Annotated in this window: 56 protein-coding genes and 1 pseudogene (2 of these 57 cut by a window edge); 28 read left to right on the top strand and 29 right to left on the bottom strand. The window is 42.6% G+C overall.

The window, feature by feature from the left end:
* The 4 genes from JMW61_RS05080 to JMW61_RS05095 form a co-directional block, all read right to left on the bottom strand.
* Positions 1 to 196, bottom strand: the start of a protein-coding gene (locus tag JMW61_RS05080) for an ammonium transporter (RefSeq protein ID WP_110923645.1). 1067 nt of this gene lie to the left of the window's left edge; the window shows 196 of its 1263 coding nt (coding positions 1–196); its start codon is at positions 194 to 196; its stop codon lies off the left edge, out of view.
* Positions 197 to 274: 78 nt separating this feature from the next.
* Entirely contained in the window at positions 275 to 613 is a 339-nt protein-coding gene (locus tag JMW61_RS05085) for a P-II family nitrogen regulator (RefSeq protein ID WP_010197981.1), read from the bottom strand.
* Positions 614 to 1093: 480 nt separating this feature from the next.
* Positions 1094 to 1948 carry a universal stress protein gene (locus JMW61_RS05090; protein WP_197101967.1) on the bottom strand — a complete coding sequence of 285 codons (855 nt, stop codon included), beginning with the start codon at positions 1946 to 1948 and terminating at the stop codon, positions 1094 to 1096.
* A gap of 172 nt (positions 1949 to 2120) precedes the next feature.
* Positions 2121 to 3620 (bottom strand): SulP family inorganic anion transporter, encoded by a 1500-nt coding sequence (locus JMW61_RS05095; RefSeq protein WP_197101969.1) that lies wholly within the window; start codon positions 3618 to 3620, stop codon positions 2121 to 2123.
* A gap of 661 nt (positions 3621 to 4281) precedes the next feature.
* On the opposite strand from JMW61_RS05095, the gene murD reads away from it, so the two are divergent.
* Together murD and ftsW are read left to right on the top strand one after the other, a co-directional pair.
* Positions 4282 to 5697, top strand: a complete 1416-nt coding sequence (gene murD, locus JMW61_RS05100; RefSeq protein WP_201549838.1) for a UDP-N-acetylmuramoyl-L-alanine--D-glutamate ligase — start codon at positions 4282 to 4284, stop codon at positions 5695 to 5697.
* 272 nt (positions 5698 to 5969) lie between these two features.
* Positions 5970 to 7166: a putative lipid II flippase FtsW gene (gene ftsW, locus JMW61_RS05105; RefSeq protein WP_201549839.1), complete on the top strand. Its 1197-nt coding sequence runs from the start codon at positions 5970 to 5972 to the stop codon at positions 7164 to 7166.
* 125 nt (positions 7167 to 7291) lie between these two features.
* On the opposite strand, the gene gluQRS is transcribed toward ftsW, so the two are convergent.
* The 6 genes from gluQRS to JMW61_RS05135 all read right to left on the bottom strand — a co-directional run bounded on the left by gluQRS (position 7292) and on the right by JMW61_RS05135 (position 12953).
* Positions 7292 to 8215, bottom strand: coding sequence for a tRNA glutamyl-Q(34) synthetase GluQRS (gluQRS, locus tag JMW61_RS05110; RefSeq protein WP_201549840.1), 924 nt, complete (start codon positions 8213 to 8215; stop codon positions 7292 to 7294).
* Positions 8216 to 8502: 287 nt separating this feature from the next.
* Positions 8503 to 8940, bottom strand: a complete 438-nt coding sequence (gene dksA, locus JMW61_RS05115; protein ID WP_110923638.1) for an RNA polymerase-binding protein DksA — start codon at positions 8938 to 8940, stop codon at positions 8503 to 8505.
* 488 nt (positions 8941 to 9428) lie between these two features.
* Positions 9429 to 10277, bottom strand: a complete 849-nt coding sequence (locus tag JMW61_RS05120) for a metallophosphoesterase (protein ID WP_201549841.1) — start codon at positions 10275 to 10277, stop codon at positions 9429 to 9431.
* 285 nt (positions 10278 to 10562) lie between these two features.
* The gene (locus tag JMW61_RS05125; protein ID WP_201549842.1) at positions 10563 to 11381 is read right to left on the bottom strand and encodes a metal ABC transporter permease; all 819 of its coding nucleotides are present in this window, start codon (positions 11379 to 11381) and stop codon (positions 10563 to 10565) included.
* 99 nt (positions 11382 to 11480) lie between these two features.
* Entirely contained in the window at positions 11481 to 12224 is a 744-nt protein-coding gene (locus JMW61_RS05130; protein ID WP_201550369.1) for a metal ABC transporter ATP-binding protein, read from the bottom strand.
* A gap of 162 nt (positions 12225 to 12386) precedes the next feature.
* Positions 12387 to 12953, bottom strand: a complete 567-nt coding sequence (locus JMW61_RS05135) for a transcriptional repressor (protein WP_197218056.1) — start codon at positions 12951 to 12953, stop codon at positions 12387 to 12389.
* A 168-nt stretch (positions 12954 to 13121) separates the two neighbouring features.
* On the opposite strand from JMW61_RS05135, the gene JMW61_RS05140 reads away from it, so the two are divergent.
* From JMW61_RS05140 to JMW61_RS05200, 13 genes are all read left to right on the top strand, one after another.
* On the top strand, positions 13122 to 14006 hold the full coding sequence (locus JMW61_RS05140) for a metal ABC transporter solute-binding protein, Zn/Mn family (RefSeq protein WP_201549843.1): 885 nt from the start codon (positions 13122 to 13124) through the stop codon (positions 14004 to 14006).
* Positions 14007 to 14271: 265 nt separating this feature from the next.
* A complete protein-coding gene (locus tag JMW61_RS05145; RefSeq protein ID WP_197218060.1) occupies positions 14272 to 14670 on the top strand; it encodes an ATP synthase subunit I in 399 nt (132 codons plus the stop codon).
* A gap of 685 nt (positions 14671 to 15355) precedes the next feature.
* Positions 15356 to 16222, top strand: a complete 867-nt coding sequence (gene atpB, locus JMW61_RS05150; RefSeq protein WP_110923631.1) for a F0F1 ATP synthase subunit A — start codon at positions 15356 to 15358, stop codon at positions 16220 to 16222.
* 33 nt (positions 16223 to 16255) lie between these two features.
* Entirely contained in the window at positions 16256 to 16504 is a 249-nt protein-coding gene (atpE, locus tag JMW61_RS05155) for a F0F1 ATP synthase subunit C (protein WP_010197960.1), read from the top strand.
* 117 nt (positions 16505 to 16621) lie between these two features.
* Positions 16622 to 17092 carry a F0F1 ATP synthase subunit B gene (locus JMW61_RS05160; RefSeq protein WP_110923630.1) on the top strand — a complete coding sequence of 157 codons (471 nt, stop codon included), beginning with the start codon at positions 16622 to 16624 and terminating at the stop codon, positions 17090 to 17092.
* Between the two features lie 13 nt (positions 17093 to 17105).
* Entirely contained in the window at positions 17106 to 17729 is a 624-nt protein-coding gene (locus JMW61_RS05165) for a F0F1 ATP synthase subunit delta (protein WP_110923629.1), read from the top strand.
* A gap of 93 nt (positions 17730 to 17822) precedes the next feature.
* Positions 17823 to 19367 (top strand): F0F1 ATP synthase subunit alpha, encoded by a 1545-nt coding sequence (gene atpA, locus JMW61_RS05170; protein ID WP_110923628.1) that lies wholly within the window; start codon positions 17823 to 17825, stop codon positions 19365 to 19367.
* A gap of 227 nt (positions 19368 to 19594) precedes the next feature.
* On the top strand, positions 19595 to 20476 hold the full coding sequence (atpG, locus tag JMW61_RS05175) for a F0F1 ATP synthase subunit gamma (RefSeq protein WP_110923627.1): 882 nt from the start codon (positions 19595 to 19597) through the stop codon (positions 20474 to 20476).
* Positions 20477 to 20514: 38 nt separating this feature from the next.
* The gene (gene atpD, locus JMW61_RS05180) at positions 20515 to 21948 is read left to right on the top strand and encodes a F0F1 ATP synthase subunit beta (protein WP_110923626.1); all 1434 of its coding nucleotides are present in this window, start codon (positions 20515 to 20517) and stop codon (positions 21946 to 21948) included.
* Positions 21949 to 22063: 115 nt separating this feature from the next.
* Complete coding sequence (locus tag JMW61_RS05185) at positions 22064 to 22480, top strand: F0F1 ATP synthase subunit epsilon (protein ID WP_197218061.1); 417 nt, start codon at positions 22064 to 22066, stop codon at positions 22478 to 22480.
* Between the two features lie 531 nt (positions 22481 to 23011).
* Positions 23012 to 23728: a response regulator gene (locus JMW61_RS05190; protein WP_021812806.1), complete on the top strand. Its 717-nt coding sequence runs from the start codon at positions 23012 to 23014 to the stop codon at positions 23726 to 23728.
* A 309-nt stretch (positions 23729 to 24037) separates the two neighbouring features.
* A complete protein-coding gene (locus tag JMW61_RS05195) occupies positions 24038 to 25726 on the top strand; it encodes an ATP-binding protein (protein WP_201549844.1) in 1689 nt (562 codons plus the stop codon).
* Between the two features lie 176 nt (positions 25727 to 25902).
* Complete coding sequence (locus JMW61_RS05200) at positions 25903 to 26082, top strand: hypothetical protein (protein WP_110923624.1); 180 nt, start codon at positions 25903 to 25905, stop codon at positions 26080 to 26082.
* Positions 26083 to 26138: 56 nt separating this feature from the next.
* Here the strand turns inward: JMW61_RS05200 and JMW61_RS05205 are convergent, their stop codons facing one another.
* On the bottom strand, positions 26139 to 27617 hold the full coding sequence (locus tag JMW61_RS05205) for an ATP-binding protein (protein WP_201549845.1): 1479 nt from the start codon (positions 27615 to 27617) through the stop codon (positions 26139 to 26141).
* A 619-nt stretch (positions 27618 to 28236) separates the two neighbouring features.
* On the opposite strand from JMW61_RS05205, the gene rpsP reads away from it, so the two are divergent.
* The 4 genes from rpsP (at position 28237) to rplS (ending at position 30710) form a co-directional block, all read left to right on the top strand.
* On the top strand, positions 28237 to 28506 hold the full coding sequence (gene rpsP / locus JMW61_RS05210; RefSeq protein WP_110923622.1) for a 30S ribosomal protein S16: 270 nt from the start codon (positions 28237 to 28239) through the stop codon (positions 28504 to 28506).
* A gap of 188 nt (positions 28507 to 28694) precedes the next feature.
* On the top strand, positions 28695 to 29228 hold the full coding sequence (gene rimM / locus JMW61_RS05215; protein WP_201549846.1) for a ribosome maturation factor RimM: 534 nt from the start codon (positions 28695 to 28697) through the stop codon (positions 29226 to 29228).
* A gap of 103 nt (positions 29229 to 29331) precedes the next feature.
* On the top strand, positions 29332 to 30105 hold the full coding sequence (trmD, locus tag JMW61_RS05220; protein WP_201549847.1) for a tRNA (guanosine(37)-N1)-methyltransferase TrmD: 774 nt from the start codon (positions 29332 to 29334) through the stop codon (positions 30103 to 30105).
* Between the two features lie 212 nt (positions 30106 to 30317).
* Positions 30318 to 30710, top strand: a complete 393-nt coding sequence (gene rplS / locus JMW61_RS05225) for a 50S ribosomal protein L19 (protein WP_194197924.1) — start codon at positions 30318 to 30320, stop codon at positions 30708 to 30710.
* Between the two features lie 224 nt (positions 30711 to 30934).
* Here rplS and JMW61_RS05230 read toward each other — a convergent pair whose 3' ends face one another.
* Positions 30935 to 31498 (bottom strand): DUF4442 domain-containing protein, encoded by a 564-nt coding sequence (locus JMW61_RS05230; protein WP_201549848.1) that lies wholly within the window; start codon positions 31496 to 31498, stop codon positions 30935 to 30937.
* A 503-nt stretch (positions 31499 to 32001) separates the two neighbouring features.
* Here JMW61_RS05230 and JMW61_RS05235 point away from each other — a divergent pair.
* Together JMW61_RS05235 and uvrC are read left to right on the top strand one after the other, a co-directional pair.
* A complete protein-coding gene (locus JMW61_RS05235) occupies positions 32002 to 33528 on the top strand; it encodes a DUF3360 family protein (protein WP_201549849.1) in 1527 nt (508 codons plus the stop codon).
* 153 nt (positions 33529 to 33681) lie between these two features.
* On the top strand, positions 33682 to 35526 hold the full coding sequence (gene uvrC / locus JMW61_RS05240; protein WP_201549850.1) for an excinuclease ABC subunit UvrC: 1845 nt from the start codon (positions 33682 to 33684) through the stop codon (positions 35524 to 35526).
* An 86-nt stretch (positions 35527 to 35612) separates the two neighbouring features.
* On the opposite strand, the gene JMW61_RS14335 is transcribed toward uvrC, so the two are convergent.
* The 9 genes and pseudogenes from JMW61_RS14335 to urtA all read right to left on the bottom strand — a co-directional run bounded on the left by JMW61_RS14335 (position 35613) and on the right by urtA (position 44785).
* Entirely contained in the window at positions 35613 to 35744 is a 132-nt protein-coding gene (locus JMW61_RS14335; RefSeq protein WP_265090102.1) for a hypothetical protein, read from the bottom strand.
* Between the two features lie 256 nt (positions 35745 to 36000).
* Positions 36001 to 36570 carry a dihydrofolate reductase gene (locus tag JMW61_RS05245; protein WP_201549851.1) on the bottom strand — a complete coding sequence of 190 codons (570 nt, stop codon included), beginning with the start codon at positions 36568 to 36570 and terminating at the stop codon, positions 36001 to 36003.
* Between the two features lie 64 nt (positions 36571 to 36634).
* Positions 36635 to 37495 (bottom strand): thymidylate synthase, encoded by an 861-nt coding sequence (locus JMW61_RS05250; RefSeq protein WP_201549852.1) that lies wholly within the window; start codon positions 37493 to 37495, stop codon positions 36635 to 36637.
* A gap of 47 nt (positions 37496 to 37542) precedes the next feature.
* The gene (gene lgt, locus JMW61_RS05255) at positions 37543 to 38427 is read right to left on the bottom strand and encodes a prolipoprotein diacylglyceryl transferase (RefSeq protein WP_110923592.1); all 885 of its coding nucleotides are present in this window, start codon (positions 38425 to 38427) and stop codon (positions 37543 to 37545) included.
* A gap of 317 nt (positions 38428 to 38744) precedes the next feature.
* Positions 38745 to 39443 (bottom strand): urea ABC transporter ATP-binding subunit UrtE, encoded by a 699-nt coding sequence (gene urtE / locus JMW61_RS05260; protein ID WP_201549853.1) that lies wholly within the window; start codon positions 39441 to 39443, stop codon positions 38745 to 38747.
* Between the two features lie 100 nt (positions 39444 to 39543).
* A pseudogene (gene urtD / locus JMW61_RS05265) lies at positions 39544 to 40299 on the bottom strand (urea ABC transporter ATP-binding protein UrtD); the annotation flags it as partial.
* A 98-nt stretch (positions 40300 to 40397) separates the two neighbouring features.
* Positions 40398 to 41468: an urea ABC transporter permease subunit UrtC gene (urtC, locus tag JMW61_RS05270; RefSeq protein WP_201549855.1), complete on the bottom strand. Its 1071-nt coding sequence runs from the start codon at positions 41466 to 41468 to the stop codon at positions 40398 to 40400.
* Positions 41469 to 41478: 10 nt separating this feature from the next.
* On the bottom strand, positions 41479 to 43317 hold the full coding sequence (urtB, locus tag JMW61_RS05275) for an urea ABC transporter permease subunit UrtB (protein ID WP_406947807.1): 1839 nt from the start codon (positions 43315 to 43317) through the stop codon (positions 41479 to 41481).
* A 163-nt stretch (positions 43318 to 43480) separates the two neighbouring features.
* Entirely contained in the window at positions 43481 to 44785 is a 1305-nt protein-coding gene (urtA, locus tag JMW61_RS05280) for an urea ABC transporter substrate-binding protein (RefSeq protein ID WP_197134962.1), read from the bottom strand.
* 435 nt (positions 44786 to 45220) lie between these two features.
* Between urtA and JMW61_RS05285 the strand changes: the two genes are divergently transcribed.
* Positions 45221 to 46876, top strand: a complete 1656-nt coding sequence (locus JMW61_RS05285) for a DUF4139 domain-containing protein (protein ID WP_201549856.1) — start codon at positions 45221 to 45223, stop codon at positions 46874 to 46876.
* Between the two features lie 73 nt (positions 46877 to 46949).
* Positions 46950 to 47765, top strand: a complete 816-nt coding sequence (locus tag JMW61_RS05290) for an NRDE family protein (protein WP_201549857.1) — start codon at positions 46950 to 46952, stop codon at positions 47763 to 47765.
* Positions 47766 to 47869: 104 nt separating this feature from the next.
* Here the strand turns inward: JMW61_RS05290 and JMW61_RS05295 are convergent, their stop codons facing one another.
* Positions 47870 to 48388 (bottom strand): RNA pyrophosphohydrolase, encoded by a 519-nt coding sequence (locus JMW61_RS05295; protein WP_110923585.1) that lies wholly within the window; start codon positions 48386 to 48388, stop codon positions 47870 to 47872.
* Between the two features lie 544 nt (positions 48389 to 48932).
* Between JMW61_RS05295 and JMW61_RS05300 the strand changes: the two genes are divergently transcribed.
* Both JMW61_RS05300 and JMW61_RS05305 read left to right on the top strand, forming a co-directional pair.
* On the top strand, positions 48933 to 49346 hold the full coding sequence (locus tag JMW61_RS05300; RefSeq protein ID WP_110923584.1) for an OsmC family protein: 414 nt from the start codon (positions 48933 to 48935) through the stop codon (positions 49344 to 49346).
* Between the two features lie 14 nt (positions 49347 to 49360).
* Positions 49361 to 49786 (top strand): MAPEG family protein, encoded by a 426-nt coding sequence (locus tag JMW61_RS05305; RefSeq protein WP_197102016.1) that lies wholly within the window; start codon positions 49361 to 49363, stop codon positions 49784 to 49786.
* Between the two features lie 53 nt (positions 49787 to 49839).
* Here the strand turns inward: JMW61_RS05305 and JMW61_RS05310 are convergent, their stop codons facing one another.
* The 7 genes from JMW61_RS05310 to JMW61_RS05340 all read right to left on the bottom strand — a co-directional run bounded on the left by JMW61_RS05310 (position 49840) and on the right by JMW61_RS05340 (position 56170).
* Positions 49840 to 50865: a tRNA dihydrouridine synthase gene (locus JMW61_RS05310; protein ID WP_201549858.1), complete on the bottom strand. Its 1026-nt coding sequence runs from the start codon at positions 50863 to 50865 to the stop codon at positions 49840 to 49842.
* A 76-nt stretch (positions 50866 to 50941) separates the two neighbouring features.
* On the bottom strand, positions 50942 to 52441 hold the full coding sequence (locus tag JMW61_RS05315; RefSeq protein WP_201549859.1) for a UvrD-helicase domain-containing protein: 1500 nt from the start codon (positions 52439 to 52441) through the stop codon (positions 50942 to 50944).
* A gap of 179 nt (positions 52442 to 52620) precedes the next feature.
* On the bottom strand, positions 52621 to 53487 hold the full coding sequence (gene tatC / locus JMW61_RS05320) for a twin-arginine translocase subunit TatC (RefSeq protein WP_201549860.1): 867 nt from the start codon (positions 53485 to 53487) through the stop codon (positions 52621 to 52623).
* The gene (tatB, locus tag JMW61_RS05325; RefSeq protein WP_201549861.1) at positions 53487 to 54182 is read right to left on the bottom strand and encodes a Sec-independent protein translocase protein TatB; all 696 of its coding nucleotides are present in this window, start codon (positions 54180 to 54182) and stop codon (positions 53487 to 53489) included. The genes tatC and tatB overlap by 1 nt, the downstream gene beginning before the upstream one ends.
* 53 nt (positions 54183 to 54235) lie before the next feature.
* Positions 54236 to 54508 carry a Sec-independent protein translocase subunit TatA gene (gene tatA, locus JMW61_RS05330; protein ID WP_201549862.1) on the bottom strand — a complete coding sequence of 91 codons (273 nt, stop codon included), beginning with the start codon at positions 54506 to 54508 and terminating at the stop codon, positions 54236 to 54238.
* 243 nt (positions 54509 to 54751) lie between these two features.
* A complete protein-coding gene (hisIE, locus tag JMW61_RS05335) occupies positions 54752 to 55600 on the bottom strand; it encodes a bifunctional phosphoribosyl-AMP cyclohydrolase/phosphoribosyl-ATP diphosphatase HisIE (protein ID WP_201549863.1) in 849 nt (282 codons plus the stop codon).
* 126 nt (positions 55601 to 55726) lie between these two features.
* Positions 55727 to 56170, bottom strand: coding sequence for an acyl-CoA thioesterase family protein (locus tag JMW61_RS05340; RefSeq protein ID WP_110923576.1), 444 nt, complete (start codon positions 56168 to 56170; stop codon positions 55727 to 55729).
* A gap of 437 nt (positions 56171 to 56607) precedes the next feature.
* Here JMW61_RS05340 and rpmI point away from each other — a divergent pair, with 437 nt between their 5' ends.
* From rpmI to pheS, 3 genes are all read left to right on the top strand, one after another.
* Positions 56608 to 56805, top strand: a complete 198-nt coding sequence (gene rpmI, locus JMW61_RS05345) for a 50S ribosomal protein L35 (protein ID WP_010197866.1) — start codon at positions 56608 to 56610, stop codon at positions 56803 to 56805.
* Between the two features lie 150 nt (positions 56806 to 56955).
* The gene (gene rplT / locus JMW61_RS05350; RefSeq protein ID WP_011281252.1) at positions 56956 to 57312 is read left to right on the top strand and encodes a 50S ribosomal protein L20; all 357 of its coding nucleotides are present in this window, start codon (positions 56956 to 56958) and stop codon (positions 57310 to 57312) included.
* A gap of 308 nt (positions 57313 to 57620) precedes the next feature.
* Positions 57621 to 57671: the 5' portion of a phenylalanine--tRNA ligase subunit alpha gene (gene pheS, locus JMW61_RS05355; RefSeq protein WP_110923575.1), read on the top strand. 1005 nt of this gene lie beyond the right edge of the window; the window shows 51 of its 1056 coding nt (coding positions 1–51); it begins with the start codon at positions 57621 to 57623; its stop codon lies beyond the right edge, outside the window.

Below are 57671 nucleotides of genomic sequence, written 5' to 3' on the forward strand. Positions count from 1 at the left end.
CGCAAATCATGTACATAGTACAAGCGGTCGCAAAAAGTGCGATGTTTTTGGTTAAAATCTCAACGGTGTTTTTTGAACGAACTAGGCCAGCTTCTAACATAGTGAAGCCCGCTGCCATCCACATGACTAGCGCCCCACATATCAAAAAATAAAACGTATCAAGTGCGTACTGGAGCTCGAAGATTTGATTTTGCATATTAATTCCCCCTTGAATTGATGCAATACAGCTTATCGGTGTGATCTATAATTTTTGTTTATAGTTTGGTCATATGCTTTAGATAGCGTCAGGACCCGTCTCGCCTGTACGGATACGAATGACTTGTTCAAGAGCGGTGACGAAGATTTTGCCGTCTCCAATCTTGCCAGTGCTCGCAATGCGAGTGATTGCTTCGATAGCAGGTTCGACCATCTCATCGATAACAGCCACTTCGACTTTTACTTTAGGTAAAAAGTCCACCACGTATTCTGCGCCACGATAAAGTTCTGTATGACCTTTTTGGCGACCGAAACCTTTAACTTCAGTAACGGTGACACCTTTAACACCGATGTCAGAAAGCGCTTCACGTACATCATCGAGCTTAAACGGTTTTAAGATCGCAGTGATTAGCTTCATAAAATATTCCTTATTTGTGTGATGCTGCAGATAGATAGAGGCATTGTGGTACATCGTATCTCTGCCTTGCTTATCATAAGTTATTCAAGAACTGTGCCAATTTACTCAAGGGGGATAGGTAAGATTGGAACTTTGTGCTCAAAAAACTCACGTTCAGGGCAAAGAGTAATGACTATGCTAACACGGTAAGCACTGTCATTATGGGTATAAATGGCCTGTATAAACCTTTAGCGTTGAATCAACGAAAACTTTATTATAACCAACTTTTTAGGTGCTTGGGGAGGCTATCCATGTATTTCATGTGATGATTTGCTAAATTGATTTAATGTGTGGAAATGCATTGAGAGCTAGATGGAGAGAAGTATTAGAGAGTGTATTGATATATAGCAGAGCTGGGCGGCAGAGCCTGGTATTAGTACTCATGCTCTGCATCTAACAAGATAATAGTAGCCGTGTAGTGGGCTACAGGCTAGTTTGAGCCTACGCTTTAGGGAATAGCAGATAAGGTGTTTTAGTACTGCCTAAGAGCTTTTTGGTATCGCTACCTTGTAACAACGTGCGGATGCGAGATTGACCAAAGGCACCTGTCATTAGCAGTCCGATATCATTTTCATTCTGATAATAATGTAGAGCAGCTGTGACATCACGGCAGTCTAGTAACGCTTTTTTAGATTTAATACCTGCTTGTTTGAGACGCGCATAAGCTTCACGTAGGGCATCACAGTTTTCTGAGTTTTCTTTGCCGATCATGACAATATGCACAGTTAATGCACGTACAAGCGATGTTTTGCAGAGCCAATTGAGCAATTTATGCGACGTTGGACTATTATCGAATGCAAATAACGCAGTAGTAGGGGGCAAAAATGGTGCATGAGTCACCAAAATGGGGCAGTGGCTAACTCTAACCAGCTGGCTCAAGGTTGCTTTGCAGGTAACATTATGGCCTATAATAATGAGTTGCGCTTTATCGTCAACATAATCGATACTCTCATTGAGGTTTTCGTGCCGATGCAAGGTATACGTTTTCAGCTTCTTACGCTGTTGCTCACAATAGGTTGTGGCTTGATGTAGCAATAACTTGCCTTGTGACTTTAGCTCACAGTTACTCAAATGCTCTTTGGTTGTGAATTGTTCGAGCAGCATGTTTTCATCATCGATGTTTAAACAGCCAGAATAATTCACCGCCGCTTTTTGTTGTAAGCTCGGTACAGAGTGCAACAGTCCGATAGGCGCTTGTAGGCGAGTCGAGGCCCACATGCTTGCCTCTAATACGGCTTGCACATGATCAGGGCAGTCTAAGCAGGCGATTACGCTATCTGGTTTTAAATTACTCATAAGACCACCACATCATTCTAATGAAAATACAGCTGCTTGGTTCAAGAATTGGATGGTAATGCTGACACCCAATTCCCTCAACCACTGCAGCTGTGTATTAAACTATTTATTCAATTGTCTATTTAGACGCTATCAAGCAACGCCAGCATTTATCATGCAGACGCAGCTTTACTTAATCCAATAGGCCAATATCTCGGCGATCATGGACAGAGAAGCGATCAATCAGTGTTCGACTTGCATTGTTGAGTCCAACCACTTTGACATCAATACCTTCACGTTGCAAGCGCATGACCAGCTTGTCCAAGGTATCTACGGCACTGACATCCCAGAAGTGTGCTTGGCTAACATCGATTTCAATGCTGTCTAGTGCTTCTTTGGTATCAAAGCTACCTAAGAATTGCGTAGTAGATGCAAAGAATACTTGTCCTTGCACATAATAATAACGGGTGTTGCTGCTATCATCATACTCACTAAAGATGGTTAAAAATTGACCAATCTTATTGGCAAATGCTAGGGCAGATAGTAGAACGCCCACGCCCACACCATAAGCTAAGTTATGCGTGAATACCGTCGTCAAAACAGTCGCTAGCATGACAATGTTAAATGACATTGGGTGCGTTTTAAACTCACGAATTGACTGCCAATTAAACGTCCCAATAGACACCATAATCATTACAGCGACCAACGCTGCCATTGGAATTTGGCTGACCCATTCACTTAAGAATACAACCATGATGAGTAGGACAACACCTGCCATCAAGGTAGACAGGCGCGTGCGTCCGCCAGATTTGACGTTAATCATCGACTGACCAATCATTGCACAGCCTGCCATGCCACCAAAGAAACCAGACACGACGTTGGCAATACCTTGACCACGGCATTCTTTATTTTTATCACTTGGCGTATCAGTCAATTCATCAACGATAGTCGCTGTCATCATAGATTCTAATAAACCGACAACGGCCAACGCGATAGAGTAAGGAGCAATAATCAGTAGGGTTTGTAGATTCAATGGAATGTCAGGCAATAAAAACATTGGCAATGAATCTGGCAAATCACCCATGCTACCGACGTTGCGAATATCGAGATTCATATACATCGCGACAGCCGTCAAGCCCACGATACAAATCAGTGGTGAAGGGATGATGCGACCGATTTTAGGGATAAGTGGAAACAGGTAAATAATCCCCAAGCCCGCTGCCGTCATGATATAAACCGTCATGCCAACACGTTCAGTCATGGGATTAAGCTCAGGAATCTGAGCCGCGAATATCAATATAGCCAGTGCATTGACGAAGCCGATGACCACTGAGCGAGAGACAAAGCGCATTAAATTGCCAAGCTTTAGTAAGCCCATCACAACCTGAATACCGCCACATAATAAGGTAGCGGCCAGTAAATATTGCAAACCATGATCGGCGACTAAGTCGACCATCACCAGTGCCATGGCGCCTGTGGCCGCCGAAATCATACCCGGACGGCCACCAACGAAACTAATCACGACAGCGATACAAAATGAGGCATATAAGCCAACTTTTGGGTCAACACCCGCGATAATAGAAAAAGCAATAGCTTCAGGAATCAGTGCCAATGCGACGACCAAACCTGATAAGACGTCACCGCGAACGTTGGAAAACCACTCGTCACGTAAGTTATCAATAAAAGATGTCATAAGTAAACTGCGTAGGGTTAGAGGCAAAAAAAGTAATCATTACTCATTAATAAAATGATCGCGTCGCTACAAAAGTAGCTATCCATCTTTCTTTTACCACGACACGCATTGCATCATGTGGTGGCATTGAATTATTAAAGGTCGATAATAAGTATGTCTACTGATTTATGATTGGTATCACTAATACGCTCACCAATCACTAATACGATGATAAATTCAGTGAGATTACCTAAAAAATATTTTTTAAAATAGGTTGCGTAAAATAGCACCTAAAATAATGAATAGAGTCAGTAATGACTTTGTGCGGTAGAGGGTGGTAAATAATCTGTCAAACAAACATTGTCGCTTGATAGAGCATGACCGCAACACCAATCTCTGTTAAAGATAAGTGACAATCACACGCGAATAGCGCGTTAACTGTGGCAACATGCTAAACTAAAATGCTTGGGGGAATACCCAACCACTCATAGCTCAGGACGACTATTATAGCACTAGCCACTTAATATAAAAACAGGCGCATAATAGCATAAAGTCATAAAAAACCAGTACCGAAATCTGAACGATACCGTTATCATGCTTCTCATCTTGAAGGCATTATTTGGACTCTTTATAGATTAGGTCTGGTTGATGCCATTTTGCTCGTAAAATAGAAGGAATATATATGACCACCAACACTGCAACAGATGCCTTACTTCATAAAGGCAGTGGTCTACAAGTCGTGGTTGGCTTGGGGCAATCTGGTCTATCCGTTGCGCGCTATCTGGCCAAGCAAGGCTATCAGGTAGCAGTCACTGATGCACAAGAAGCACCTACATTAGCGGACCAATTACCAGCTGAAGTTGATATCCGTCAGTTCGGTGCAATCGATGCCGAGCTCTTACAGCAAGCAGCACGTATCATTATCAGCCCTGGTATCTCTTTGGCTACCGAAGCCGTTGCTGCTGCACGCCAAGCTCACATTCCAGTGGTCAGTGATATTCAGCTATTCTGTGAAGCTTGTACGGTGCCTATCGTGGCTATTACAGGCTCTAATGCTAAAAGTACCGTGACCACGTTGGTCGGTCAAATGGCCGCAGATGCTGGTGTCAATGTGGGTGTCGGTGGCAATATTGGCGTGCCAGCGCTCACGCTACTTGATAATCCTGAAATGGCATTAGCTGTACTGGAATTATCTAGTTTTCAGCTAGAGACCGTTACCAATTTGGGTGCGCATGTAGCCACGGTTCTCAATATGTCGCCTGACCATTTAGACCGTCATGGCGATATGTTGGGTTACCATCAAGCCAAGCACCGTATTTTTCAGGGTGCTAAGTCCATCGTTATTAATCGTGAAGATGCACTGACGCGCCCGTTAGTCGCTGATAATTTAACCAGAGTAAGCACAGGTATTCATGCTCCTGATAAAGGGCAATATGGTCTTATCATTAATCCTGAAGGTCATATTTATCTTGCTCGTGGTACAGAATTGCTACTGTCGGCAGACAAACTGTTGATTAAAGGTCGTCATAATTTGCTCAATGCACAGGCAGCCTTAGCCTTAGGCGAGCTTGCTGGTTTACCACTTGATAGTATGCTAGATACGTTACAGCACTTCACTGGACTTGAGCATCGCTGTGAATATGTCGCTCATGCTGCCGATATTGATTATTTTAATGATTCCAAAGGTACCAATATTGGCTCAACCATGGCCGCAATCGAAGGGCTAGGTGCGGTCTATGCGCCAAAAGACGGCAAGCTAATATTGATTTTGGGTGGACAGGGTAAAGGTCAAGCATTTGGCGAGCTGACGCCATTCATTAATCAATATGTTAGCCAAGTGCTCTTTATCGGTGAAGATGCTCAGCTAATTGAGCAACATCTGCGTGCGGCGAAGATTAGTGCTGATGTGGCATTAAATCAGTGCCAAACGCTAGAAAAAGCTTTTGCCACGATTCAGCAGGTGACATCAAGCAGCCTATCGCAAGTACAAGCAGTGCTACTGTCTCCTGCTTGTGCCAGCTTTGATCAGTATAGTGGCTACGCTGCTCGCGGTGAGCATTTTAGTCAATTGGTCAGCCAACTTGAATGTGTGCAATGAAATTAGCATAAAGGCTAATTGGCTTGATACCTAACTGGCTTGATAATTAGTTGTTCTGAGAATAAACAACAATATTGAATAATAAAACGTTATTTAGTTGGTGTTTATTCTCAGAAAGCATTTTCTATATAAATGATTGTTTTGCTTATAGATTGCTGCTACTGTCAATCATAACCAGACAAGTGATTTGTTTGGTATTATCTTCTTCATATTTTTTAAACGGTGGCGTTTCATAGACGCCGTGTTTTTCGTTCGTTAGTGTATATAAAATTATGGCGTTCCCTTCTTTTTTTCGTTCCTCGTCCCAACCAAAACAAGCCGCTGGCTCTGATGGTATTCTTTCTATGCCGTCAGCACGTGCTGTTTTGATATCGAGCGTCGGCTGTATGCTGGTGCTCAGTTTACTAATGGTCGCTTCTGCTTCTATTCCTTTTGCGCTCAGTCGCGGTATGACAGAGCTGTACTTTTTTAACAACCAACTGCTGTATATGACGATTGGTCTGGTTATCGCGTCTATTCCTTATTATAGCGTGTCCTTACGAACACTATATAAGACCGAAACTCAATTTATGCTACTCGGTATTACGGGCGTGCTATTAGTAGCAACCTTGTTTAGTACGCCTATTAACGGCTCTAAGCGCTGGTTGAATTTGGGTGTGTTTAACTTTCAGGTAGCAGAGCTTGCCAAGCTAGTCATGATTGTCTTTGTATCTGACTTTGTGGTGCGCCGTTCTTTTGAGGTTCGTAATGGCTTGGATGGCTTTTTACGAATCATGCTAGTTGTCGCGCTCATTACCATGCTGTTGTTATCGCAGCCAGATTTTGGTTCTTTTGTCGTGATTTTGGGCACCATCTTTGCGATATTTTATATCGCTGGCGCACCTTACAAGCACTTCTTAGCATTGGCAGCGGCTGCTGTTGGTGGCGCAGTATTGATGGTCACGACAGCGCAATATCGATTGGTACGTGTGATGTCGTTCATGGATCCGTTCGATGACGTGCAAGACACCGATTACCAGTTAGCACGCAGTTTGATTGCTTTTGGTCGTGGGCAGTTTACGGGTGTTGGCTATGGTGAGAGCGTACAAAAATTATCGCATTTGCCAGAGGCACACACGGATTTTTTACTAGCAATTACGGGCGAAGAGTTAGGTTTTGTTGGGGTCACTATGGTATTGGTGCTCGAAGCACTGATTATCGGTAGTGCGATGCGTATCAGTTATAATGCGTTAAAACGTCGGCAGATGCGTATGAGCTATACGGCATTCGGTATTGGCGTGGTGTTTATTGCACAGACGATTATTAATGCAGCGATGAATATGGGCGCGATTCCGACCAAAGGTTTGACCATGCCATTCTTTAGTTATGGTGGCTCATCCATGTTGATTAGCCTAGTGATGGTTGCGTTATTATTGAAAATTTATAAAGAAAGCCCTGAGATCGAAAAAAGCCAGTGTCGTTATTATTAGCATTTTATGATTATGTATAATATTTAATAGCATGCTGCTCAATAACAAGGTACTTAATAACTAGTGTCTGGTTTCCTTTAAAAAAGCGTCGCTAATGAGTGGCGCTTTTTGTTATCTACTTTTTATCAGTTAGATAAATTTAACTGTTGCTTGCTCTGTAGTGGGGTATTGTCCCATTGCGCAATGGCTTGCTTGAGCATGTTTTCAGGGGTATCTCTGTCTACGACGGGTTGTTGTAATAATTTTAGTGCATGAGCGATTAATTGACTTGGATTGCGTGTATCAATAGGTTGTGCAAGGTTTTGTTTGGAGAGTTTTTGTCCATCAGGATTGCATATCAACGGCAAATGATACCAGTGGTCGATAGCGGGTAAGTGAGCAGCATTCATGATGCTGATTTGTGCTGTGGTCATGGGTAATATATCCAAGCCACGCATGATGTGGGTAACTTGTTGTAGACCATCATCGAGACTCGCAGCCAAAATATAATTGATCATGCCATCTTGGCGACGAGCCACCATGTCGCCTAATGTCTGCTGAGGGTTATCCCATTGCATTCCTTGAATACCATCATTGAAGCCAATCCTATAGTCTGGTAGCTGAATGCGTAGTTTATGCTGCTGTCTATCAAGGTCAGCGGCGACACAGCAGCGTGGATAACGCTTTCTATTTGGCTGGTTTTCATTATGAATTTGGCTCTGTTCTTCTTTTGCCCAATATTGCTCTAAGCCTTTACGTGAGCATTGGCAGCCATAAGTGAGTGGATGCAGGGCAGAGTTTAAGTAATCATTATAGATATCAATACGCTCAGATTGATAAATGACATCGCCGTCCCAGTGTAGGCCAAGCGCTTCTAGATCAATCAAAATTTGCTCAGTGAACTGTTGATCGCAGCGCTCAGTATCGGTATCTTCAATGCGCAGTAGCCATTGACCACCCAGTGATTTTATATGGCAGAAGCTGGCAAGTGCTGTCGTTAAAGAGCCAAGGTGCAGCTCACCAGTGGGTGAAGGTGCGAAACGGCCGATAGGCTGAGAAGGAGTAGGCATAGGAATCTTGATCGTTTTTAAAATAAGTGGTTATCGATGATAGCGTTATTCAAATAGAATAATAAAGTTAGGTCAAAAAAGATATTTATTAAATGAGATGATTTGTTAGAGGTGTTACTTCTAAAAATAAAATTGATTTTTTAACACTTATCGTTAGGGGCTATATTTATAGATTGATTAAAGGTTATTCAACATAGAAACGATAGCCTAAAACGCAACGAGCGACCAATAATATGGTCGCTCGTACTTAAATATGGTCTTCTTATGCTTGATTGAAGCTATCTTATCTAAGCGCCTTGGTTCTGACGTTCTTTGATTTCAGATAGCGTTTTACAGTCGATACACTGAGTCGCTGTTGGGCGTGCTTCAAGACGACGCAGACCGATCTCTACACCACAAGTCTCACAAAAACCATAGTCATCATTTTCGATTTCTGACATAGATTTATCAATTTTGCGAATGAGTTTGCGTTCACGGTCACGCGTACGCAAAGCCAGGGCAAACTCTTCTTCTTGGGTCGCGCGATCATTGATATCTGGCATGGCACTTGACTCATCTTGGATATAAGTCTTGGTACGATCTGCTTCGCCAATCAGTTGGTTTTTCCAGTCCAATAAAATCGCTTTAAAATGCTCTAGCTGAGCATCAGACATATACTCTTCGTCTTTGGCTGGCACATAAGGAGTAAACTTCACTTCACTCGGATTCGTGGTCACGGTGCTCATATGGGTATCCTACTTTTTCAAATTAATTCAATAAAACGACGTATCAACAGATAAGACGTTATTAATTTTACGAACGCTATAATGCTTTCCATTTATAAAACGTTTTACCACTTGGTAACACAAGTAACACAGCTGATCTAATGGTATGGCTATCTTGCTATGCTGACATCAACATAGCGATGGTCAAATATATGGTTACGCTTATCTTTATTTAAATAGTCTTGTTTAAAAAATACTGCAAACCACTGACGGTTAAAACCTCAATCATGGTCGACTTAGCCATCCTAGCCATTATGATTGTACCTAATGGTAGAGGTTAGGCAGTCTTCATTTTATAAGTTGTATCATTGTTTCTAATAATAATGAAGTGATTTTTTATACTGGCAGCTATTTTACTTCGATATCCACTTCATATTAAGGTGGTTAATGTTAGCTAAATGCTTAATACATAAGGGTTAAAACTATTTTTATACCAGTAATTATGGCCATCAAGTATCCAGTCTTTCAACCCAGCTTGCAACCGTTCCATTGTTGGCTAATTGCAACCAGCGGTAACCAGGACGAGCGTCTTCATCGTAAGCAAAGTCATCTTCGTTGGGCATGAACTGATAGCAGGTTGAGGGTGTTGTATAGACAGAAACGCCTTGACGATAGCGAACTTGGTCTTGGTGAATATGTCCACTAATGACTACTTTTAGATGCTCAAAAGCTAGCATATGCTGCCAAAAATCTTCGCTATTTCCTACCATGTGAGCATCAATCCAGGCAGAGTCTACCGGTATAACATGATGGTGTAGAGCGATTAGCGTAGGCTTATTACAGGCATTGAGTCTTTCACATAACCAGCTCATGTCGGCAGGCGTTATTTCGCCTGCTACCTCACCACTAATGGAGGAATCTAGCAGCAGTAACTGCCAATGGTCAGTTTCAATAATATGTTGACTCAATAAACGAGGGTCAGCAGGTTGAGCAACCAATGTGCGCTGCAAAAATGGCAAATGACAGCCAATTTCATCAGTGACGTCATGATTACCAGCAATACAAGCAAAAGGAATGTTGGTCGCTTGTAATACCTTAAAGATATGGTCATAAATCGTAGGTATGATTTTATTGACCAAGTCACCTGTCACGAGAATGAGATCGCAGCGAATATCTTCATTCAACGCTTGTTGAAGCACCTTCTCAAAGCTATGCTGATAAATGGCGGCTTCATCATTATCAATATTATCGTTATCTGTAATAAAAGCGCTAGGTGTCAATAAGTGTAAATCGGTGACTTGTAAGATATTAACTTGCTCATCTAGCGTACTGATGCTACTGATAGTATTGCTTGGCATTGGGTCAGTCCCTTATTAAAGCAGAGCAATTGACGCTGTCAACATGACCATAAGTAAACGAGTCACTATTATCTGTTTTCACTACTTTTTCCATCGTATATGATATTTAATCGCAGTTACCACACTATATTTTCAATAGCTATTATAGGCAGCTTTCTATTATTAATGATACCAATAGTGTCGAGGCAAGTTTATAACATAAAGTAAAACAAAGCTCTAGCAATATTAATCAAATAAAGTTGAATAATTGAGCAAGATCGCTTTTATGTGGTGTTTTATAGTCTGCTAATGGCGCGCCATCCAAAATTTTGAGGTTATCACCTTTGATAAAATCAGTGCCAAAAAAAACAAAATGGCCAATATCAATACAATAGATAGTCCAGTCTGAATATCTAGCCAAATGCTGCCCCAAACTCCTAAAGTAACACCTAACTGAGCGATAACTAAAGATATAATGACCATTTGTTTTGGTGATGTCACCCATAAGCGTGCGGTTAGTGCTGGCAATACCAACAACCCACTAATGAGTAAGCTGCCGACTGCCTGTAGCGCAACAGCACAGAACCCTGCCAATATCCCCATAAAAAATAATCGCTGGCGTGTCGGATTGATACCTTGAATACGTGCCAGTGCTTCGTGAGTTGCCAGCTTAATTTGCGCTGGCCATATATAGCGTAGTAAGCCCAAACCCACTAGTACACTACCCGCAAGTAAAGGCAAATCAGCCCAATCTAGCTCCAATAAATTACCAAATAAAAAGCCTAATACATTGGCTTGCTGATCTGTCAGCTGGGTTAAGGTCAATAATCCTAAACATAATAATGAGACAGCCACCACCGCCAATACGGCATCCGCTGGTAGGCGTTCATCATCAATTAATACCAGTCCTAACACTACCGCAATGCTGACTAACAAAACACCAATGCCCATCGGTAGTTGCCACCAAGCAGCTAAGGCCACACCAAGTAAAGTGCCATGTGCCAGAGCATCAGCAAAAAAGGCCATACGGCGCCACAATACCAAACACCCTAATGGTGCTGATAGTAGTGCTAAAATACTGCCAGCAATCCAAGCAGGAGCAATAATGGCTAACCAAGTGGTCATAATAAATATCCGTAAAATTTTTATAAAGGCATGAGACAGTATCAGTAAATATCAAAAATATTTGGCTAGATATAGCCATCATATATTTGGTTTTGATGATTATGGTTCGAGCTCGTTTGGTGCGTGATGCTGGCAAGCATGTGGCTGATGCACATAAGGTTGCTCATAATAATGACCAAATAGCTTTTTAAATTCGGTGCTAATGGCCAGCTCGCTTGGCTGCCCCTCGCAGCAGATATGTTTGTTGAGGCAAATAACACGTCGACTACCTCTCATTACCCAATGCAAATCATGGGATATCACTAACATGGCACAATGTAAGAAGTCTGGTAGCTTGTCGATGAACTGATAGAGCCAAACCTCAGTATCAGGATCAAGCCCTTGCATGGGTTCATCCAAAATCAATAAATTGGGTTTATCCAATAAGGCTCGGGCTAATAAGACGCGCTGTGTTTCGCCACCTGACAAATGCAGCATCTGCCGTGATAGCAAATGCGTCAATGCTAAATTATCAAATATGAACTGGCGCTGCTCGTCGGTTAAACGCTTTTTATTTGCTTGACCCAGTAGGTCACTGACTCGCAAGGGCAATATAGGCGGTACGGTAAATCGCTGCGGCACATAGCCAAGTTGTAGTGGCTGATGCGCTGTGATGTTGCCCTTCGTTGGATCAATCAAACCTAAAATAAGTTTAACCAACGTTGATTTGCCAGCGCCGTTAGGTCCCACCAGACTTACCGTCTCATTGACCGCAATGTCAATATCGATGTTTGAAAGGATACGTTGCTGTCCAACATGGTAGCTGATATTGCTTAAGCTCAGCAGCTGGTTGGTATCTTTCATAGGACGGTTATCAGCAGTAGGGGAGAGCGGCTGATTAGATATTGAAGTAGATGGGCTCATAATATGACAACGAATGGATAAGTAAAAGATAGAAATAATAAAAATATTGCTATTAAAAACCAATAAAAAAGTACTAAAAATAGTGAAAACAAGACTGATAGGTTATCGGCAAGCTTGGCATCGACCACTAAGTTCAATAACACTGTTCTCCACAACAAACCCAACATCTTGCTCAGCAAAGCTCATCATCTCTCGTACTGGCAAGCTGCTGCATTCTTGTACCCGCTGGCACTGACCACAGATTAAAAAAGCCGCCGTATGTTGCGCTCTTGGATGACAGCAAGGAACATAAGCATTGATAGACGTTAATTGATGAATCAAACCTTCGCTCAATAAAAACTCCAAGCTGCGATAGACCGTTGGTGGGGCGACGTTTTTGTTGGTTTGTTTTTTTGATGAGGACTTTTTTGAGTCAGCCTCTTTATTATTATCATCACTGCTCTGAGAATCTGACAGGCGCATATTCTGTAATAGAGTGATTAGGTCATAGGCACCGATGGGCTTATTGGCTTCTAATACCAACTGATATATTTGCTGACGTAAGGATGTAAAGCGCGATCCATTTAAACGGCATCGCTCTTTTGCTTCGGTTAAGCGCTCGACAACATCATGCGGCGTAAAGTCTTGCGCATCATGTAGATGTTCACAATCTGATGAGTGGATAGACATGGTGCAGACTCCTAAAAATAAATGGCTGTTTTATTATATTTTTTATTGTTATAGTATAACATAATAAAACGAAGAGAAGATAAGCTGTCTTATGTTATCTACTGTATCGTAACTCTTCATTAAACATGATATCTCAATACCATCACTCATATACCAAAGACACCTACTATGAACTCAGCTTTCAATCAGTTACTACGTCCAATCATCAAGATAAAACGTCTGCTAGTTTCTGGAGCACTACTAGGATTTTTAACGCTAAATGCTCAAGCAGCAACCGTTAGTGTGAGCAACTATCCGATGTTTTTACTCAGTGAAGCGGTGACTGAAGGAACACCATCCGCCAATAGAATTTTACAACCAGGTGATGTAGGGCATCATGGAAGTGTCAGTCCAAGCGATATTAAAGCGATTAAAGACAGTAAGTTCGTCGTTTGGTTTGGACCTTCATTAGAAAACAGCCTGACTGGCAGTTTAGAGACAGCCCCTAATGCCATTGCTATGTTTGACTTTAAAGCCTTCAACCGCTATTCACTTCGTGATGTGAAAGGCGCGCCGATTGCAGGCACGCTTGATCCGCATATCTGGCTAGATCCTGAAAATGCCAAAGCCATTACTCGTGCATTGGCCGTGATACATAGCCGTGCTAATCCAGAGTACGCAAGCACTTATCAAGCCAATGTTAAAAAATTCGCTGCTCGTATGGATACAGCAGTTGCCACTATACAACAAGCTTCGCAGAAAAACCGTCCTTATTGGGCTTATCATGATGCCTATCAATATATTGAAAAAGCTGCGAATATCGAGCTAGCAGGTAGCTTAAGTCCAGACCACCATATTTCTCCAAAAGCCAGTCAGTTGCGTTGGTTAAATGAGAACCGTCCTGTTAAGCAAATGTGCATGGTTAATCAAGGCGTCGTTTCTAAAGGACTGCTTGCTAAATTACAGCCAATCAGTACTTCTGTACAAATCGAAGACATGAGCGACAGTCAAGACTTTGTAAAAGGGTGGACGAATATGGCACAGCAAATTAACAATTGTGTGGATGGTAAGTAGGAATAAATCGAAGTATTCTTCAAATAAATGTTACCATGCCTCAAACTAAGTGCTTTGAAATGAAGTTTAGCCTAGTTTGAGGCGTGTTTTCACGCTAAATAGTTGACAAATTTCATATTATGCTTGCTTAAAACTCACATGCTCCTTATAATAAGTGGCGTTTAATTTTGGTTGAAAGGCATTACCTGTAGAGTGAGCGATTCACGGATAAAAGTGTCAAAAGGATACTAGATTATCCCAATATTGTAAGGCTATAGGAATACCGATGACCAAGCCTGCCAAACGCACGCAGAAAGATAAGATTGGTATCTATATCAAACGCCAAGCATGGATATTGTTTATCCTGATAATTGTTGTTTGGATTCTAGATGCTATTTGGTTAGATAGTGAGCTTACTGTAACGAAAAGCGCCGCAATTGGTGCGTTGCTAAGTTTTACTACTCAAGCCGTATTTGCTTTTTTTATCTTTTGGCATACTGGATATCGCGCACGCCAACATATTGTTAGCCAGCTATATCGAGGGCAGATGGCCAAATGGCTATTAGCCGTGTTAGGTTTCGCACTAATTTTTATTACCGTACAACCCCTATCTGCGCCTGCGCTGTTTATCGGTTTTATGGTAATGCAAATTAGTCACAGTTGGATGTTGTGGCATATACGCTAGGGTTAATCATATAACTATTTATATGGTTTTGTGATTAATAACGCTATGCAAGCCACCCTGCCGTCCAGCTTCTCTATGACTAGTTTTAAAAAGTCAAAACATACAAATCTGTCTTATGACAGCGCTAGTGACTATAAAAACTGTGGTATAAGTGTTCTAAATGAATGTAGCATTTAAGAATGCGGTGATAGGGTAGGGCAAGTTTCGCTATCGTTATCATTTGTAATTAAATTATTACAATTAAATTACAGCCGTAAAGCTATATTGGTAAACGTTAAGCGTTGCTAACTTATTCATACAACGGATAAAAAAGTGACAATTGACTTTACACGAATACAACGCTGCATTAATATAGGCAGCTAAATATTTTGCTTACAAACCTTGTATAAGGCGCCAGTCGTGGAACACGACAGTAGGCGAGCACATATATAATAATTTTTCGTACACATGCAAGGGCTATTACTGATTCATCATAAGCCCTTTTTTGATAGCTAAATTTCATTTGTAGCTATTGAGTTGCGCACTAGTAATAGAACTATGGGTTGGATGTTATTGATTACATGAGCACGTTAGCATGAATTATTTGCTTGCTTATAAGCACATCAAATAAAACACTAAACCTCATCAGATGACAACCATATTTTTGGTAGTTGATTAAATCGTTGATTAATAAGAAGCTTACATTATGGCATCCGAGCAAACATCATCAGAATATATCTCTCACCACTTAACGAATTGGACGTACGGCTATCTGCCGGGCGAAGGTTGGAAAGTTGCCTATACTGCTGAAGAAGCAGGGCTAATGGGCTTTAAAGCTATCCATCTTGACTCTATGCTATGGTCAATTGGTCTGGGCATTCTATTTTGTACCATCTTTTGGATGGTTGCCAAAAAAGTCACTTCAGGCGTGCCAGGTAAAATGCAGGCAGCAGTTGAATTGATCGTTGAGTTTGTTGATAACAACGTTCGTGATTCATACAGTGGTACATCAAAACTGATTGCACCATTGGCGTTGACCATCTTTGTTTGGATCTTTTTGATGAACTTGATGGATTTAATACCTGTCGACTTCGTTCCAGGTATTGCGGGACAAATTGGTGCTGCAATGGGCCATGATCCACATCATGTTTTCTTTAAGATTGTTCCAACGACTGATCCTAACATCACGCTTGGCATGTCGTTCTCTGTCTTTGCACTGATTATCTTTTATAGCATTAAAGAAAAAGGTTTGGGCGGCTTTATCGGTGAATTAACACTACATCCGTTTGGCGCCAAAAACCCAATCGTACAAGCGATTTTGATTCCCATCAACTTCATCCTAGAAGCAGTTACTCTAATAGCCAAACCTGTATCACTTGGTTTGCGTCTATTCGGCAACATGTATGCTGGGGAATTGATTTTCATACTGATTGCTCTAATGCCGTTTTGGATTCAATGGGCGTTATCGGTACCGTGGGCTATCTTCCACATCTTAGTTATTACACTTCAAGCGTTCGTATTTATGATGCTGACGATAGTTTATATGTCGCTCGCATCATCAACTGAACATTAATTAGACATTCAATAGGTAAATGAGGATACATCAATGGATCCAGTATTAGGTGGTTACACAGTTATCGCAGTAGCGCTACTTATCGGTCTTGGCGCACTTGGCACAGGTATTGGTTTTGCTATTCTAGGTGGTAAATTCCTAGAAGGCGTAGCACGTCAGCCAGAACTAGGCTCACAGCTACAAACTCGTATGTTCATCGTAGCAGGTCTTCTTGATGCTATTCCGATGATCGGTGTTGGTATTGCTATGCTATTGTTATTCGCTAACCCTCTAGCAGGTTAATCAGAAAGCTCAGTTGTAAATGTTTGGTAGTCAAAGTTTGTATCTTAACCATAGCCAAAGTTTGGCTGTCAAATATGATCAATGAAACTGATTTTTCATTAACAAAGAGGTGATCACGTGAATATCAATTCTACCCTCATCGGTCAAGCCATTGCTTTTGCAATCTTTGTGATGTTCTGCATGAAATTCGTGTGGCCACCACTTATTGGTGCCATCAATGAGCGTCAGCGTAAAATTGCTGAAGGCCTGAATGCCGCAGAAAAAGCAAAAGCAGATCTGGCGACCGCGGAGCAAGATGTCCAGCAGGAGCTTACTCTTGCAAAGACTAAAGCTGCTGCTCTAATCGAGCAAGCGAACAAGAGTGCCAACCAGCTTGTCGAAGATGCAAAAACGCAGGCCCAAGTGGAAGGCGAGCGCATTCGTCAACAAGCGCAAGCGTCTATCGACCAAGAAATCAATCAGGCGCGTGATTCATTACGTGCTCAAGTTGCTGAACTGGCCGTACTTGGTGCAGAAAAGATTTTGCAAGACAAAGTCGATGTGCAAAAACATGCCAGTATGCTAGACCAACTGGCGGCGAAGCTGTAACTGTGAGGATATAATGGCTGACTTATCAACCTTAGCACGACCCTACGCTAGAGCCGCGTTTGACTATGCCAATGAAAACGGGGCCGTAGACGAGTGGGAAAATTTCTTGTTTATCGCTGGTGCAATTGTCAATGACAAAGCGTTTCGTACTTGGCTAGAAAATCCAGCTGTTACGGCTGAGCATAAGTCAGCTGCTTTGGTTGATCTTTATGACTCACAAGTGGCTGGTGATAACGACTCTGCTTTTAAACAGCTATTAGGTGAGAACAAAGGTTCTCGCTACGGTAATAGTATTAGCTATCCTAAAGTATCACCAGCGCTCAATAATTTTATTAAGCAGCTGGCAGAACAAGAGCGTCTGGCGCTGCTTCCTGAAGTTTATGAGCATTATCGTCATCACAAGGCAGTAAGCTTAAAGCAGCTTGACGCATATGTGACTTCTGCTTATCCATTAACGGATGACCAACGTCAAATGATTCAAACACGTCTCGCCGCTTCGCTAAATGCTAGTGTGGTGATTCACGAATCAGTTGATCCAAGTCTATTGGCAGGTGCTACGATCAAAGTCGGTGACAAAATCATTGATGATTCGATGCGCGGCAAGTTACAACAGTTAAAAACACAGCTAACTGCCTAATGCCATTCATCAACGCAGTCATTTAATATCTGCGTGATAGTAAGAGCATTTAAGTCAGTGGGCGGGTTATCATAAATTAAAGGAAACAAGGCAATGCAACAATTGAATCCAGCGGAAATCAGTAACCTGATTAAGCAGCGTATTCAAGACCTTGATGCGGGTGCAACTGCAAAGAATGAAGGCACGATTGTCAAAGTATCTGACGGTATCGTGCAGATTCATGGTCTTGAAGATGCCATGTACGGCGAAATGATTGAGTTTGAAGGTGAAGTCTATGGAATGGCGCTTAACTTAGAGCGTGATTCTGTTGGTGCGGTAGTACTAGGTGACTTCCTAAAGTTACAAGAAGGTCAAAAAGCCTATTGTACTGGTCGCATTCTTGAAGTACCCGTAGGTCCTGAGCTGCTAGGCCGTGTTGTTGATGCTTTGGGTAATCCTATCGATGGCAAAGGTCCTATCGATGCCAAGATGACTGACAAAGTCGAAAAGATCGCCCCAGGCGTTATCGATCGTCAGTCAGTAGATCAGCCAGTAATGACTGGTTATAAAGCCGTTGATACCATGATCCCAATTGGTCGTGGTCAGCGTGAGCTTATCATTGGTGACCGTCAGACGGGTAAAACCGCAATGGCTATCGATGCGATTATTGCACAGAAATCATCTGGCATTAAGTGTGTGTACGTAGCTATCGGTCAGAAACGTTCGACCATCGCCAACGTCGTACGTAAGCTTGAGCAAACTGGTGCATTAGAATATACCACGGTTGTGGTTGCATCAGCATCAGAGCCAGCAGCACTACAGTATATCGCACCGTACTCAGGTTGTACGATGGGCGAATATTTCCGTGACCGCGGCGAAGATGCTCTGATTGTCTTTGATGACTTATCAAAACAAGCCGTTGCTTATCGTCAGATTTCACTATTGCTACGTCGTCCGCCAGGCCGTGAAGCATATCCTGGTGACGTATTCTATTTACACTCACGTTTACTTGAGCGTGCATCACGTGTAAATGCTGCTTATGTAGAAAAGTTCACTAATGGTGAAGTTGTTGGTAAAACAGGTTCTTTAACTGCATTGCCAATCATTGAGACCCAAGCTGGTGACGTTTCTGCATTCGTACCGACTAACGTAATCTCAATTACTGATGGTCAGATCTTCCTAGAGTCTAGTTTATTCGCATCAGGTCTCCGTCCAGCAGTCAACGCTGGTATTTCGGTATCTCGTGTTGGTGGTGCTGCACAGACTAAGATCATTAAGAAACTGTCTGGTGGTATCCGTACCGCACTAGCTCAGTATCGTGAACTAGCAGCATTTGCTCAGTTTGCCTCAGATCTTGATGACGCAACTCGCGAACAGCTTGATCATGGTGAGCGTGTGACTGAACTTATGAAGCAGAAGCAGTATCAGCCAATGTCTATCTCTGAGCAAGCAGCAGTTATCTATGCTTCGAATGAAGGATTTTTATCTGACGTGCCTGTTGAAAAAATTGGTTCTTTCGAAGAAGCTTACTTACGCTATATGCATGATGAGCAGAGTGAATTGATGCGTGAGATTGATGACACTGCGAACTACAACGATGATATCGCAGGTCGTTTAAAGTCAGCTCTAGAGACATTTAAACAAAATCACAGTTATTAATTTAACGGGTTAAGCCGAATTTGGTTATGGCTATCTTTGATAGCTGATAAAGTGGCGCGTTGTCTGATCAGGTTTTTGCCAAGATAGAGCGCCACTGTTTTAACCATTGACGGTATTAGAACGCGTAATGCACAAGATATAAAATATTACTCTGTCAGATTAATGTTGTATATTAAATGATTGTCGCTTGCGCCAATGCTTTTTAACCCTCTTATATTGGAATCATTATGGCAAGCTTAAAAGAGATACGTGCCAAAGTCACCAGTATTAAAAGCACCCAAAAAATTACTCGCGCAATGCAAATGGTTGCAGCAAGTAAAATGCGCCGTGCACAAGAGCGCATGGAAGTGGGTCGCCCGTATGCTGATAGTATGCGCCGGGTTATCTCACATTTGGTGCACGCTTCATCAGACTACAAACATCCGTATATGGTATCGCGCCCAGTCAATAAGGTTGGCTATATTGTCATTACCTCTGACCGTGGTCTAGCGGGTGGTTTGAACGTCAACCTATTTAAAGCTTTAACTAAAAGTATCCAGCAATACCAAGACCAGTCTGTACAGACTGAGTTTGCAGCTATTGGCGCTAAAGGCGTGAGTTTTTTCAAAAACTTTGGTGGTAAAGTTACCTCGGCCGTGACCGATTATGGTGATAAGCCAACGTTTGAGCAATTGAATGCACCTGTTCAGGCGATGCTTGAGGATTATAGTAACGGTAATTTAGACCGTATCTATGTGGTATATAACCAGTTTATCAATGCCATGACTCAAAAGCCGACAGTCAGTCAGTTAGTACCTCTTCCAGAGGGATCGCTTATTGATGAAGACAGCGGCATGCAGACTGAGCTTAGCTGGGATTATATCTACGAGCCTGACATCAAGACTTTGATTGATGAATTGCTTGGCCGTTATATTGAGTCGATTGTGTATCAAGCGGTAATGGAAAACATTGCCTCTGAGCAGTCGTCACGTATGGTTGCGATGAAAGCGGCTACAGATAATGCTGGTGACCTTATTAACGATTTACAGTTGGTTTATAACAAGCTGCGTCAAGCGGCGATTACCCGAGAAATCTCGGAAATCGTTGGCGGTGCTGCTGCTGTTTCATAATTGACTACACCTATATATAGAAGTTCAAGGAGAACGCAATGAGTAGCGGTCGTATTGTACAGATTATTGGCGCGGTTCTTGACGTTGAGTTCAACCGTAACGAAGTTCCTAAAATTTTTGATGCCTTGCAAGTAGACGGTACCGAAACCACCCTAGAAGTACAGCAACAGCTAGGTGATGGCATCGTACGTACTATCGCAATGGGTTCAACTGAAGGCCTAAAGCGTAACCTACCAGTTACTAACACTGGCGCACCTATTTCTGTACCTGTAGGTATTGGTACACTAGGTCGCATCATGGATGTTCTTGGTCGTCCTATCGATGAAGAAGGTCCTGTTGCTGCTGATGAAAAATGGTCTATCCATCGTGAAGCCCCAAGCTATGCAGAGCAGTCAAACAGTACTGAACTATTAGAAACAGGCATCAAGGTTATTGATTTACTTTGCCCGTTCGCAAAAGGTGGTAAAGTTGGTCTGTTTGGTGGTGCTGGTGTTGGTAAAACCGTCAACATGATGGAATTGATCAACAACATCGCACTTAAGCATGAAGGCTTGTCAGTATTTGCTGGTGTTGGTGAACGTACTCGTGAAGGTAATGATTTCTATCACGAAATGCAAGAAGCTGGCGTTGTAAACACTGAAGACTTTAGCAAATCTAAAGTAGCAATGGTATATGGCCAGATGAATGAGCCACCGGGTAACCGTTTACGTGTTGCACTGTCTGGTTTGACCATGGCTGAGTACTTCCGTGATACCAAAGATCCTGCTACTGGCAAAGGTCGTGACGTATTGCTGTTTGTTGATAACATCTACCGCTATACACTAGCCGGTACTGAAGTATCAGCACTACTAGGCCGTATGCCATCAGCAGTTGGTTATCAGCCAACACTAGCTGAAGAGATGGGTATGCTTCAAGAGCGTATCACGTCAACTCAGTCAGGCTCTATTACTTCAGTTCAAGCTGTTTACGTACCTGCGGATGATTTGACCGATCCATCACCTGCTACGACGTTTGCTCACTTGGATGCAACCGTTGTACTAAGCCGTGATATCGCTTCACAAGGTATTTATCCTGCGGTTGATCCATTGGATTCAACGTCACGTCAGCTAGATCCACAAGTGATCGGCGAAGAGCATTACAATGTTGCTCGTGGCGTACAGGAAATCCTACAGCGCTATAAAGAGCTTAAAGATATCATCGCAATTTTGGGTATGGATGAGTTATCAGAAGAAGATAAACTGGTTGTTTATCGCGCTCGTAAGATTCAGCGCTTCTTATCACAGCCATTCCACGTTGCTGAAATCTTTACTGGTGCACCTGGTAAATATGTACCACTACGCGATACCATTGCTAGCTTTAAAGCAATCATTGCTGGTGAATACGATGACTTGCCAGAGCAGGCATTCTATATGGCTGGTGGCATCGATGAAGTTGTTGCCAAAGCAGAAAAAATGAAATCTTCTGCAGCGTAAGTTGCTTAAGCATTGGCTAACGAGTAGATAGGCTATAATACGTTTATCTACTCATCAGTAACGCATCGCAGTTTTTACTGTTTTTTGATCGCGTTTTGATAGTAAGGAGTTAAGTATGGCAACGTTACAATGTCGCGTCGTAAGTGCTCGTGAAGAGTTGTATTCAGGCGAAATTAGCATGTTAATAGCTACGGGTACCGAAGGCGAGATTGGTGTATTGCCAGGTCACACACCGCTTATTACTTTGTTAAAACCGGGTGCGATGCGAGTGCAAACACCAGACGGTGAAGAAGAAATAATTTATGTATCAGGCGGTGTATTAGAAGTACAGCCGAAGATGGTTACCGTATTGGCTGATACAGCCATGCGTGCACATAACCTTGATGAAAGCAAAATTGTTGAAGCACGTAAAAAGGCTGAGCAAATGCTTGTCAATCAATCGGATACTGTACAGACTAATGCAGCTTTAGCATCATTAGCAGAGTCTGTGGCACAGCTACAGACTATCCGTAAGTACAAAAACCGTGCTTAAAAACTTTGTTTGAAAGGCTAGACTTTAGTCTTTCGACGATAAAAAACAGTCCATTATGGGCTGTTTTTTTATGCCTGTTTTTAGAGTGACCATACTAAATATATATGAATCAAAGAATATTGGACAATTTATAAAAAGTCACTGGCGACAACAACAATATGTCGCTATATTATATGTCATAGAGAGTAAGTTTTGAGTGAGAGTAAAGCGATTAGAAGTTCCTTAAAAAGCTAATTTGGTTAGTTTACTTACCAATATTTAGACATTCAAAGAGTGATAAAACCAAATTGTCTGCTGTTATTTGCGTAAATCACGTATTTTTTGGACGTAAACTAACGTTTTAATAGGTGTAGTTTATAGGTTTTGTTAACGACTATAAGCTATAGTATAGGAAGCTGTATATTTAATAGTATACTGTGCTACCAAGTTTGTAACAGCTATACGAACATCAATTGTGCCACGTGATGGTGCTATTAATTTACCGCTCTTACTTTTACTACTTTTAAATTAGATGTATTAGAGGATATAACAATGACAACGAATGAAGAAGACAACACCCCCCGAATCTTGATTGTTGAGGATGATGAGCGTCTGGCCATGCTGACCCAAGATTACTTGGTCAAAAACGGTTTAGAAGTAGCGATTGAAACAGATGGTAATCGTGCTATTCGCCGTATCGTCAATGAGCAACCAGATTTGGTTGTACTTGATGTGATGCTTCCTGGTAGCGATGGATTAACAGTTTGTCGTGAGGTTCGCCCGCATTACCAAAATCCTATTCTGATGCTAACGGCTCGTACTGAAGATATGGATCAGGTACTAGGTCTTGAGATGGGTGCCGATGATTATGTCGCAAAACCTGCTCAGCCACGTGTCTTACTTGCACGTATTCGTGCGTTATTACGCCGTTCAGAAAATGCACCATCAGAAGACGTGCCACAGCGCCTAGAGTTCGGTGAGTTGGTCATCGACAATGGCGGTCGTTCAGTGAATCTAGGTGATGAGCTGGTTGATTTCACCAGTGCTGAATATGACCTTTTATGGTTGCTAGCTTCTAATGCTGGTCGTATTCTATCTCGTGAAGATATTTTTGAGCGTCTACGCGGTATTGAATATGATGGTCAAGATCGTTCAATTGACGTACGTATCTCACGTATTCGTCCAAAGATTGGTGATGATCCAGAAAACCCTAAACGTATTAAAACCGTACGTAGCAAAGGTTATTTATTTGTGAAAGAAGGCAACTAATTCTCGTTCTTTTGAGTAATTACTTACTATTGATAATCGTCATATAAAAAACCAGCAACTATGCTGGTTTTTTTATGGCTAAATTCGAATTTTTAAACTTAATTATAGTGTTATGTGGTTTAATTAAACAATTATTGTAGTGACTGAGACCCTGCACATGGTACAGAGTGTGCTAGGTGTTAGCTCAATACTAAAAACATAATAGCTAGGATAGTTTTTACTCCATACTGTTTGATATTATTTGTTATACAGCGCTTATGTGCTGCATGGTATCAGCAGTTTTTATTCATTAAGTTGGTCACGGCACGTATGTCATTAGTCTCTTCTTTAAAACACAGTATTTTTGTTCGTATCTATGCTGGACTACTCATAGTCTGTTTATGTGTGGCGTTATTTGCCCAGTTATTGATGGATACAATCAATAAAGAGCGTGTACAGTCCTATCGTGAAAATATGGCCAAGGGTGCCTTTCATTTGGTGAGCGAAGGTATTTCTCATCAGGAGAGTGCGGAGCAGCGTGAGTATTGGCTGTCTGATGCGAGTAGTTTGTTTGGCTCAAAGTTCAGTATTGTGCCTATTACTGACGTGGACTTTAATGCCAGTGAATTGCGACGTTTCGAAAATGACAACACAGTCGTACGCTATGTTACTCAGCCTGTGCATGCCGATGTCTATTATCGTTTACCTGACAATAAAAATGTTCTAACGGCTAGGGTTACGCAAGTCACTGAACAGCAAGTGCGTGCAATAGCTGTGTTCTTATTAGATGATTTGTCTTATCATGTGACGCTGCCTGATAAACGTGCACGCTTGGCTCAGTTAGAAGAGAAGTTCTCCTTCCCATTGGAATTCAAAGCAGTTAATACGCTGGATTTGGATACCGATCAGATGGGGCGATTGCGCCGTGATGAGGTTGTTATCTCACTGCAGGATACCAACAGTAGTAAAAGTAATTCAGCTATCCAGATAGTCGTGCCTTCTGAAATCAATGATATGGCCATTTTGATTGGGCCAGTACCTTTATTTAACTGGTTCCCGCTCAATTTAATTATAAGTATGATTCTTATTAGCATGTTTTTGATCAGCTTGGGTGTATATGCACTGATTTTCCCACTTGAACGCAAATTGCAATTGATTCAGGTCGGTGTCAATGAAGTCAGTAAAGGTAATCTTGAAAGTCAGGTACAAGTGATTGGGCAAGATGAAATTGCCCGTTTAGCAGCGACTTTTAATGCGATGACCTCACATATCAAACGTTTGATTGAGTCGCAACGAGAGCTGACGCGTGCGGTGTCACATGAATTACGTACGCCCGTGGCTCGTATTCGATTTGCTGTCGATATGCTTGCTGATACTGATGATGAAGACTCACGCTTTATGCAGCGCGACTATATCGATGAAGATATTGAATCGCTCAACGGTTTGATTGATGAGATTTTGACCTATGCCAAGCTTGAGGAAGGCTCACCAAAACTAGATTTGGAGCCAGTCAATCTCAGAGAATTGCTTGAGCAGATTGAACGTGAGACCAATGCACTAGGTAAGCCAATCAAGATAGTGACCAAACTGCCGAATGCTAAAGTAACTGCCATTGCCGACCGACGCTATCTACATCGTGTGATTCAAAACCTTGCAGGCAATGCATTACGTTATGCAGAGACCACGATTGTCATTAGTGCAGGCGTCAAAAAAGGCAATGCTTTTGTGAGTGTTGAAGATGATGGCCATGGTATTCCAGAGGCAGATCGCGAGAAAGTATTCATTCCATTCTCACGCCTAGATGATAGTCGTACGCGAGCATCAGGTGGCTATGGTCTGGGCTTGTCTATTGTATCGCGTATTGCTTTTTGGTTTAATGGTAGTATGAAAGTCGATGAGAGCGAGCCACTTGGTGGTGCCCGATTTGTTATGACATGGCCGATTAAACCACTGACACAAATACTTGCTGCTGACGAGTTGACGCAAGAGAAAAGTGAGCGTGGTTTCGATGATAAGTGATGATAAATAAAGGCAGTAATGATGTTCAAGCTACTCTTAAAGAGTAGTTGAGATATAAATTAATAGGCTGTAAATTACTACCAGTCTACTCATTTTTTAGATGTAATCATCAGCAGTACTGCAGTACCAATAATGGTTTTAAAAGTAGATTTTTTGAAAGTAGAGGAGGGCAAAGGATGCCGTATTTATTTGGTGGTTTGGTGGTTTTAAATGCAATAACGCTAGGGTATTACTTATTCTTACAGCAGCCTTCGACGACTCAAACGTTAAAAGCTGCGCAAGAAAGTATTACTCAGCCATTGGAGTTTACCAATAGCGCCAAGTATATTCCCCCTGTCATCGGAACTAGAGACTAGTTTTTATTCATGCAAAAGCTGCAATGAAGTATTTTCTAGCTCTAGTCAGGTTCAGTTTAGTCGTCTTTATTCAATAGGTTGTTATCAGAACCTGAACGCTCTTCAGTATCGGCAGCGACTGTCTTATCTCCAGCAACTTTAGAAAGCAAAGGTATACGTACACAAACCTGTAGACCACCTTCAGGATGATTGATAGCTTCTACTGTGCCATGATGCAATCTTGCGATACGGTCTACGATAGCCAAACCTAAACCGCTACCTTGGGTGGTACGTGCAGTCTCTCCCCGTTCAAAAGGTTGCATAATACGTTCTAATTGATCTTCTGCAACGCCGTCACCACAGTCCCTTACGCATATCATTAGTTGCTCTTGTGCTTCCTGATTGACAGCACTTTCACTGACTACGTCGCTATCTTCATCTTCAATAGTCTCTATAAATGTCGGCATCACAGTCGCCGATAGGTAAATAGGTCCCTTGCCATAACGCTTCGAATTGTTTACCAGATTTATAATGAGGCGTTTTATAGACATGGGGCGTATAGGAACAACTTTGTGACACTCTGACTGGTAAATAAATTCCATCGGAGCAAACTGCACCATGATTTCATTAAAAATGGTATTCAAATTAGTCAGGCTCACTGGCTCATCGGAACCATCTTTCATAAATGAAATAAATTGCTCTAAGATGGCATCCATGTCTTCGATGTCGTAAATCAACCCTTCTCGAAAGAAGTCGTCTGGCAGCATCTCAGCGGTTAATCGCATACGAGTCAATGGTGTTCGCAGATCATGTGAGATGCCAGCAAGCATAATTGTGCGCTCTTTTTGCGCTTGGTTTAACGTCGTAAATAGACGATTGAATGCCATATTGACTTGGCGTATTTCGGTAGGACCTTTTTGCGTTGGTAGAGTAGTTGCGTGACCGAGGCGAATATAGTTGGTTGCAGCACGCTGTAAATATCGCAATGGGCGGTTCAATTGTCGTGCCAGTAAGATAATGGTTAGCAGCGACAGAATAGGCAATCCAATGAGGAATAGTACCAACAATCCTGGACTGTACTGTGAATAATAGACCACTGGCTCACGAATCCAAAAACTGTCGTCTTGGCTATCTTGTATCCAAAGCTGCGGTGTTGGTTTAAATTTAAAATACACCTCAACAGGCCTACCTAACTGCGCACCGATTTCGCGTTGCAACACATCAGTAAAGACGCCAACAAATGCTTTATCAGACACTTCTGGAAAATCATTCGGATTATTTACCACCACCACATGAGAATGCTGATAAATCCATCGGCGTACCTCAGGACGGTCTTTCCAGTCTTGATTGACACTGTTCATCAGCTGTAGCTCGCTCGTTAAATAGCGAGCATGGTTTTTTAGCTCTGGTAAATATAAGCTTCGCCAAAAAAATAAAATCGACAAGCCAACACTGATAAGGACAATAAAGGAGACCATCAAGGTTGTCAGCCAAGTGTTGGAATAGGAGCGTGGTAGCCAACCTTTACGACGTGGTTTTGGGTGTGAGGTGGTCATATGAATCCAACATGTTGAGAGAAGTATTTTATTAAATCGACTATTGAGCCAAACCGTTATTATACTGCTTATAGGATGAACTCTGCTTTTTAGACTTGGTTATTGTCAACTAGATGACGGTATTGAACTTGGTAAGTACATTTATCTTGGTCAGTATACATAGCTTGATAGGTATACTGGGCAACTCGTATATTAGGTCGCTAGATATATCATAAAATATAGTCAAATTTATATAAATCCGATACATCGTCATCCTCGCTAAGCACACTAACGTATAACTTGCACTCGGTCTCCTTGTATCGAAATTATTTCAATTCGACTATAGCATAATCAATGAGAGGTACTGACGTCGCTTTGATTTGATAAACCAACAACAGGCTTATCTAAAATGCGTGTGAGAATCAGGATAAGGTGACCTTATATTTTAGCTGCTCAGTAGATTGAAGAAAATCAAATTACTGATTGAAAATAAAAGGTTATGAGCGATTATGTTTTACATCGATGTGCATTTAAGCTATTGTTAATAAATAATTAAATAAGCATAGTTTATGTTTTCAATAAATAAAGACTGTGATATAATTATGCCCTTTTTGGTATACCTGCGAAAGAGAGAATTCACATGGTTGTTATTCGTTTAGCACGGGGCGGTGCCAAGAAACGCCCATTTTATCAAGTAGTTGTTGCTGATCAACGCCGCGCGCGTGACGGTCGCTATATTGAAAACATCGGCTTTTTTAACCCACTCGCTAAAGATTCAGAAGAAGCAGTGCGCCTAAACATGGAAGCGTACAACGCGTGGATCGCAAAAGGTGCACAACCTTCAGATCGCGTTGCTTCATTAGCAAAAGCTTACAACAAGTCTGTAGCACAAACTGAAGCAACTGCTTAAGTTTTCGTTACTATTACTGAGATGCTGATAGCAAGATCATGAGCATACCTCAGTAGACTTTAGTAAATATAGCGTAACTGGTCTAACCAGGGTACGCCATTAACTGTTTATTGATTTTGATTGCGTTTATCGCTTTTGATTGAAATGTAATTATAATTTCTGTTTTAATCATTGTTAGGTTAGCCGTTATGTCATCAGTTCCAAACGCTAGTGCCCTTATGAAAATTGGTCAGCTGAAAAAGCCTTATGGTATTAAAGGTTGGCTTTGGGTCTTTAGCGATACAGATGATCGTACGGCAATATTTGACATGCATCCGTGGTGGATGAAAACTGCCACAGGCATGAAACCTTTGACTGTTAAAGCTTGGCGTGAGCAAGGAACAGGAATCGTGGCTCAATTTGAGCAAGTTCCTGATCGTAATGTTGCTGAGACCATGAACGGTGTTACCGTTTGGGTCGAACAAAACGTTTTGCCTGAAACAGCTGAAGACGAATATTATTGGTCGGATTTGGTCAGCTTGCGCGTGATGAACGAGCAAGATGAATATCTAGGCAATATCACTGAAATGTTTGAGACCGGTGCCCATGACATTATGCGTGTAACGGCAAACTCAGACAGTTTGGATAATAAAGAGCGCCTAATTCCATGGCATAAGCAAACGGTAATGAAGGTCAATATGACTGAAAAAACAGTGCTTGTGTCTTGGCCAAGTGATTATTGATATCAGCTTTAACGATATAAGTTTCGGCTTTATTGTTAAGTGTCATCGATAATTATACCGATTCATTTAACCATTATTAACCACTACGCCAAGTAGACATCAGATGTATTTTGCCGTTATTAGTATTTTTCCTGAGATGTTTGCCACGATTCGTGATTTTGGTATCACGGGGCGGGCAGTCACTCAGGAGCAAGTGACGATAGAATGCATTAATCCACGTGATTATACCACTGATAACTATCGCCGTATTGATGAACGCCCGTATGGTGGCGGTCCTGGAATGCTGATGATGGCTGAGCCATTGTCGAAAGCTATTGAGGATGCGCGCTTACGAGCCGGTCAACATGGCTGCCGTGTCGATAGTGAGCACTGTCCGGTGATTTATATGTCGCCACAAGGGCAGACGCTCAGTGAGAGTAGTGTGGTCAGCATGACTGATTACGATGGCATGATTTTATTATGTGGTCGTTATGAAGGTATTGATGAGCGCTTACTGTCACAATATGTCGATATGGAAGTGTCACTAGGTGATTATGTCTTGACTGGTGGTGAGCTACCAGCAATGGTGCTAATGGATAGTGTGATACGTCGTCTGCCTGACATTATGGGTGATGACAAGTCAGCTGAGCAAGACTCCTTCGTTGATGGATTGCTTGATTGTCCACATTATACTAAGCCACATGATTTTGCTGGTATGGCGGTTCCTGAGGTTTTACTGTCAGGTCACCATGCCAATATCGCTAAGTGGCGCTTTAGTCAGCAAGTCAGTCGAACGCAAGCGCGTCGTCCAGACTTGTGGCAAGCGTTTACACCAACGGTAGAGCAAGCAAAGTGGTTAAAAGCATTGGCAAAAGCAGAGAAAAACAAGACTTTATAAGGTTAGGATTGATAAAAAACTATCTTATAAGTTACAAATTCGATAGACAGTTAAGAAACAAAATTTTGAGCAATAATAAAACAGGTCATAGCATAGTGGCCGTTGGTTATAACCCATTTACGTTGTGTCTCACCATAAAGAGACGCGATTAATTATTACAAACAGGTGATATGCGTTAAGCCTCTATTATCTAATGTGAGGAGATAACTCTCATGAGCAACAAGCATCCATTAGTTCAGGTCATCGAAAATGCTCAATTGATTGAGCGCCCAAGCTTCGCACCCGGCGATACCGTTGTGGTTCAAGTGAAAGTACGTGAAGGTGAGCGTGAGCGTTTACAGGCTTTTGAAGGCATTGTAATTGCTAAGCGTAACCGCGGTCTAAACTCAGCGTTTACCGTACGTAAAATCTCAAGCGGTGTTGGTGTTGAGCGTGCATTCCAATTGCATTCACCAATCATTGAAAGCATTGAAGTTAAACGCCGTGGTGCTGTTCGCCGTGCGAAATTGTACTACTTACGTGAGCGTTCTGGTAAATCAGCACGTATCCGCGAAAAACTTGCTCCGCGTGCAACTGCTCCAAAGAAAGCTGCCGCTAAAGCATAAGTTTGAGCATATGCTTAAACTTGCTACGGTTGCTGAGCTGCTAATGAAGTGGCAAGGCAACTACGCAAAAGTAGATACAAGCCCTTATTCATAGGTTTATCATATAAATAAGCGGGCCATACCAAAAAAGACGGAACCCCAATCTATGCGAAAGCTAGGTTGGGGTTTTTGTATGTGGGGTTTTAATTTTAAATTTGAGTTAAGGATGACATGGTCAGTACGCTCTAATCTTCGTCATCAAAATTATCTATACGACTACTTTGGTCTTTAGATTTGCTGTACTTACGCAGTCGGATATATATCGTCTTTGTGACGACCGCAATAACTTTTTGCTGCTCATCGACTATATCGACTTTATATTCACGAAAGACAGCATCACCATCTTTTGCCATTTCTTGAATGGTAATGATTTCAGAGCTGGCAATCTTCATGCGTGCGGTAACTTTGCTATAACCCGGCGCTATAAAATCAATATGTGAGCTTTTGTCCCATACAACATAGCTGCTACCTAACTGGTGCATTAGCATAATCATATAAAATGGATCAACCATAGAATATAAACTGCCCCCAAACTGAGTACCGACGATATTTTTGTTCAAAGCATTCAGCCCCATGCTGACGACACACAGACCTTGATCCAGACTTATATGATCGATTTTGATGCCTGCACCGATATATGGTGCGTAGGTGTTGATGCGCATCTTAAGTAAATGTGGTGTCAGTAATGGCATGATGCTTTGTTTAGCCCGACGTTTTAAGGTCTCAAAATTGGATGGTAGTAAACGCATGAACTTATCCTGTTATTGCTTCTAAGTTTTTCTATTTATTTTGATATAGCTGATTATCTGAAAGGTATCTGTATTGAGCATAATCATCAGAGGGTATTTATCATAAGTAAAAAAAACCAAGACCGCTAGCCTTAAAGCGTAACTAGCATGGATTTTCTATAGTTAATTAAAAGTTATAATAAACTATTTATTATAACTATCTTTAATATTTAGTTATGTGATAACAAATGTCTAGATACAAATAATTATCAAGAAAAAAGTCATTTATTCTAATTTAAGGCCTATATTAGGTGTGTTTTTTCCTCATGGTTTTCTATTAAGTTCAATTTTGCATTAAATAGAAACTTTAATTTATATATTATAATAATGCATGGTGCTTTCAAGTGGTTCTAAGTTCGCATTTCGAGTTCTCATGTCATACAATGGCTTGCAATTTTTAATGGACGCTTTAGTCACATTAAATTAGCAGTTAAATCAAGCCTCAGACGACACAAGGAAATGTGATGAGTAACTCTCAGATCCCTTCTTCAGGGTCTAATCAACAGCCGTCAAACCCATCCGATTACGACACAGAGTTATCAGGTAGCTATGTCGATTTGCACAAACCAAGTTCGAGTTTTGAGAGTCGTGATGATTATCTCAATCATGAATTGCAAATCATGCAGCCCAAACGCTGGCGTCCCAATTTGCCGTTTCGTGATTATCGCTTTGAGTATGAAGATACTATTCCTGCAATGGCAGCGACGATTGGTAAAGTGGTTATGGTAGGTGCGATTGCTGCAACATTTGCAGGTCCACTTGGTTTGGGCGATGCGTTTGTTTTAGAAAACGTTCGTTATGAGCTATTAATCGTTTCATTCTTTATCATCTTATTTTCAGGATTTCTACTCCCGACAGCCAACCTTGCAGGTACTCACGGCCCACTAATTCCTTTGATTCCTATCGTGGTCGCTGCTGGTGGCCATCCAATGGCATTTGGTCTGCTCATCGGTGCCTTTGGCTTGCTATTGGCAATCAGTAAAGGGGGTAGTCTGTTAGCAAATCTGACCAGTAAAGGTGTGTGCGGTGGCCTCTTGATTTACTTAGGGTTTATCGGTACCACTTCACAAGTCAAAAACCTTTTTGCTTGGGCAGAAGGTATTGGCATGTCGCATGTTGCCTTTTTCATTATTTTGGCAACTATTTTGCTATATGCATTGCTTGAGCATTGGCAAAAACGTTGGCTTGCGGTACCGCTAAGCTGTGTCTTAGGTGGTGGTCTCGCCTTTGCATTGGGCGCGCCCTTTGAGTTTAAAACGGCACCAGGCTTGCCGAATATGAACCCGATGTATTGGTGGGGTGAAAATACCGGTTGGATGCTAGGATTGCCGACAGTTGAGAGCTTTATTGTCGTACTGCCGTTTGCTATTTTGGCAGTTGCTATGTGGTCGCCAGATTTCTTGGGCCATCAGGTCTTTCAAAAAATCAGCTATCCTAAACGTACTGAAAAAGTACTCATGGATATCGATGACACCATGACCAGTGCTTCATTTCGTCAGGTCGTAGGCTCTGTATTGGGCGGTGCTAACTTTGCTTCATCATGGGGCACCTATATTGTCCCAGCAGCGATTGCCAAACGTCCGATTCCTGCTGGTGCTTTACTGACGGCTCTATTCTGTATTATTGCAGGGGTTTGGGGCTATCCGATGGATTTGGCTATCTGGCAGCCAGTGATGTGTGTAGCATTGATCGTTGGTGTTTTCATTCCACTGCTTGAAGCTGGCATGGAAATGACTCGCGAAGGAAAAACAACTCAGTCTGCTGCAATTGTAGTGTTTGCTTCTGCACTAGTGAATCCTGCATTTGGTTGGTCACTCACGTTATTACTTGATAACTTGGGCTTGATTGGTTCTAAAGAACGTAGTGCTAATTTAACTAAAATGAGCCGCTGGATCATACCGGGTATTATGTTTGTCGTATTGACTGGTGTGATGGCTATCGTTGGTATGCTGCCGGGTATCCCAGCTTTAATGGCTAACTTCCGTCATTAGTAGTATGTTGCTGAATAAACGATAATAGAACAAACTAAGTCAGCGAAAGCTGGCTTTTTTATGGGTGATACTATGATAATAATTGGCTTGTAAAACAATGACTCCCGCCCCATAACTAGCAGTATTATAAGACTTTTAAGAGCAATGAATTCTATGGTTAATGTCTCAGAATCGAGCCCTATCGATGATAAAAAAGCCCGTCTTAAGCATCTAATTCAGCGCCTACCAAATTTTCCAGGTGTGTATAAGATGCTGGGAAAAAACGGTGATATCTTATACGTGGGTAAAGCTAAATCACTTAAAAGCCGCGTAAACAGCTACTTTGCAAAGACGATCGATCATCCAAAGACACGAGCATTAGTGGCGCGTATCCATGATATCGAAACCATTATCACGCGTAGTGAGACTGAAGCACTACTGCTTGAGCAAAACCTAATTAAAGAATATCGTCCGCCCTATAATGTGCTATTGCGTGATGATAAGTCTTACCTCTATGTGTTTATCTCAGCTGACAAGCCCTATCCGAGATTGGCGTATGGGCGCGGCAAAGGCAATCATCAAAAAGGTCGATTCTTTGGGCCATTTCCATCTGCTCATGCTGCAAAAGAGACGCTGGTGCTGATGCAGAAAATGTTTCAAATGCGCCAATGTACCAATACTTTCTTCAATCAACGTAAGCGCCCTTGTCTTGAATATCAAATTAAGCGTTGCCGTGCACCCTGTGTGGGCTTGGTATCAGCAGAAGAGTATGCAGAGGACGTTAACAATACCATTCGCTTTTTAAAGGGTGACTCTGGTGATATTCATACGACTCTGATTGAAAAAATGGAAGCGTCAGCTGAAGAGTTAGATTTCGAAAAAGCGGTATTTTATCGCGATCAGCTCTCTATGCTGCGCGAAGTGCAGGCCAAGCAAGCTGTCTATACCGTACAAGGTGAGGCTGATGTGATTGCCATTGCCAGTCAGGCAGGCATGACGTGTGTCAACGTACTGACTGTCCGTGGCGGGCGCGTATTGGGTGGTAAGAACTATTTCCCTGATGTCGATAGCAGCGAATCGCTTGCGGATAATTTATCTGCTTTTATTACGTCTTTCTATTTTCAGGTGACGGATGATTTGCCCGCAGAAATTATGCTAACTCATGAGCTACCTGATCAGGTGGCAGTGAGCGAGGCATTGGCGACGCACTTTGGTAGCAAGGTCGTTATCAAAACCAATGTACGTGAACATCGTGCAGAGTGGCTAGATTTGGCAAAACTGAACACCAATAACGCGCTAAAAACCAAGCTGGGCGATTATTTAGAATTGCATGCACGCTTTGGTGCATTAAAAGATGTACTGGCCGATGTCACTGATCGAACCATTGATCGGATTGAGTGTTTTGATATCTCACATACGATGGGTGAAGCGACCATTGGTAGCTGTGTGGTATTCGACCAAGGTGGCTCGCGTCGCCGTGATTATCGTCAGTATGCTATCCATGACATCGTAGGCGGTGATGACTATGCGGCGATGAAGCAAGTGCTGACACGGCGTTATAAGAAGCAGCCGTTGCCTGATTTACTACTGATTGATGGTGGTAAAGGTCAGCTTGGTATTGCCAAAGAAGTATTAACTGAGTTGGATATTCTTGGTGATACTTTGCTCATTAGCGTGGCAAAAGGGGAAGGGCGCAAGGCTGGGCTTGAAGTATTGCACTTTATTGACCACGAGCCGCTAGATTTGCCAATGGATAGTAAAGCGCTGCATTTATTGATGCATATTCGTGATGAGGCACATCGTTTTGCGATTACGGCGCACCGTAAAAAGCGCGATAAGCGCCGTTCATCATCAGTACTAGAAGTCATACCAGGACTGGGCGAAAAGCGTCGTCGTGACCTGCTTAATCACTTTGGTGGTATGCAGCAACTGCTTGGTGCGTCTCAGCAAGAGCTATCAGGGGTGCAAGGTATTGGACCAGTACTAGCAAAAACTGTTTATAAAGTGTTGCATGAGTAGCTAAACATATTAAAAAAACGACAACAGAACCAAATCTGTTGTCGTTTTAACGTTAGTAATATTTAGCAGATTAAAATCTCTAATCGCTAAAAATCAAAACTTAACTGCTGGTTTGGATAGCTACGGCAGTGCTCGCAGACACGCTCCCAACGATTAAATCGATAGCGTAAATACCAACGAACATGCACAGCTCTAGGATAACCGCATTGAATGGTCATGATGACCTCCATAATTATGATGATAGTTCACAACTATGGAGCATAGACATTTATTAGCATTTGCTATAAAGTATACGAACCTTCCGACAGGTAAATAAACATTATTAGTATGCTAATAATGGAGTCTGACTCCATAGCTGTCTAATCTAAAAGTTTTTTAAGCTCAGCAATTAATTTTGCTGGGCTTTTTTAATTTTGCATATTTGGTTTCTCCTTAGTAATAGTTTATAAATGACAAATGCCACATTAAATGGCACTAGCCTTGCTTGCTTTTATAAGTCACAAATTTAAAACTCAAGTCACTCTTTTCATCATGCATTTGCTCAGATTCTTCTGCCACTTTAAACTCGCTTGGCAATTCAGGATAGAATGCATCACCATCGGTAATTTCGGTGTCTACATGGGTTAGTTCAATACGGTCGGTGTACATCAAGGCATCGCTAAAGACGCGCTCACCGCCAATGACCCAAATAGTGTCTAGATGCGCGCCATGCGCCAGACTGGCTGCTTGTGTCAAAGCATCGTCTAGGTTGTGTACCACGTAAGCATTGTCCTTTCCGACTAGGCCTTTTTGCTCAGCATAATTCAATTGGCTGCTGATAATGAAGCTAACGCGCTTTGGCAAAGGCTTACTGCCCATTGATTCAAACGTCTTACGACCCATAATGACGATGCCTTGTATGCCACCATCATTTTGTTTGGTCGTCATCTTTTTGAAGTGCTGCAAGTCTGCTGAGATATGCCACGGCAGCTCATTATCCTTACCGATACAACGGTTGCTACTGATAGCAGCGATTTGGGCAACTTCGGTGTGGGCATAACTCATAATCTATCCTTTTTATTATCTTTTACAATTTTAAGCTTATTTAAATCAGTCAATCAGACCAATGTTATACCGCAACTTTCGCTTTGATAGCAGGATGCGACTCATAACCCTCAATGCTAATATCTTCGTAACTGAAGGCAAAAATATCATTAACATCAGGGTTAAGCGTCAATGTTGGCAGTGTATATAGCGAACGCGTCAACTGTAACTCAACTTGCTCACGGTGGTTTTGATAGATATGGCAATCACCACCTGTCCAGATGAATTCACCCACTTCTAGACCACAAATTTGCGCAACCATATGGGTAAGTAGAGCGTAGCTGGCAATATTAAACGGCACACCTAAAAATAAATCTGCTGAGCGCTGATAGAGCTGGCACGACAGTTTATTGTCCGCGACGAAGAATTGAAACATGGTATGACAAGGCGGTAAGGCGACTTGATCTGCTTCTCCAGGATTCCAACCAGACACGATCAAACGGCGTGAATTAGGATTGGTCTTTATCTGTTCGATGACTTGGGTGATTTGATCGACGCCATCAGCATGGTAATTGCCGTCTTCATCTTTGGTTGCGCCATAATTGCGCCATTGATGACCATAGACAGGGCCCAAATCACCAGCAGGACGATTAAAGCGCGCCGTCTGCTCTGCAGTAGCCCATTCATTCCAAATTCGTACGCCATTGGCTTGCAAATAATCAACGTGAGTACTACCACTTAAAAACCAAAATAGCTCATAGGCGATGGATTTAAAATGGACTTTTTTGGTGGTCAATAGCGGAAACCCTGACGCTAGGTCAAAGCGTAACTGTGCGCCAAAGTGGCTGAGCGTACCAGTACCAGTACGATCGCCTTTTTCCGTGCCTGTGGTTAAAACGTGTTTGAGCAAGTCTAGATAGCCCTGCTCGTCATTGCTGTTAATCATAAAAATGCTCGTCGGTATTGTTTAGTACACTGATTGGTATATAGCGCTTAATAAGCAGCTTGCTTACCCCAGTCATAGATGCCGCGTTTGTAGGCATAGATTAATAAGATAAAGCCAATAATTATCATCGGGGCGCTTAGCATTTGCCCTTTGGTCATCCAACCTAACAGGATGAATCCTTGGTCAACGTCTGGCTGACGAAAGAACTCGATGATGAAACGACTAACGCCATAACCTAACATGAAAATACCAGTCGCTGCCATACGAGGGCGGGGTTTCGATGAATACCACCATAAGAATAAGAATAGCAATAGACCTTCAGCAAGCGCTTCATACAACTGTGAAGGATGACGCGGCAACAGATACTGACCGTTGACTTCAGTCATTAGCTCTTGGAGTTCAGGATTGGTCTGTAATTGTTGCATATCAGCAGCAGCTGCTTGCGGGAAATACGTCAACCAATTGTAGCCGCCGTCAGAGACACGGCCCCATAGCTCACCATTGATATAGTTACCAATACGGCCAAACAATAAACCCGTTGGTACACATGGCACGACAAAATCTAGTACTTGGAATGGTGTCTTTTTATACTTGCGCGCGAAATATAGCATGCCAAGCATGACGCCGATCAAGCCACCATGGAACGACATGCCGCCTTCCCAGACTTTGAAAAGATAGGCAGGGTTTTGTAGCAATTCACCGAACTGATAAAACAAGACGTAGCCAACACGGCCGCCTAAAATGACGCCAAGTGCACCAAAGAATACCAAGTCGGATACCATGTCGGTGGTCCAGTTATCGCGTTTGGTGCTGCGATACCAAGCTAGGCCGTAAGCGGCAGCAAATGCCAGCAAATACATTAGCCCATACCAATGGACTTCAACAGGCCCAATGGCTAACGCTACAGGATCGTACTGAGGATGAATCATCATAAGGGCATCATAATATTGGTAATAAAGTGCTGACTATAATAGCAAATTTCATTCGTCGAGCATACACAATTGCTATGATGCCAATCAGTTAGCATCGATAAGTTGAACGGTCGATACAGTTCGGAACACATAGGGTAGGAAGCAGGTAAGATGATGGAGGAAATAGGACAAATAGCTGTACTCGTGAAAAGGTTTCGTGATGACATGTCGAACAAGCGCCAATCTTGGTAGCTAGCAGCTTAGGATAAGAACGCTATTTTTAGCATTATCGAGCGTTCACTACCAAGTTGTATTATTACACCTATTATTAAAAGAAATTAGATAGCAACCAGATCTTGCACTTTGTTTTCGACCATCGTGTCACCTGCGCCTTGAGAGACTACTTTGCCGCGTGATAGCACGGTGTAGTTGTCAGCCAGCTCTTCAGCGAACTCATAGAACTGCTCAACCAGTACAATTGCCATGTCACCTTTGTCCGCTAAGTCACGTAGAACTCGACCAATATCTTTGATGATAGAAGGCTGAATACCTTCAGTTGGCTCGTCTAAAATCAACACAGTCGGCTCGGAGGCTAAGGCGCGTGCAATGGCAAGTTGCTGCTGCTGACCACCAGATAAATCACCACCACGACGATGTTTCATCTCATCGAGTACGGGGAAAATATCGTATAAATGTTTGGGTACGTGTTTTGCCTTGCTACGTGAAAATTTGGCCATACCAATTAAGATGTTTTCTTCTACGGTCAGTGTCGAAAAGATATCACGACCTTGTGGCACATAAGCCAAACCTGCTCGTACCCGCTGCTCGGATGACATCTTACTGATGTCTTTATCATTGAGCAAAATCTCTCCTGATTTAATCGGTAATATCCCCATTAGGCATTTAAGTAGTGTGGTTTTACCCACGCCATTACGACCAAGTACCACACTGCATTCGCCGATGGGGGCTGTAAGCGAGACGTCTCGTAAAATATGGCTGCCGCCATAGTATTGATTGATATCGTTAATTTTTAACATGGCTGTCTCCTAACATTCGAATCGTTTCCTAATCTCTAAATGGCATAGCAGTTTGTCAATATTACTATCAACTCAGTTATTAACTCAGCTATCAATGCAGCTATCGACCTAAATAGGACTCAATCACGGCTTCATTGGCTTGTACTTCCGCTAATGTACCTTCGGCCAAAATTGCTCCTTGTGCCAATACCGTGACTTTTTCACTAATGGCATCAATAAAGGTCATGTCGTGCTCGACTACAATCAAGGTATGGTTCTCTTTAAGGCGTAGACACAGCTCGGCAGTATGCTCAGTTTCCGCATCCGTCATACCTGCCACTGGCTCATCAAGTAAAATTAGCTTGGGGCTCTGCATCAGTAGCATACCAATCTCTAACCACTGTTTTTGCCCATGTGAAAGTAAGCCGGCAGGCTTGTTAGTTTTATCTGTCAGGCGGATTTGCTGTAGGGTAGCGTCAAGGGTATCGCGGGTCTCAGCATTGAGTTTGTTGAATAGGCTTCTAACGACACGCTTGTCTTTCGGCGCAGCAAGTAACAGATTGTCCATCACCGTAAAATTTTCAAAGACAGTAGGTTTCTGGAATTTACGTCCGATGCCCGCTTCAGCGATTTCTTCGGTCGACATACTAGCAAGGTTGTGGGTTTGCCCAAAAAATACGCTGCCTTCAGTGGGTCGAGTTTTGCCCGTGATGACATCCATGAGCGTGGTTTTACCCGCACCGTTAGGGCCAATAATGCAGCGTAGCTCACCTTCTTCAATATATAGTGACAGATTGTTGAGTGCGCGAAATGAATCAAACCAAACACTTAAATCTTCTAAATACAATGCAATACCATGACTAAAATCGACGCCTGATTTTTTGGGATGACTGAGACCGTCACGCCCATCAGTATGATCATATTCGGATAGCTCTGGAGTAGGTTGTTCAGTCGATAATAATTTGTCATTTAGCATTATTGCTTCTCCTTTTTGAATCGATCGAACAAGCCCATAATGCCATTGGGCAAAAACAACGTCACGACGACGAACAGTCCACCTAATATCAGTAGCCAAAACTCAGGGTAGGCGACAGTGAAGTAAGTTTTGACCGAGTTGACCACACCAGTTCCTAAAATTGCACCGATCAATTTACCTCTACCACCCGTGGCTACCCAGACGGCCATTTCAATTGAGTTCACAGGATTCATTTCACTTGGATTGATAATGCCTACCTGCGGCACATATAGTGCACCTGCGATACCCGCGATGACGGCTGATAATACCCAAGCAGATAATTTGTACCACAATGTACGATAGCCCAGATATTGCAGGCGGTTTTCGCTATCGCGAATGGCACCGAGTACTCGACCATAAGGTTGGTTCATCAAATGACGCAAACCCATATAAGATACTAACAAGGCTACGGCAGTGACAAAGCAAAGCATAGAGCGAGTAGAGGCAGCGGTAATGTCGTAGCCGAGTAGGGTGGTAAAACCAGTAAAGCCGTTATTGCCACCAAAGCCAGTTTCATTACGGAAGAATAGCAATGCTGCTGCATAGACCATGGCTTGGGTAATGATAGAAAAGTAAACGCCTTTGATCTTGGAGCGAAACGCAAAAAAACCAAAGATGAAAGCGACTAAGCCGGGTACCAGTACCACCAATGCCATTGCCCACCAAAAGTTTTGAGTGCCAGCCCAATACCAGGGCATTTCAGTCCAGCTCAAAAACCGCATAAAATCGGGAAGCGCATCACCTGCCGTTTCGCGTGTTAGGTACATGCCAAATGCATAACCGCCCAGCGCAAAGTACAAGCCATGTCCCAAGCTCAAGATGCCGGCATAACCCCATACGAGGTCTAATGCCAATGCCACCATGGCCAGTGCCATGATTTTACCAATCAGAGTGATCCAGTAGGCCGAAAGATAAAACGGTGAGCTCTCTGGCATAAGATGTAGCCAAGGCAGTATCAACAGTACAGCAAAACATAAACCAATTAAAATAGCACTACGCGGACTATCAGACAGTAATCTAGTCAGTATCATAGGAGTCTCCTTATTCGACAAAGCGGCCTTTTAGTGCAAATAAACCTTGTGGCCGTTTCTGAATGAACAGAATCACAAGAACCAACAACACAATTTTTGCCAATACTGCACCAATGCCAATCTCGAGTACCGTACCGCTAACACCTAGTCCCAATGCAGCTAATACTGCGCCCCATACTTGTCCGACACCGCCCACCACGACGACTAAAAATGTATCAATGATATAGGTTTGACCCAAGTCAGGACCTACATTGCCTACTTGAGCAAGCGCGCAGCCTGCCATGCCAGCAAGACCAGAGCCCAAACCAAATGCCATCATATCGATACGTGCAGAAGGAATACCAACTGCTTTTGCCATTTGGCGGTTTTGGGTGACTGCTCGTATAAATAATCCAAATCGGGTCTTATTAAGTAAGTACACCAGTAGCGCCACGATGATGACCGTAAATACGATAATGGCGATGCGATTGTAAGGAAGTACCAAACTTGATGACACTTGATATGCACCGCTGAGCCATGCCACGTTACTAACTTCAACGTTCTGCGCACCAAAAATCATCCGCACCAGTTGCATCAATATTAAGCTCACCCCAAATGTTGCCAATAAGGTTTCTAGCTCACGACCATATAATGGGCGAATCACGATACGTTCAATAATCATGCCGATGATGGCACTAACCAAAAAAGCAGCCGGAATAGCGGCAAGCAAATACCAGCCTGCCATATCTGGCATATAAGCTTGAAAGAAATTTTGCACCATATATGTGGTATAAGCCCCAATCATAATCAGCTCACCATGCGCCATATTAATCACGCCAAGTAAGCCAAAGGTAATGGCAAGGCCAAGCGCGGCGAGCAGTAAAATACTGGCGGTACTCATACCGGTAAAAATATGACCAGTCCATGTGCTTATTTCAATACGCCGTGATACACTAGATTCAGCGTCGACAAGCGCAGCTTCAAGTGCAGAATCTAAATTATCAGCGGCAAGGGCAGACTCGATATCGACTAATACTTGTGGGTTATCACTATCAGCAAGTAGCTTTACGGCTGCGATTTGAGTGGGTAGGTCACCATTTTTGAAATCTATACGAGCCTGTAATGCGGTTAGCGCTTTTTTGACTTTAGCACTGTCTTCATTTGCCGCTGCTGTCGTAATAATGGCTGGGTCTACTTGGTCAATATTGTCGGCCAAAATATCCACAGCTTGCAGGCGCTGTGCGGGCTTGTCAGAAGCTAGCTTTACCTTAGCTTGTCCAAAAATGAGCGCCGAGCGCAGCGCATTGGTCAAGGTGATTTGTGATAAGTCACTAGGCCAATCCGCCGTTTCTTTTTTATCAGGATAAGTAAATAGCTGATCATCTTTATTCAGTAAATATGTTTGCCCACCATTACCTTGATATAGCTCATCATTGGCAATGAACTCAACCAGACTATCCAAACTCTCAACGGATCCTGGCCAATCACTTAACATGGCTTGACGCTGGCTAAAATCACCCGCCACAAATTGTTGAATGGCATCGCCTGAACTTGTAGAAGTTACTGTTGAAATATTTGAGGTACCTGAGGTGCTGGCTTGAGTAGAAGTAGATACGTTCGCAGTCGTGATCAATGATGGCTCATTATGAGCAGTATCCGTATCATGGTCATGTGGTTGACCGTCATGGTCAGCATGCGCAGAGGTGGTGAAAATTGTTATGAATAATGCAGTCAGAGCAAGTAGCCGCATAGGTATAGATATTGAAAAAATCGCAGCGTGCCTCATGAACTTGCTTGTTGGTGCTTGCTGATCATTACCATTCTTAGATGATATTTGCCCTGAAATGGGGCATAAAGTGTGACGCTGCATATGCGGCTCCCTGTGTTCCACGGTCAACAAATTCTTGACTCTACTGCTTAGCGTACTAAGCAATAGAGGTATAGATATATAACGTGTTGAAAATAAATGTGGAGAGTAGGTACTGGGTCATCGATTCATGCACCTGTCAGCACAAATTTATCCATTGGACAGCCTATTTAGGAATGTACTCGCTCCAAGGCTGAGCTTGAATGACCTCTGGCGTCTTAAAAATCGTGTCAAACTGTCCATCCGCACGAATTTGACCAATCATCACAGGCTTCCATAAATGATGATTGGTGTCATCCATTTTTAATGTGTAACCAGAAGGCGCATCGAACGTCTGACCAGCCATGCTGATACGTACTTTATCGACGTCAGTAGTGCCTGCTTTTTCAACGGCTTGTTTCCACATATTGATACCGACATAGGTGGCTTCCATTGGATCATTGGTCACGACTTTTTCAGCATTTGGTAGGTTTTGGTCTAATGCATATTGCTTATAGCGTTTGGTAAATTCGCTGTTGGTTGGGTTTTTGATCGACATAAAGTAGTTCCATGCCGCCAAGTGACCTTGCAGTAGACTGGTGTCGATACCACGCAGTTCTTCTTCACCTACTGAGAATGCCATGACTGGAATTTCTGACGCCTTGATACCTTGGTTGGCCAGTTCACGATAAAACGGAACGTTTGAATCGCCGTTGATAGTAGAAATTACCGCTGTCTTTTTACCCGTTGAGAACTTTTTGACGTTAGATACGATGGTTTGATAATTGCTGAAACCAAATGGTGTGTACTCTTCCATGATGTCTGCATCAGCCACACCTTTTGACTTCAAAAATGCCTTTAAAATCTGGTTGGTGGTGCGTGGATAGACGTAATCAGTACCCAGCAATACAAAGCGCTCTGCACCGCCGCCTTCTTCACTCATTAAATACTCTACCGCTGGAATGGCTTGCTGATTTGGCGCAGCACCAGTGTAAAAAATATTTTCTGATTGCTCTTGTCCTTCGTACTGCACTGGGTAAAACATCAATCCGTTTAACTCTTCAACCACGGGTAATACCGATTTGCGCGATACGGAAGTCCAACCGCCAAAGATGACATCTACTTTATCTTGAGTTAATAGCTGACGGGCTTTTTCGGCAAACAATGGCCAATCAGAGGCAGGGTCAACGACCACAGGCTCTAGCTGCTTGCCCAGTACACCGCCATTCGCATTGATTTCATCAATGGTCATTAATGCGGTATCTTTTAGAGAGGTTTCGGAGATGGCCATGGTGCCAGACAATGAATGCAAGATACCTACTTTGATGGTATCGCCATCAGCGGCAGGCTCAGTCGTTGTTTCTGTGGTCGTTTCAGCTGTAGTTTCTGTCGATGTCGCAGTTTCTGCAGGTTTTTGACAGGCAGCGAGACTCAAACTACTGATGACGGCTATCGCCAATAGTGAAACGCGTGATTTGAGTTTGCTAGGAATATTCGACTCAACAAACTGAGGGTTGGCTAAAATTGGTAACGAAAACATGGACATCTCCTAAGTAAATACAAAAAATAAAATATTGTTACTTAACAGTGATTAATAGTTCAAATTCCGTGCCAAGTTAAAAAGGCCATTATTTGGGAAACAACAGTACAATAATTAAAAATTGTGGCGTTTTTTCATTAATCTAGTGCATAGATTTTGGTAGGTTGCACCATAAAAGGGAATAAGTAGAAAACCGTGCGCAATATAAAAATATGACGTTAGCTTTGATAGAGACATTTGTTGCTAAAAAGTGTCAAAAACGCTACGGTTATATCTTTGAAAGATACTATTTTTGATAGAAATTGTCTTGCGTGCTTATATGATGGCAAGTCTGATAGTAAAAGCAGCGCTGCTGCCATAATGGATTTTACTTCTAAGGAATGATGTATGAACGCTCATGTAATACAGGCGTCTGTTTCAACAGACCATGGCAGCGCATTACTGCCGCTTAATAAAATGACTAGATGTTTGGTTTTGCCGCTTATGTTTGGTGGTAGTACCGTATTGGGATTGTCTTCGGCGCAAGCGGCAACGAGCAACGTTGAACAAGTCACTATTTATCAAGGTTTGGCAAGCGTGACACGGGCGCTGCCCATTGTAGGTAATGGTGAGCAAACTGTTGTATTTTCATGCTTGTCACCTCATATGGATAAAGAGAGCTTGAGTGTACAGGCGGTGGGTAACGTCAACGTCGGTGAAATCAGTATTGAAGAGCTGACAGGGGAGCAAGCAGCGCAATGCCAATATCAAGGTGATGCTAAGGTGCAGACTCAGCAAAACACTTTAGCCAATATCAATGCAGAATTGGAAGCAGCACGCTTAGCAAAAGCATATTTACAGAATTTGACCAAAGCCACTCAGGTCAATACGGATAGTACGATTGCTAATAATGCGCGTGATATAGAAACTCAAGCGACAAGTATTAACCAAAGAATTTTAGAGATTCAACAGCGTCAGGCGCGTGCTCAAGATGCACTTAATCAGCTTATGTCAGGCAGCGCGACATCAACCTTTAATAATGTGACACAGGTGAGTGTACGCACGGCTAGCCGTTCGCCAAGTACCCTTAAATTGCACTACCAAGTACGCGGCGCAGGTTGGGAACCTGCGTATCAAGCTCGCCTAAATACAACTAGTGAGCAGTTAAGTATCACAGCCTCTGCGATTATCGCCCAGCAGACGGGTGAGAATTGGACAAACGTACCTGTGACACTCAGTACCGTTAATCCCAATCAGAGTACGACGGGACAACTGCCGTATGTGCAGCGTTTGTCATTATATGAAGAGAATCAAGATGCGAGTGTTAGGCGTGAGTCACCTATGATGGATGCTGCTCCTGTGATGATGGCAGAAGCGGCTTACACCAAAGGAGCAGCAGCACCTATGGCACCGCTACCTAATTTTACCGTCAGTAGTCAAAATAAAAATGGCATCATCGAGTATCGCTTACCGCAGCCGGTCAGTATTCCAAGTGATGGCAGACGGGTACGTACAGTGATTGGAAAGCAATCTGGTAACAGTAAGCTATGGATTCGCAGCACACCAAGCGTTGAGACTGCCGCCTACTGGTATGCATCAGCGCCATTTTTGACACCAGACTGGGTCGATGGTTCGCTACAGCTGTACCGTGATGACAATTATGTAGGTCAGTCACGTTATAGCTACCAAATGCTAAAAGAGCAAGGCATTGGCTTTGGTAGTGATCCAAATATGATGGTCAAAGAGCTGACCAATGAAGACAAGCAAGGCGAGAAAGGCGTGCTGAACCGTACGCAAACCATAACGACCACCAACGCCTATCAGTTTACCAATCAGCATAATCGCAGTGTACGCTTGCAGGTATTGGGCAGTGAGCCTATCAGTCGCGATGACAGTCTGAAGGTTACGGTCACTAATACGCCGCCTGTAACCGAACGAGATTGGAATGACAATCAAGGCATAGTAGCATGGGAGTTTGACTTACCAAGCAAGCAGTCACAAGTGATACGCTCAACGTCTCAGGTTAGCTATCCCGCCAATAAAATGCTAGCTGGCAATCAATAAGTAAAACCTTAAACGATGCTCTTTATTTTTGCTAAAAAGCGTTGGTATAACAGATTATTATAAAAGGAATGCTATGTGTATCGTCGCCATTGCTTGGCAGTTATTTGATGAGCTGCCATTGGTATTATTGTCCAATCGTGATGAGTTTCTGGAGCGTCCAACTGAGTCGCTACATCAATGGTCTGATCAACCTATTTATGCTGGGCGTGATAAGCAAAGCGGTGGCACGTGGCTAGGTATTCATCAAGAAAAAAAGACAGGTTTTTTTGAGCAGAATGGTCGTTGGGCTGCGGTACTAAACTTTCGTGATGGCGTGCAGGCAGGAACAGACGAACGTTCGCGCGGTGCGCTCGTAACTGACTTTTTGACAAGTACTATTAGCCCAATGGATTTTGCCCGAAATATTACTTTGCAAGATTATGCTGGCTTTAATCTTATTATTGGTGATACAGCACAAGCCGTCATTGTCAATAATCGCGGTCATGCGCCAACGCCATTATATGCAGGTTTGCATGTGCTTTCTAACGGTCAGCCAGAGGACAGCTGGTTTAAGACGGAAAAACTGCGAGGACGATTGCGCCAAGAGGTATTGCCGCTCATTGCTGAAAATAGTGCACCAGAGTACTGGCAAGAGGCCGCCTTTGACGTATTATCTGATAGTACACCCGCACCAGCAGATAAGTTGCCTGATACTGGTGTGGCGTTTGAGGTGGAGCAGATGCTGTCTTCTGTTTATATTGAACCAGTGGCTTTTGGTAATACAGAAAACAATGTACCTACTTATGGGACTCGTACCCAAAGTATTTTGACGTTGCGCAAAGAGGGCGATATGGGCAAAAAATTCACCGCGAATATTACCAGTCGAGAGTTTGATCATCATCCAAAGTGACTGCATTCGATAGCTGAACAACAATAAAAAACACCCTTGGTAATGGCTAGAATCTTAGCCATTACCAAGGGTGTTTTTTATTACATTATAAATTGAGTGATTTATTACACTATTAAATGATTTTCTTGTTCAGGAATAATCAGTTCTTGCTTTAAGGGAAGCTCGCGTACCAGTTCTTGCAAGGCACGGCGATAAACGCCTCGTTTAAAATGAATCACTTGTCCGAGTGGATACCAGTAGCTGACCCATTGCCAATGGTCAAATTCCGGCTTCCCTTCATCGAAGCGGATATGTTGAGTATTTGCCTCATCTAAGCGCAGCAAAAACCATTTTTGTTTTTGCCCAATACACAAAGGGTGTTGTCCATGCCGCACATAGCGTTTTGGCAGACGATAACGCAACCAATCTTGCGTCACTGCCAACAAGTCTACATGACGCGGATGTAGGCCGACCTCTTCCCAGAGCTCGCGATACATCGCATCCATCGGCGTCTCTCCGCGGTCGATACCACCTTGCGGAAACTGCCAAGCGTTGTGACCAATACGTTTTGCCCACAGAACCTGCCCTTGTGTATTTGCCAAGATGATGCCGACATTGGCGCGAAAGCCGTCTGCATCTATCATGACTAAACCTTTTTAATTTATTTAAAATAGCTTATCTCAACCTAAAACCATGACAAAAATCATAATTATTATAAGGTGATTGTTATCGATATTAGGTCAAAATAAGATTCATTACCGTTATTAAACCAAGAAACAAGCAAAATGTGTAACAGTATTTTGCTATAAAATGTTTCACGAGTTTAGCTGTTTAAAATCAAGTAGTTATAAATAGACTTTTGTAAGTTTATTTGAGAGATATTACAGCGAGGGCAAGTTTCAGTAATGGCGGTGGGATAAGTGTATTAGTACTCAGCTATGATTTGAAAACGATCATTATAAATAAATCATGAATCAAAGAAGCTAGGCTAGCTGAATGTAACTAGAGTCATGATAATAGCCAACGACAGTTAACGACAATGGGGATATAAAATCTCGCTTTGGCTTATGCTACACTAGCAACGTGATATAACTACCAGTACGGTATTAAGGCAACAGGTATTATTAAAAATAAAAAGCAGAGAACCTGCTAATTGAAATCTAATAATTGAAATAAGGAATAGGCAAAATGTCAGAGTCAAAAGCAAGTGTTACGTGGCAAGAAAACAAAGCATTTATGGGCGTGTCACCGTCAGGACACAACGTACAGATCGATGCAGACAAAGAAAAAGGCGCCAGTCCAATGGAGCTGATTTTATTAGGGCTGGGTGGTTGCGCTAGCTATGATGTGGTAGAGATTTTACAGAAATCACGTCAAGCAGTGACAGATGTACGTTGTGAATTGACCGCACAGCGTGCTGAAACCGTACCAGCGGTATATACCGATATTCATATGCATTTCGTGGTGACGGGTCAAGATGTCAAAGAAAAACAAGTCGAAAAAGCCATTCATTTATCAGCAGAAAAATACTGCTCAGCCAGTAGAATGTTGGTACAAGGCGGCGTGAACGTCACTCATGATTTTGAAGTTATAGCAGGGTAGAGGCGAATATATTAATGAATGCACTTTTGGAGTTGGTCTCTAATACCGCAGCATCTGCCATTTCGGCAATGGTGGTGGCAAGCTTACTACCATGGTTAGTATCAATCGTTGCAAAAGCATCTGGCGGCTTTAAGCTCAGAAATAATGCGCATCCTCGCGATTTTTTTCAGCATGCGACAGGGGTTGCAGCACGTGCCAATGCAGCACAGCAAAACAGCTATGAGACGTTGCCTATATTTTTGGCGGCTGTCCTAACGGCGATGTTATTCTTCGTTCCACAGGCAATTATCAATGTATTGGCTTGGCTATATGTGCTGATTCGTATTGGTTTTTGTGTGGCTTACATCACCAATTTGTCGGCTTTTCGCTCGATACTTTGGGCGTTATCAATGGCTTGTTCTTTGATGCTATTTTATTTAGCGATTCGAGTGAGTGTATAACGCTTGAGAGCTGATTTTTATAGCGGCTAGATCAACCAGATATGAGTAGGTGATTATTGTTGTATGCTAGATTGTAGCGCACTGATAATCACTGCTTTATTTTTTTCTCGTTTGATACTATTCCATAATATCTGCGCCTCAGCATAGCCTTTGATGAGCATCGCGAGCCACTGCTTATAGCGACCGACCAATATCACTTCAGTTTTAGCCTGACCTTCCAAAAATTTTATCTGATGGGTGACCATCGCTTTCCACGACAACGTTGCCGCACTTAGCATGGCATCATCTGAACTGCAATCCACACGAGCAACCAAATCTGGACGGGTAACCGCGCCGCGACCTAACATCAAATGTTCTGTATCAGCTTGCGCCATGCAGTTCTGTGCATGTTCTGCGTTCCATATCTCACCATTGGCAATCACTGGAATATCGAGCGCATTAAAACTTTGAATCTTGTCCCAGTAGGCGGGCGGCTTATAGCCTTGGGTTTTGGTTCGTGCATGAATGGTCAGCCAATCAGTACCACTGTCATTAATCGCGCTACGAATATCATCCATTCTACTGGTATCGGTATAGCCCAAACGAATCTTGGCAGATACAGGAATATTATCAGGCACTGCCTGACGCACTGCACTGATAATCTGATACATGGTTTCGGGTTCATCCAGTAATACTGAACCACCACGATGGCTGTTTACCGTTTTAGCAGGGCAACCAAAATTGATATCAATGGCAGGTGCACCAAGCTCGGCAGCATATGCTGCGTTGTCTGCCATAAGTTGCGCTTCGCTGCCTAAAAGTTGCAAATGAATCGGTGTGCCACATGCAGTTTTGGCATCATGATGCAGCTCAGGAACGTATTTATAAAACACATGCGCGGGTAAAACGTGCTGAGTCACACGAATAAACTCGCTAACCGACCAGTCATAGGGACGACCTAAATCTGCCGCAATCTGCGTGAGGATTTGCCGCATCAATGGATCGGTTAAGCCTTCCATTGGCGCAAGGAGGCGGACAGGATTGGCAAATAACTGACGGATGGTGTTTTGACGTGCTTGAAGTTGCTGACTATTATTCATGCTTGTTGTTCACTGCTAAAAGGTTGCTATAACGAAAGATAGAATGAAGCTCGAGATTGGCAGAGATGGAGGATAATTAAGTCTTACCAAAAATCACTTTTTTACCTGTCTGCAATCCTGATATCAAGTCTTTAATATTATGAATGTCTAAGTTGGTCTGGGCACGCGTGCAAGCGACATATAGTAAGCGCAACTCTTCTGGACTTATCTTGACCGCATTGGTGGTGACATCATAATAAAAGTCATCGTCCAACTGCACCTTTCCCCATTCAAGCCCCTTGGCTTTGTGAGCAGTTGAGATGACATAGTCGGCATTTTCGATACTGGTCAAGCTATTAACCGCTTGACTCAATACGTTGGTGCCATGATCATCGACCAATTTCACCAGAGTTTTGAGATCACTGCCTTCATTGGTTTCGGCGTATTCTTGCACATCGCCCCAATTATAAAAGTATGCCAGTTCAGGCACACCATAAGCAGACTTACCATTTTTTAAATTTTCGGCGGCCTGACAGAATTTGAGCATACGGTCAGTGTCTGCTTGTAATGCTACACGGTGCCCAAGCTTGAGACCGGTCAATAGTTGCGACATCGCAGCGGCATTGGTACGACATAGAATGGCGTCTTTTTTGCTGTGTACCATACCTTTTTCAGTAGAGGATTGTTTATTAGGATTGCCCTTAAGCGGTACGTCTTCTTGCAGTGCTTTCAGCAGTGTATTGGCAACTTCTGCAATTGGCTCACCAAAGCGAAAAGACTGCGTCAACAAGGTTTGCGGCAGCGGCAGTTTTTTCATTGCATTGACCGCACCACGCCACTCGTAAATCTGCTGATGCGCATCGCCTACATAGATAACCTGTCTCGGTTGCTGAGTCAAAATCCCCATCATCAGCGGATCTGCATCTTGCGCTTCATCAAACAAAATGAAATCTGCTGGAATGCTCGGCTTAGACAATGCCCAAAGTTTCAGATAAATATCATGCCCGATGCCAGCAGGATGACGCGCATCAATCGACTGTAACCAGCGTTGTTCTACGGCAGGGTAGAGCATCTCACGTAATTGCTCTGCATCTGACTCATCGAGCCAACTTGGAAACAATATATGTCTGGGTGCAGGATAGCTGGCGTGCGTACTACAAAAATTGCTCACGGCATCACTGACGAAACGTGATAATCGAGCCGGCGTGAGCGTAATATATTTGTTTATGCCATCCATTTGCCGACGCACTTGGACGGGCTGCAGGCCCAAATCATCACCAAGACGCTTGGGTGAGAAGCGCGGCAAGGATAGTTTGGCCGTGATATCACGTGCAACATGACGATAGGCAAGCGAATGAAAGGTACGACATTCCACATGTGATGGAAATTTTGAACGAGCATCATTGGCAATCGTTTTATTAAAAGCTAAATATAAGCCGCGTCCGCGCAGGCGCTCACCGATTAATTTTAGCGTTGTGGTTTTACCGGCACCCGCATAAGCCACCACTTTGAATGACTTGTGATCCATCGCCATATTGAGCGCATTCAATTGCTCGTCAGTGGGATCGCTCATATAAGCTGGCATAGATGCGGACATAACAAAGTTACCTAAAAGAATAAAACATGGTCAAAAATGATGGGGGTAAAAAAAGCCACTGCATAGACAATGGCTGATTAGTGACAATATAGTCAAAAGATGTATCGACGATTACTTGAGGCTTAAGTAGCCATATTAACAGATTAGCGCGTTGGCCTGTTTTGAATTAACTGGTAAGTTCATTCTTTGTGCGAGGCCGTCTTAGCAGCTAGAGCAGCGCTGGGTTCTTCTTTGATCAAGATTTTGGCTAAAAACAAACCAAGCTCAAACAACAACCACATCGGAATGGCAAGCATCAGCATCGATACCCCATCGGGTGGTGTGACGACTGCCGCCACGGCAAAGCAGCCGACAATGATATAGCGGCGCTTATCTTCTAGACTTTGAATGGAGACAATGCCAGTCAATATCAATAGCAAGGTGACGACTGGAATCTCAAAAGTTAAGCCAAATACCATAAACAGTTTGAGTGCAAAGCTCAGGTAACTGTCGATATCTGTCATTGGTAGGACGTTTTGCGGGGCAAACATGATAAAGAACTTTAGCACCCCTTTGAGTACGATAAAGTAAGCAAACGCTACGCCAGAATAAAATAAGAATATCGAAGATAGTAGTACTGGAATAGCAATTTTCTTTTCTTTTTTATATAAGCCTGGCGCGACAAACGACCAAATTTGATACAGAATATAAGGCATGGCAAAGAATGCAGCGACAAAGACAGTCAGGCGTATCGGAGCCATAAAGTTGGAGGTGATGTCTGTCGCAATCATGGTTGAATTGGCTGGCAGTTGTGCAACCAAGGGGTCAGACAACAAGTTATATAGCTCGCGTGAAAATCCAACTAACGCTAAAAACATAACCAGTACGGCAACACATATTTTGATTAAGTGTCTACGTAGCTCAATCAAATGCTCTGTGATAGGCATATCAGCCACAGCGCTTAACGCATCTGTAGACTCATTTTTATCTATCGCATCGGTAGTTGCTTCTTTGTCTGAACTAGCGACTTTTTCTTGGCGGCTTTCTTTGCGTTTGAATAATCCCATCAATCAGAATCCTGTTTATTGTCAGAAGTCTGCATGCTTACAGGACTGTTTAATAAAACATCGGCTTTATAATTTGGTAAGTAGGGAGGCATAGGTAGACGGCGAGCTTTGTCATAAGCACCAAGACGGAACCACATGTTTTCCCAAGGTTTGGTTGTGATGTTTTGAACCACTTGATGAGTACTATCTTGGGGTGTCCTGCCTGTGGAGGGGCCGTGTAAACTGTCGTCTGCTTCTAATGGCTGTTTAGTATCTGCTAGGGTCGTATCTTGCCCATAGGCGTAATCGAATTCTTTAGGCGTAACTGACTGACTTTTTTGTTCACTACTATTTTGCTCACCATTATTTTCATCAGCCTTGCCATGTGCAGCCTTACCGACAGTATCATGCGCTGCATTAAATTGTTGGTTTTGAGCGTTTTCAAACTCTTTCATATTGCCACGCATTTCTGCTAGCTCGCGTTTCATATCCGACTCAGTCTGGCGAATTTTGGCCAGCTCTTTTTGCATTTGCTGCCGTGTTTCAGCCAAGTCTAATTCAGCCTCTATTTCAGACTGTAAGGTAGATACCGTGCGGCGAATTTTGGCATACCATTGCCCAGCAGTACGCGCTGCCTGAGGCAGTTTTTCTGGACCTAGGACTATCAAGGCGATTATGCCAAAGAGGAGTAATTCAGAAAACCCAATATCAAACATAATGGTTGAGTGTCACTATCTAGGAACTACAGGCTGGCGAAGTGCTATAAGCATTATACGTTGTGCTTATCGTCAGTAGGGGCGGTATTGATATCGCTATTATTGACGTTGTCAGTAGTTGAGCGATCTGTAGTACGTGAATTGCTATCGTGATCAAGGACGGCGTGCTTTTTAGCATGCTCTGTATTTTCATCTTTGACCGCTTCTTTAAAGCCCTTAACCGCACCGCCCAAATCTTTGCCTGCATTTCTCAGTTTAGAGGTGCCAAATACGACGACCACAACGACCAATAGTATTAGCCAATGCGTAATAGAAAAACTGCCCATAAAGCTATCCTCATGTCTTGGTTTTCAGTCTGTATATGCATACTTTACGTTTATAGCTTTGCGTTTATCACATAGCAATATAGTACACAAAAAGTATCGACATATAATGCGACGTTAAAAGAGCTATATTATAACCTGCAGTTGTGACAAAAGGGTGAAATCGCAAAATAATCAAACAGAGAAGCTGATTATTTTACGATTTCACAAGCTGTCTTCACGAGATTGACTTTACAACATCACAAGTTATCGTGACGCCTTTTCATCAATGCCCGAGAGTCCAAAGCGACGACCTAGCTCATTTAGCACAGCATCCGACTCTATATCAAACCATGCCAGTCCAACCAATGTATGAAACCAGACATCAGCCACTTCATAAATGAGCTCATGACGTGCCTCATCATATTGCGCTTTGTCTAGGCTTTCATCGCAACTGGCAAAGTCTTTGGCAGCGATGATGCTTTCGGTACTTTCTTCACCGATTTTTTCTAATATTTTATTTAACCCTTTAGCATACAAGCTGGCCACATAAGAGCTATCGGCGTCAGCGTTTTTGCGTTCAGCCAATACATTATCAAGCTGCTGCAAAATAGAGGCGTTCTCTGTTTGATTAGACTCAGCGTTAGTGTCATCTTTAGCAGTGGTGTTATTGGGTTGCAGATTGGTTTGTAGACTGCTATCCGCCGTCTCAGTTGATGCATAAATATCCGCAGGGTCTTTTAGTACTTTATCAACGGTTTCCCACTCAGGCGTTTGTCCAGATAAATCTAAACGCTGATAAAAACAAGACTCTCGGCCAGTGTGGCAAGCAATACCACCAGCTTGGGTGACGTTCAGTACAATCACATCTGCATCACAGTCCAAGCGAATATCGTGCACGGTTTGCGTATGACCTGACGACTCGCCTTTGTGCCATAATTTGGCACGTGAGCGCGAAAAATAAACGGCTGTCTGCGTTTGTGCAGTCAGTTGGAGCGCTTCCGCATTCATCCATGCCATCATCAAAATACGCCCAGACTTATGGTCTTGGGCAATCGCAGGAATCAAACCATCATCATTAAATTTTATGGCAGCCAGCCAAGTAGGTAAAGTCATAATATATCTGTCATCTTATAAGTATGAAGTAAGAAATGTTCAATGCATCAAGCGTGCTCACTCTCTTGATATGGTGAGTGAAGAAGAAGCTGCTTAAGCAAAGACAGTATTTTAAGAAAAACAATGTTAAATATTAACTAAGTGTGGGTATAGCGCTTCTTTTAAAGTGTTATTGAGCGCAGTCACTTTATTTAGCCGGAAGTCGTAACTGAGAAAATGCAGCCGTGCTTTCGCCACTGTTTCACCCGTATGCATCCGAGTGGCTTTTATAACCATATTGCCGCCGTTATCATACAACGGCTCAACGCCTATCTCAAACAGGAGTTGGTCACGCAATCGTACACGACTATCGATGTTTAACTGTAACTCATCAATAATTAAGCCCTGATAGTCGGCATTGATCTCTTTAATACCTTTGGAGTGCAAGAATCGCGCGCGCGCTTCAGTCACCAATGCTGTCAATGATTCAAGTGTCAGATGCTGGCCTATATCTACCTCAGTATGACGTACACGCATGACTGTTTCAAAGACAAATAAATCGTTATCAAAGTCCAACTCTTTTCTTGGCACATTATTTCCTAGGTTGACGGCAGGTGATGAGTTCTGCTGAGCTTGATATAGATTGGTAACATCGTAACGATGCCGACCGTATGATATACGGCTAATAAGTGTGATAAGCAGTCTTTTATTATTAGTGCCTAAACTATACCAATACTCACTCTCTACTTAAGCACAGCTTAAGCTGACATTCAATCTATTTGCAGAGGATTTTCCTGTTTTATTGGTGTTTTTATGAGAAAGGCTAGCAGTCGGTTCATACTCGTTATCTACTATGATGGTTTACTGGGGCAAGATTAAAACTTTCCTTGGCAAAACAGCGTGCTATCTGCTAAAATACCGCCTCCCACCTCGAGGCAAATAGAGGTTTAGTGGTTGTTTTTAAAGCCACTATTCGTTATGTACTATTTGACGACCAGGTTCTATCAAAGACAAAGAGGCAAATCATCATGAAAGTTAAGATGAAAACCAGAAGCGGTGCAGCTAAACGCTTCAAAAAAACAGCAAACGGCTTCAAGCGTAAGCAAGCAAACAAAAGCCATATCTTGACCAAGAAATCAGCTAAGCGTATTCGCCAGTTGCGCGGTCTTAAGATGGTGGACAAGTCTGACGAAGCAGCAGTTCGTCGTATGTGCCCATACATCTAATAGCCTATCGTCATATACATTTAATCAAGCGCTATTTAATTAATAGCCACTTAATTAAAAATATTTGACCTTGCAATCTGATAACGATGTCTACTATTTGATGACATCGTGATTCGTTTAATAATGATTAAAAATATCTTGGAGTAATTTATGGCCCGTGTAAAACGTGGTGTACAGGCGAATCGTCGTCACAAAAAAATCCTAAAACGCGCAAAAGGCTACTACGGTGCCCGTTCACGTGTTTATCGTGTAGCGGTACAAGCAGTGACCAAAGCTGGTCAATATGCTTATCGTGACCGTCGCAACAAAAAACGTACCTTCCGTCGTCTTTGGATTGCACGTATCAATGCTGGTGCACGCTTAAACGGTTTGAGCTATAGCCGCTTTATCAATGGCATGAAAAAAGCTAACATCGCAATCGATCGTCGCGTACTTGCTGACATCGCTATGCATGATGCAGCGACTTTCACTGCATTGGTTGAAAAAGCAAAAGCGGAACTAGCATAAATATTAGCCTATTTAAATGAATAGAACTAATATTGATTAATAGTACGATATTAATAAAAGCTACCGCTGGTCGGTGGCTTTTTTTATATTAAAATATTTTAGAGCTGACTCTATTTGCACTATCCGAATTCAGAAAAATTTCGTTTGATGTGCAATTAAATTTTTCGTTGTCTAAATATTCAAGCCATTCATATTATTAGCCTTTATTTTAAAATGAATGGGTAAATGGTTTGCAATATTTGGTCAAACCCCTACAATTACCAATCACTATTATTAATAGTCCGTTTAAATCAGGAATAATGCGTCTTATGACTACCCCTGCTGCTATCAACGATTTGTCGGCGCTACCGACCTTATCC

Origin of the sequence: Psychrobacter fjordensis (genome assembly GCF_904845995.1) — a bacterium.
In the GTDB taxonomy this organism is placed as follows: domain Bacteria; phylum Pseudomonadota; class Gammaproteobacteria; order Pseudomonadales; family Moraxellaceae; genus Psychrobacter; species Psychrobacter fjordensis.

Excerpts from the sequence above, each read along its gene's own strand:
- JMW61_RS05085 (WP_010197981.1), bottom strand. The coding sequence starts at position 613 with ATGAAGCTAATCACTGCGATCTTAAAACCGTTTAAGCTCGATGATGTA.
- JMW61_RS05090 (WP_197101967.1), bottom strand. The coding sequence starts at position 1,948 with ATGAGTAATTTAAAACCAGATAGCGTAATCGCCTGCTTAGACTGCCCT.
- JMW61_RS05095 (WP_197101969.1), bottom strand. The coding sequence starts at position 3,620 with ATGACATCTTTTATTGATAACTTACGTGACGAGTGGTTTTCCAACGTT.
- murD (WP_201549838.1), top strand. The coding sequence starts at position 4,282 with ATGACCACCAACACTGCAACAGATGCCTTACTTCATAAAGGCAGTGGT.
- ftsW (WP_201549839.1), top strand. The coding sequence starts at position 5,970 with ATGGCGTTCCCTTCTTTTTTTCGTTCCTCGTCCCAACCAAAACAAGCC.
- gluQRS (WP_201549840.1), bottom strand. The coding sequence starts at position 8,215 with ATGCCTACTCCTTCTCAGCCTATCGGCCGTTTCGCACCTTCACCCACT.
- dksA (WP_110923638.1), bottom strand. The coding sequence starts at position 8,940 with ATGAGCACCGTGACCACGAATCCGAGTGAAGTGAAGTTTACTCCTTAT.
- JMW61_RS05120 (WP_201549841.1), bottom strand. The coding sequence starts at position 10,277 with ATGCCAAGCAATACTATCAGTAGCATCAGTACGCTAGATGAGCAAGTT.
- JMW61_RS05125 (WP_201549842.1), bottom strand. The coding sequence starts at position 11,381 with ATGACCACTTGGTTAGCCATTATTGCTCCTGCTTGGATTGCTGGCAGT.
- JMW61_RS05130 (WP_201550369.1), bottom strand. The coding sequence starts at position 12,224 with ATGAAAGATACCAACCAGCTGCTGAGCTTAAGCAATATCAGCTACCAT.
- JMW61_RS05135 (WP_197218056.1), bottom strand. The coding sequence starts at position 12,953 with ATGTCTATCCACTCATCAGATTGTGAACATCTACATGATGCGCAAGAC.
- JMW61_RS05140 (WP_201549843.1), top strand. The coding sequence starts at position 13,122 with ATGAACTCAGCTTTCAATCAGTTACTACGTCCAATCATCAAGATAAAA.
- JMW61_RS05145 (WP_197218060.1), top strand. The coding sequence starts at position 14,272 with ATGACCAAGCCTGCCAAACGCACGCAGAAAGATAAGATTGGTATCTAT.
- atpB (WP_110923631.1), top strand. The coding sequence starts at position 15,356 with ATGGCATCCGAGCAAACATCATCAGAATATATCTCTCACCACTTAACG.
- atpE (WP_010197960.1), top strand. The coding sequence starts at position 16,256 with ATGGATCCAGTATTAGGTGGTTACACAGTTATCGCAGTAGCGCTACTT.
- JMW61_RS05165 (WP_110923629.1), top strand. The coding sequence starts at position 17,106 with ATGGCTGACTTATCAACCTTAGCACGACCCTACGCTAGAGCCGCGTTT.
- atpA (WP_110923628.1), top strand. The coding sequence starts at position 17,823 with ATGCAACAATTGAATCCAGCGGAAATCAGTAACCTGATTAAGCAGCGT.
- atpG (WP_110923627.1), top strand. The coding sequence starts at position 19,595 with ATGGCAAGCTTAAAAGAGATACGTGCCAAAGTCACCAGTATTAAAAGC.
- atpD (WP_110923626.1), top strand. The coding sequence starts at position 20,515 with ATGAGTAGCGGTCGTATTGTACAGATTATTGGCGCGGTTCTTGACGTT.
- JMW61_RS05185 (WP_197218061.1), top strand. The coding sequence starts at position 22,064 with ATGGCAACGTTACAATGTCGCGTCGTAAGTGCTCGTGAAGAGTTGTAT.
- JMW61_RS05190 (WP_021812806.1), top strand. The coding sequence starts at position 23,012 with ATGACAACGAATGAAGAAGACAACACCCCCCGAATCTTGATTGTTGAG.
- JMW61_RS05195 (WP_201549844.1), top strand. The coding sequence starts at position 24,038 with ATGTCATTAGTCTCTTCTTTAAAACACAGTATTTTTGTTCGTATCTAT.
- JMW61_RS05200 (WP_110923624.1), top strand. The coding sequence starts at position 25,903 with ATGCCGTATTTATTTGGTGGTTTGGTGGTTTTAAATGCAATAACGCTA.
- JMW61_RS05205 (WP_201549845.1), bottom strand. The coding sequence starts at position 27,617 with ATGACCACCTCACACCCAAAACCACGTCGTAAAGGTTGGCTACCACGC.
- rpsP (WP_110923622.1), top strand. The coding sequence starts at position 28,237 with ATGGTTGTTATTCGTTTAGCACGGGGCGGTGCCAAGAAACGCCCATTT.
- rimM (WP_201549846.1), top strand. The coding sequence starts at position 28,695 with ATGTCATCAGTTCCAAACGCTAGTGCCCTTATGAAAATTGGTCAGCTG.
- trmD (WP_201549847.1), top strand. The coding sequence starts at position 29,332 with ATGTATTTTGCCGTTATTAGTATTTTTCCTGAGATGTTTGCCACGATT.
- rplS (WP_194197924.1), top strand. The coding sequence starts at position 30,318 with ATGAGCAACAAGCATCCATTAGTTCAGGTCATCGAAAATGCTCAATTG.
- JMW61_RS05230 (WP_201549848.1), bottom strand. The coding sequence starts at position 31,498 with ATGCGTTTACTACCATCCAATTTTGAGACCTTAAAACGTCGGGCTAAA.
- JMW61_RS05235 (WP_201549849.1), top strand. The coding sequence starts at position 32,002 with ATGAGTAACTCTCAGATCCCTTCTTCAGGGTCTAATCAACAGCCGTCA.
- uvrC (WP_201549850.1), top strand. The coding sequence starts at position 33,682 with ATGGTTAATGTCTCAGAATCGAGCCCTATCGATGATAAAAAAGCCCGT.
- JMW61_RS14335 (WP_265090102.1), bottom strand. The coding sequence starts at position 35,744 with ATGACCATTCAATGCGGTTATCCTAGAGCTGTGCATGTTCGTTGGTAT.
- JMW61_RS05245 (WP_201549851.1), bottom strand. The coding sequence starts at position 36,570 with ATGAGTTATGCCCACACCGAAGTTGCCCAAATCGCTGCTATCAGTAGC.
- JMW61_RS05250 (WP_201549852.1), bottom strand. The coding sequence starts at position 37,495 with ATGATTAACAGCAATGACGAGCAGGGCTATCTAGACTTGCTCAAACAC.
- lgt (WP_110923592.1), bottom strand. The coding sequence starts at position 38,427 with ATGATGATTCATCCTCAGTACGATCCTGTAGCGTTAGCCATTGGGCCT.
- urtE (WP_201549853.1), bottom strand. The coding sequence starts at position 39,443 with ATGTTAAAAATTAACGATATCAATCAATACTATGGCGGCAGCCATATT.
- urtC (WP_201549855.1), bottom strand. The coding sequence starts at position 41,468 with ATGATACTGACTAGATTACTGTCTGATAGTCCGCGTAGTGCTATTTTA.
- urtB (WP_406947807.1), bottom strand. The coding sequence starts at position 43,317 with ATGCAGCGTCACACTTTATGCCCCATTTCAGGGCAAATATCATCTAAG.
- JMW61_RS05285 (WP_201549856.1), top strand. The coding sequence starts at position 45,221 with ATGAACGCTCATGTAATACAGGCGTCTGTTTCAACAGACCATGGCAGC.
- JMW61_RS05290 (WP_201549857.1), top strand. The coding sequence starts at position 46,950 with ATGTGTATCGTCGCCATTGCTTGGCAGTTATTTGATGAGCTGCCATTG.
- JMW61_RS05295 (WP_110923585.1), bottom strand. The coding sequence starts at position 48,388 with ATGATAGATGCAGACGGCTTTCGCGCCAATGTCGGCATCATCTTGGCA.
- JMW61_RS05300 (WP_110923584.1), top strand. The coding sequence starts at position 48,933 with ATGTCAGAGTCAAAAGCAAGTGTTACGTGGCAAGAAAACAAAGCATTT.
- JMW61_RS05305 (WP_197102016.1), top strand. The coding sequence starts at position 49,361 with ATGAATGCACTTTTGGAGTTGGTCTCTAATACCGCAGCATCTGCCATT.
- JMW61_RS05310 (WP_201549858.1), bottom strand. The coding sequence starts at position 50,865 with ATGAATAATAGTCAGCAACTTCAAGCACGTCAAAACACCATCCGTCAG.
- JMW61_RS05315 (WP_201549859.1), bottom strand. The coding sequence starts at position 52,441 with ATGTCCGCATCTATGCCAGCTTATATGAGCGATCCCACTGACGAGCAA.
- tatC (WP_201549860.1), bottom strand. The coding sequence starts at position 53,487 with ATGGGATTATTCAAACGCAAAGAAAGCCGCCAAGAAAAAGTCGCTAGT.
- tatB (WP_201549861.1), bottom strand. The coding sequence starts at position 54,182 with ATGTTTGATATTGGGTTTTCTGAATTACTCCTCTTTGGCATAATCGCC.
- tatA (WP_201549862.1), bottom strand. The coding sequence starts at position 54,508 with ATGGGCAGTTTTTCTATTACGCATTGGCTAATACTATTGGTCGTTGTG.
- hisIE (WP_201549863.1), bottom strand. The coding sequence starts at position 55,600 with ATGACTTTACCTACTTGGCTGGCTGCCATAAAATTTAATGATGATGGT.
- rpmI (WP_010197866.1), top strand. The coding sequence starts at position 56,608 with ATGAAAGTTAAGATGAAAACCAGAAGCGGTGCAGCTAAACGCTTCAAA.
- rplT (WP_011281252.1), top strand. The coding sequence starts at position 56,956 with ATGGCCCGTGTAAAACGTGGTGTACAGGCGAATCGTCGTCACAAAAAA.